This window comes from Collinsella sp. LCP19S3_B6 (genome assembly GCF_052121815.1).
Lineage (GTDB): Bacteria > Actinomycetota > Coriobacteriia > Coriobacteriales > Coriobacteriaceae > Collinsella.
In genome coordinates, this window is sequence record NZ_JBQKDN010000018.1 from 1 (window position 1) to 45,949 (window position 45,949).

Genomic DNA, 45,949 nt, shown 5'->3' on the forward strand with positions numbered 1-45,949 from the left:
ACGGTGAGCCCGGCGCCGCGAAGCGCCCTGGCCCTCTCCACCATTCTCCTACTGTATGCCATGCGGACTCCGTTCCGGACCTCAACGGTCCAACTTTTTGTCCGCAGTCCCGTCTTTAAAGCGGGACGCGGCTTCCCCTAGGGAAGCATCTCGTTATTTGCCGTCGTCGTCCTGGGCTTCATCGCGCGCGTAGAGCTCCAGCATGCGGCGGCGGTATTCGCGCACGGCGAGCTTGGCGCGCTCCAGGCGGCGGCGCTCACGCGGAGTCAGCTCGGACGGGTCGATCTCGTCGCCATAGGTCTTCTCAGCCAGCAAATGAGCGGCGTCCACGATACGGGCATCGATGTGGCCGCTTGCCGCCTCGGTCGAGAGGCGGTCAGCAATGGAATCAAGGGTAGGTATGCCGTCGAGCGAACGCCCATGGCCATGCGAGGTCAAAAGCTCATGCTCGCGCGCGAGCAGGCTCGCTAGGTCGTGGTGAGCGCGCAGGATATCGAGTGCGTCGGCAGGGTGCTCGGCGACCTCTGCCACGGCAGTGGCCGGCGCGGCATCGACCACGCGATAGAAGAGCTGCGCGAGCAGCGGCATCAAGAACACCGTGATGGCACCGGCGGCTACCATAACCGAGGCGACGTCTTGCGACAGAGCGCCTGCGTTGACGGCCACACTCGTCACGGCAACGATGATCGGCAGGGCCGTGGTGCAGTACAGGGCCACGGTAATGCGGCCATACGCCGAAACGTCACGTGTCGCGGGACAAATGCTCATAGAGACAAGGATCGGTACGGCGCGAATGATCAGCAACGCCGCGATAAAGCCCACGAGCAGACCCGGGCGCGACGCCACGGCCGTCAGGTCAATCTTTGCGCCCGACACGGTAAAGAACACCGGAATCAAAAAGCCATAGGCCAGGCCATCGAGCTTGGTCTCGAGCGTATGGTTGCCCTCGGGGATGATATAGCGCAGGACAAAGCCAGCGGCAAAAGAGCCCAACACGATGTCGAGGTCAAAGATGGCGGAAAATGCCACGAGTGTGACCAGGATGAGCACCGTCAGGCGCACGAACGTCTGCGACGTCGTGTCGGCCCGTTCCTCGACAAACGCAAAGAAGCGGCTGCCGACGCGCTTGGAGCGGCTCGGAACCACGGCCAACAGCACACAGACCAGTGCAAACAAGCCAAGGATCACGAGCGTCTGGATACCAGTACGAGCGGAGAGCAGCACCGACATGGCAAGCACGGGACCGAGCTCTCCCCACGTGCCATAGGCAAGGATGGAGTCGCCCACGCGCGTGCCGGTCAGCGAACGCTCACGCATGATGGGCACGAGCGTGCCGAGCGCCGTCGAAGTGAGCGCCAGCGTCACGGCGATACCGTCGAAATGGCTGACCGAGAACCACGGGGTAAAGCGCACGGCAAGCCAGGCGATGCCAAACGTGACGACCCACGTCGCCATACCGTAGCGTCCCTCGACGCCCGTGATGTTCTTGGGGTCGATCTCAAAGCCGGCAAGCAGGAACAAAAAGGCCAGACCGAGCTCGGACACAAGCGAGACCTCGGCATCTACATGGATGACGCCGAGCATATGAGGTCCCAGCACCGCGCCGAACACAAGCAAAAAAACCGTCTCGGGAACGGGCTTTCCGGGAATCGCCGATGCGATAAAGGGGCTTGCAAAAGCCACAAGCGCGATGATGGCGAGCGAAACGAATGCCATGTGATGCCTTTCTCTTGTTTGCGCTTCACTGTAGCACCCTCGCCGTCCTCAATACGCCATGAGCTGTCGTATCATAGTGACGTTTACAAACATGTGGCTCAAGGCGACCGCGAGGCTTGTCCCGCAAACCGACCGCTGCCGCATACCGCACCGTACGCCCAACCGATCAGGAAGGCAGGAACCAATGGTCTCTCGTATTTACGTGGAGAAGAAACCCGGGTTCGACGTCGAGGCTCAGCAGCTCAAGGGCGAGCTGACCGAAATTCTCGGCATCAAGGGCATCGAGGCCCTGAGGATCATCAACCGCTACGACGTCGAGGGCATCGACGAGGAGCTTTTCCGCTCCTGCGTGCCGACCGTCTTTAGCGAGCCCCAGGTCGATGTGACCTACGACGAACTCCCCGCAAGCGATGGCGCCGTCTTTGCCGTCGAATTCCTGCCTGGCCAGTTTGACCAGCGCGCCGACTCCGCCAGCGAGTGCGTGCAGCTCATCAGCCAGGGCGAGCGCCCCGCCGTGCGCTCCGCCAAGGTCTATATGATCTCGGGCGCTCTGGACGAAGCCGCCATCGAGGCCATCAAGCACTACGTGGTGAATCCCGTCGAGGCCCGCATCGCCTCGCTCGACCTACCCGAGACGCTGTACATGGAGACCCCCGAGCCCCAGCCCGTCGAGGTGCTCGACGGCTTCCGCGAACTCGACGAGGCCGGCCTTGCCGCCTTTATCTCCGAGCGCGGCCTTGCCATGGACGAGGCGGACATCGCCTTCTGCCAGCAGTACTTCCGCGATGAGGACCGCGACCCCACCATCACCGAGATCCGCGTGATCGACACCTATTGGTCCGACCACTGCCGCCACACCACCTTCGGTACCGTCCTGGACGACGTGACAATCGATGACGCCGTGGTACAGCAGGCCTTCGACCGCTATATGGAGATGCGCCACGAGCTCGGTCGCGACGCCAAGCCCGTCTGCCTCATGGATATGGGCACCATCGGTGCCAAGTACCTTAAGAAGACCGGCGTCATGACCGATGTCGACGAGTCCGAGGAGATCAACGCCTGCACCGTCAAGGTGAAGGTCGATGTCGACGGCGAGGACCAGGACTGGCTGTTCCTGTTTAAGAACGAGACCCACAACCACCCGACCGAGATCGAGCCCTTCGGCGGTGCCGCCACCTGCGTGGGCGGCGCCATCCGCGACCCGCTCTCTGGCCGCAGCTATGTGTACCAGGCCATGCGCGTCACCGGCGCCGGCGACCCCACCGTCCCGGTCTCCGAGACGCTCGAGGGCAAGCTGCCGCAGCGCAAGCTCGTGACCACCGCTGCCGCCGGCTACTCCAGCTACGGCAACCAGATCGGCCTTGCCACCGGTCAGGTCAACGAACTCTATCACCCCGGCTACGTGGCCAAGCGCATGGAGGTCGGCGCCGTCGTGGGCGCCACCCCGGCAAACCACGTGCGTCGCGAGTGCCCCGCCCCCACCGACAAGATCATCCTGCTGGGCGGCCGCACCGGCCGTGACGGCATCGGCGGCGCCACCGGCTCCTCCAAGACCCAGAATACCGATTCCATCGAAACCTCGGGTGCCGAGGTCCAGAAGGGCAACGCCCCGGTCGAGCGCAAGCTGCAGCGTCTGTTCCGCCGCGGCGACGCCTGCCGCCTGATCAAGCGCTGCAACGACTTTGGCGCCGGCGGCGTCTCGGTCGCCGTTGGCGAGCTTGCCGACGGCCTGTATGTCGACCTGGACACCGTGACCAAGAAGTACGACGGCCTGGACGGAACCGAGCTCGCTATCTCCGAGTCCCAGGAGCGCATGGCCTGCGCCGTCGCCGACGGTGACGTCGAGGAGTTCATGGGTTATGCCGCCGAGGAGAACCTGGAGGCGACCGTCATCGCCGAGGTTACCGCCGAGCCGCGCATGCGTATGGCCTGGAACGGCGTCGCCATCGTCGATCTGTCCCGCGAGTTCCTCAACTCCAACGGCGCACCCAAGCACCAGGTCGCCCACGTGTGTGCCCGTAGCGTGTGGCAACCCAGCTGGGCCGGTACCACGCTTGCCGAGCGCATGACCTCGCTTGTCACCGATCTCAACGTCGCCTCCAACAAGGGCCTTTCCGAGCGCTTCGACTCCACCATCGGTGCCGCTACCGTGCTCATGCCCTTTGGCGGCAAGACGCAGCTCACCCCGAGCTCTGCCATGGTCGCCAAGTTCCCCGTGGACGGCGAGACCACCACGGCGAGCGCTATGGCATGGGGCTTCAACCCCTACCTGATGGAGGCCGACCAGTTTGCAGGCGCCTACCTGTCCGTGGTCGAGTCCATCGCCAAGCTCGTTGCCGCCGGCTTTGAGCACAAGCGCGCCTACCTCTCCTTCCAGGAGTACTTTGAGCGCCTGCGCACCGAGCCCGAACGTTGGGGCAAGCCCATGGCAGCCGTCCTGGGCGCCCTTATGGCCCAGGTCGACCTGGGTGCCGGCGCCATCGGCGGCAAGGATTCCATGAGCGGCTCGTTTGAGGACGAGGCCGGCGAGCTCAACGTTCCGCCGACCCTGATCAGCTTCGCTGTCGCCGTGGGCCGTGCCGCCCGCGCCGTCTCCCCCGAGTTTAAGGGCCTCACGCACCGCGTCGTTCGCATCGCCCCCGCCACCTATGGCGAGGACTACCGCCCCGATGCCCAGCAGCTGCTCGCCGCGTTTGACGCCGTCGAGGCGCTCACCGCTACCGGCGACGCCCTGGCCGTCTCCACGCCCGGCTACGGCTGCGGCGCCGAGAGCCTCTTTAAGATGTGCGTCGGCAACCAGATCGGTATCGAGCTTGCCGAAGATGTGGACGTTGAGAGCCTCTTCACCCCGCTCTACGGTAGCTTTATCGTCGAGCTCGCCGAGGACGCCGAGCTGCCCGAGGTCGCCGACGGCGTTGTCGTCGAGCCCCTGGGTACCACCGTCGAGGGCTATGTCATCGACACCGGCTCCGAAGTCATCGAGCTCGCCGAGCTCCAGGAGGCCTGGGAGAGCGGTATCGAGGGCGTCTTCGCCTACCGCAGCGCCGGCGAGACCCCCGAGGTCGAGGCCATCGACTTCCGCGCCAAGGATATCCACGTGTACGGCGGCGCCAAGATCGCCCGCCCGCGCGTGATCATCCCTGTGTTCCCCGGCAACAACTGCGAGTACGATAGCGCCCGCGCCTTCCGCGCCGCCGGCGCCGAGGCCGACACCTTCGTGATCAACAACCTCACGCCCGAGGCCGTCGCCGAGAGCACCCACGAGCTCGCCCGCCGCATCCGTGCAAGCCAGATCGTCATGATTCCCGGCGGCTTCTCGGGCGGCGACGAGCCCGACGGCTCCGCCAAGTTCATCACGGCGTTCTTCCGCGCTCCCGAGGTCACCGAGGCAGTCCGCGACCTGCTCAAGGCCCGCGACGGCCTGATGCTGGGCATCTGCAACGGCTTCCAGGCCCTGATCAAGCTCGGCCTGGTGCCCTACGGCGACATCGTCGACGCCACGCCCGATGCGCCCACGCTGACGTTCAACACCATCGGTCGCCATCAGAGCCGTCTGGTGCGCACCCGCATCTCGTCCAACCTGTCCCCGTGGCTGTCGCAGTGCAGTCTGGACGACCCCTACACCGTCGCCATCAGCCACGGCGAGGGCCGCTTTGTCGCCAACGATGAAGTGCTCGCCCAGCTGATCGCCAACGGCCAGGTCGCCACGCAGTACGTGGGCGAGGATGGCAAGCCCAGCATGGATCTCTCCGTCAACCCCAACGGCTCCGCGCTCGCCATCGAGGGCATCACGAGCCCCGACGGCCGCGTCCTGGGCAAGATGGGCCATGCCGAGCGTCGCGGCGACAACCTGTACCGCAACGTGCCCGAGCATGTTCCCGGCGACAAGTTCATGCCGATCTTTGAGAGCGGCGTAGCCTACTTCGCTTAAATACGTTCCCATCGGGTACAATCCCCTCGGGTAACAACACCCGCCACCGGCACACCCGGTGGCGGGTTCTTTTTTACTTCGCGCATACAGGAAGGACATCATGGAAAGCCGCAAGCCGCATCTCGCCACCCTGCCCGGACTCATCCTGGGCTGCCTCGTCTGCTGCGCACTCTGGGGGTCGGCTTTCCCCTGCATCAAGATCGGCTACGAGCTCTTTGGCATCCCCGCGCACGATAGCGCCTCGCAGCTGCTCTTTGCGGGCTTGCGCTTCACGCTTGCCGGCGCCCTGGTTATCGTTGGGATGAGCGCGGCCCAGCGCTGCCCACTCGTTCCACAGGCTCGCGACATTAAGCCCATCTGCATCCTGTCGCTCTTCCAGACTATCGGGCAGTACTTCTTTTTCTACCTGGGACTCTCGCGCGCCAGCGCCATGTCGAGTTCCATCATCGAGGCCAGCGCCATCTTCCTCGCCATCCTCTTTGCCGCCCTGGCGTTTCGCACCGAAAAGCTCGATGCGACCAAGGTGCTCGGCTGCGTACTGGGCTTTGCCGGCGTCGCATTCGTCAACCTTTCGGGTGCGGACGGCACCTTTGGCTTTACACTCGACGGCGAGGGATTTATCTTGGCTTCCACTATTGCGGGCGCCCTGTCGACCTGCCTCATTGGCATCTTCTCGCGCGAGCATGACGGCGTCTTGCTCGCCGGCTGGCAGTTTTTAGTCGGCGGTTTGGTCCTTACCGCCATCGGGTTTTTGATGGGCGGCGCGCTATTCCCCACCGAAATCGCCCCCGCCATCGCGCTCATCATTTATATGGCGCTCATTTCCGCCGTCGCGTACTCGCTGTGGTCCCGCCTACTCGCCGTCAACCCCGTTAGCCGCGTTTCGGTCTTTGGCTTTATGAACCCGGTCTTTGGCGTGCTGTTGAGCGCGTTGTTGCTCGGAGAGGGCGCTGGCACGAGCCCCGTTACCGTAATTGTGGCCCTGCTCTTGGTCTGCAGTGGCATCATCATTGTCAACAAACCTAAAAAGGCCTAACAAACCACCCCGTTTGGAAAAGGGCAGCTCTCACTTTAGCTTAATGGAGTACACTGTATCTCGTTGATTTCGTACCGAGTCGCGGCGGCAGACGCCGTCTTGCCGTAACGCGCCGGCGACATCGAGGGGATACAGATGCATAAGAAACTGGTTATGGGAAACCAGGCCTTTGCGTATGCCGCGCTTGCGGCGGGCGTTCGCGTGGTCGCCGGTTACCCGGGCACGCCGTCGACGGAACTTGTCGAGACAGTTGCCAAACTCAAGGCCCAAGGTAGTGCCGAGGGTGTCCACGTCGAGTGGTCGACCAACGAAAAAGCCGCGCTCGAGGTGCTGGCAGGTGCATCGTATGCAGGAGCGCGCTGCCTTTTTACCTGCAAACAAGTTGGACTAAACGTTGCCTCCGACCCGCTCATGAGCCTCAACTACGTGGGCATCAAGGGCGGTCTGGTGCTGTTTGTTGCCGATGATCCCGGCCCCATCTCCTCTCAAACCGAGCAGGATACGCGCCGCTTTGCCGCATTTGCGAAGATCCCCGTGCTCGATCCGCAAAATCTGGAGCAGGGTTACGCGATGATGCAAGAGGCATTTGAAATCTCGGAGCGCTACCATACGCCCGTTATCGTGCGCCCCACCACCCGCGTATGTCACGCCTCAACCTATTTGGAGGTACCCGAGCATACCGTCGCACATCCCGCTGGCACCTTTGAGAAGGATCCCAAATGGGTTATCTTCCCGCGCCGTTCGTTTGCCGCCCATGGCGAGGTTAACGAGCGCCTGCCGCAGATTGCAGACGCCTACTCCAGCGGCAAGGCCGCAGACGCGTTTAACCCCATCGAAAACCATGGCGATGCCACGCCGCGCTCGGTGAGCTACCCCGCTCCGAGAAAAAGACGAGGCGCATCTTCGACAGCCGATACTAGTCCCCGAAAGCGCAGAAGGGGCACACGACCATCGCAACGGTCGTGCGCCCCTTTTTTCTAGCGTATCTGGACGCCGGCTTTCTTCTTCTCGCGCTTTACGCGGTAGAGCTCCGCGTCGGCAGCACGGAGCAAGTCTTGCCAGGTATCGACGCCATCACCAACCCGTGCGTAGCCGATGGACATCCGCAACAGATACGGAACCTCGGCGCACGCGAGCTCGTCGTTGATTGCCGCGCACAGATGCAAGATATCCTGCTCCGCTATCGCCTTTTGAAGCACCACGAACTCATCGCCGCCATAACGCGCGATAAAGCTACCAGACGCCGAGCAGACTTCTTTGAGTGCAGCGGATATGACCTGAAGAGCATGGTCGCCCTCCACATGTCCATAGCGATCGTTAATCTGCTTAAAGCCGTCGGCGTCCATCATAAGCAGATACACGTCTTCGGCCTGATCCACATTTGAGAAGAGCGACAGTATATAGGTCTCAAAACGGTTGCGATTGTTGAGGCCAGTCAACGGGTCGGTCGAGATGAGCTGCTCCTGGAAGACAATGTAGAGCAACAATATGCTAATCATTATGCCGACACAAAGGCCGGGCACCGAGTATACGACCTGAAAGGTACCGCCCACCAGGGCCGGAATGGCGAAAAATGCCAAGGTTCGATAGATGGTCTTCGTCTGCAGGCTCTCGACCCTGCGAGATTGCACAAACGCATGTAGGGACGTATGTATAACGTAGCAGTAGCTGACAATGGGCTGGATCATATAAGCAGAGCCGCGACTATACACGCCCTGCGAATCGATATAGAACAGGGCGTGCGTCCAGTAACTGGTAAACGCCAGCACGACCACCAGAACCGTAGGCGACGCTACAAGCACCACCCTATAGCGCGAGGCCAAAAGGCGAGAACCCTGCACCGTCTCGGAATAGATAAACCAAATGAGACACACGATGGCAAAGAGCGAAAACGAAACCGCGTTGGAAATCCAGTTGACAGCAATGCCCAACGTGTCGTCCACACCATCCAATAGCACCCAGATCATATCGAATAATATGTACGCGGCAGAGGTGTAGCCAAGCGTGCTAAACAATAGCTGCTGGGTGCTCGAGAACAAGGAGCGACGACTCCGCACGGCAAGCCCGATAAGAACAATCATGCTTAGCAGGAATATCTCAATCTTGAGCGCCTTAACCACCAGGCCCATCTCCCCGCCATCAAACCGACAGCGCTTCTCCGAGCCGCACGCATCACCATAACTCCCCCAATCCAGAGGGGAATGAGGGAATAACACCAGAGCGCCCGGGCGCTCTCACGGCGCGAGTTGCACGCCAGCATCATTGATGGACGCCGATGGCTACTCGCCATCGATGTCGGCCGCGACGGCTTCCTCGATGGCCTCGACACCGGCGGGCGACAGGTCTTCCTTGCCCTGGTAGAACTTCTTATCGACCCAACCGGTCAGAATCGGAGCCATGATTGCCGTGATGATGACGGCGGTGGCGATCTGAGCGTATGCGGCGGGCGCAAGCTCGGCATAGCGCGGCGCGACCTCGGCAAGAGCAACCGGCGTGGTCATAGCCGTGCCGGCGATAGTGGAACAAGCCACGGCGGCTTTGCCGTTACCGCCGCACAGGCGCTCGAACGCAAAGGTGATGGGACCGACGACAAACAACGTGACAAGGCCCAGCAAGATGCCGGAAATGCCGCCGGTGATAAAGCTCGACAGGCTCATAGACGCACCGAGCTGAAATCCGATGACGGCGATCGCAGGATTGGTGCCGGGAACCAGCAGGTTCTTGATGAACGGGAAGAGGTTGCCCAAAACCATGCCAATCACGAGCGGCAGAATGGAACCGATGATGGTGCCAACGGGAATGTTGGCAAGACCAGAGACACCAAGAATGATCATGGTAACCGCAGGGCCCACCGTGAAGAACAGGATGCCCACGGCGCCCTGCTCGGACTCGTCGCCAAACTCGCCCATGATGCCCGTGTAGAGCGCCATGTTGCAAAACGTAATGCCGCCGATGATGGAAACCGAGCTCAGGCCCAAAAAGTTGTCGTTAAAGAAATACGCAACGCTCAAGCCCAGCACGGCTGCCACCACAAGCTTAGGAATCAGTACGACGATGCCGGTCTTGATGGCACCCGGCGTGGACTTAAAGCTGATGCCGGCGCCCACAAACAACAGGATCGCGGCGACGATGGTATTGGAACCGCCGCGGCAGGCGGCGGTAAAGAAGCCGCCGATCTCGAAGACCTGCGGGCAGAAGGTATTGAGCAAAAGGCCGACGATCATCGGGTAGATCATGATGTCACCCGGAATGCGCGGTACTTTGAATTTCTTTTGCTCGTTGGCGATCGCTTCCTGTGCCATGAAACCCCCATTTCCGCCGACGCAGAACAAAAGCCCACGTCATGCTTTGCTACAGTAAAGTTTGACCATGGTACCAGAAGAAGCAGACCGGCTCGGTGAGAAATCCGATTCGTTGGGCCCGGACGGTAAACGCACCCCACTCCTATACGAGGCTCAAAACGATATAGAGCCCGATACCCGAGACGCAGCACCACAACATCGACTTTGTCTTGATTGCCACCGCAACGACGCCGACAGCCGCTGCGAAAAGAGCAGGCAAATAAAGAGCGATGTGCAGACGAAACCCGCAATAGCGGTGGGGACATCGACAACGGCGCACCTATCGCAACATTGGTAAGCATCACCGGCCAGACGGTTTTAACGATTTTGAACACCATAGCGTTCCTCGTCCCGACAAGCTTTCCGAGCCGCATTCGACGACATGGCAGAATCATCGCCCGGCGGCAACCGAGTTCACCTACAATTGCCACCGGATCGAAAGACGCAGAAAGACACAGCTTTTTAGGAAGTCATTATGACAGCTATCGATCGAACGGGGGCAATCGCGGCCTTCAGGACCTACACCGATGCCTACGATGCCGCCAATCCGCGTATCGCGCTCAAAATCGAGCATACGTACCACGTTGCCGAGGCATGTGATGCCGTGGCACGTGAGCAGGGCTGGTCACCGCAGGACATTGACCTGGCGTGGCTTTGTGGGCTGTTGCACGATATGGGCCGCTTTGAGCAGCTGCGACGCTGGGACACGTTTAAGGATGCCGAGAGCATGAGCCATGCGAAGTTGGGCCTCGAGGTCCTTTTTGGCAAAAACCCTGCAGACGCGCCCGCGGCAACAAGTATCCGCGACTTTATCGACAGCCCGGCAGAAGACGAGCTCATCCGCGCGAGCATCGCCTATCACAGTGACTTTCGCCTGCCGGCACAACTCGACGAGCGTACACGGTGCTTCTGCGATATCGTGCGCGATGGCGACAAAATCGACATTATGCGCACCATCGCCGACAGCACCGTCGACACCATCCTCAAGGTGGATGAGGACGCATTTCTCGCCAGCCACTTCTCGGCGCCGACGTTGGCCGCCTTTGACGAGCGCCGCTGCGTCGCACGTGATGAACGCGACGAGCCCGCGGACTACCTGGTAGGACTCATCTGCTTTATGTTTGAGCTCGTCTATCCGGCGAGCCGCGCGCTGGCGCGCGAGCAGGGCGATATCTACCGCCTGCTCGACGCGCCCTTTGGTATTACGCAGCCCTTTACCGACCCCGCCACACAGGCAACCTGGAGCCGTCTTAAGGAAGAGATGCGCGACTGGCTGGCGCGCGCCTAGCGCTCAAGCTGGGCTAGCAGCTCCTCGACGACCTCGACGGCATCACCGACAACCTTGTACTGGGCAGCACCAAAGATGGGGGCATCCGGGTCCTCGTTGATGGCGATAATGCATTCCGCCCCACCGATGCCGGCAAGATGCTGGATGGCGCCCGAAACACCGATACTCACAAGAATCTTGGGCGAAACCGATACGCCCGTCTGGCCAATCTGATGGCGATACTCCAACCAGCCGGCCTCCACGACGGGTCGCGTGCAGCCAAGCTCGGCTCCCAGAGCCTCGGCGAGCCTTCGCATCAGCGGCAGGTTTTTCTTGGAACCAATGCCGCGACCTACCACGACCAGGCGCTCGGCATCGGCGATTGAAGCCTGCTGTCCCCACTCCTCGGCGGGAATCGAGATCTCGACACGAGCCTTAGCATCATCCGCAAGTGCTATCTGGGTGATCGTGCCGGAGCGACCGTAGTCAAAGTCGGGCGCCTTAAAGATGCCGGGGCGCACCGTTGCCATCTGGGGACGATGATTGGGGCAGACGATGGTGGCCATCAGGTTGCCGCCAAACGCCGGACGCGTCTGTTGCAGCAGCCCCGTCTCCGTATCCATCGAAAGCACGGTGCAGTCAGCCGTAAGGCCCGTCTGCAAACGCACGGCAACGCCGGGTGCCAGTTCGCGGCCAAAGGCGGTCGCTCCGTACAGAATGGCCTCGGGCTTGCGCTCTGCCACCAAATCGCAGATGAGGCGGGCGTAGACCTCCACATCGTTCTGGCGCAGACGCTCGTCGCGACAGATCAGGACCTCGTCTGCACCGGCGCAAACCAGATGCTCCAGGTCACCGAGAGAACCCTCGGGGCCCATGCCGACCAGCGCCACCAGGCGACAGCCGCGTGTATCCGCAAGCTCACGGCCCTTGCCCATGAGCTCGAAGGCAACGGGAGCCACCGTATCGTGCTCGTCGGTCTGCGCGAATACCCAAATGTCTCGATATGCATCGAGGTCAACCGCGCCGGCGGCCTCCTCGCGCTCGATCGAAATGGCATTGACGGGGCAAGCGTCGACGCACCCGCCGCATAGGATGCAGCCGTCGGTTACGCGGGCGCAACGGTTGGGCCGCTCGCCTTCCACTACGATGCCGCCCGAGGCACAGGCGCGAACGCAGCGACCACAGCCGATACAGGCTTCGCTATCGATAATCAGTCCGCTCATCTATGCCATCCCCTCGATAATCTTGGCAAGTTTCGCCGCCTGCTCGGACGCCGTTCCGTCAACGGTCTCGCACGTTTGGTCGCGGTCGGGCACAAACGATCGTACGACCTGTGTCGGCGAGCCGGCAAGACCGCAGCGCGCGGGGTCGGCGTTCACGTCGGCAGCGTTGACCACGCGCACGTCCGCCTCCTCGGCCGCACGAATACCGGCGATACTCGGCATGCGCAGTTGGCCAATCTCCTTGGCAGTCGTCATCGCGCACGGCATCTCAAGATAGACCGTCTCCTCGCCGGCATCGCAGCCGTGAACAAGCGCCACTGAACCACAGGTCGTAAAGCCCGCACTCTGCACGCAGCTCACGTCGGTCACGCAGGGAATCTCGAAGGCACCGGCAAGCTCGGGACCAATCTGGGCCGTATCGCCGTCCACCGCCATCTTGCCGCAGATGAGCAGGTCGAAGTCCTCGTCGAGCGCCTCGATACCGCACTTGAGGGCATAGGTGGTTGCCAGGGTATCGGCACCTGCAAAGGCGCGATCGGTTAGCAGCAGTGCGTCATCGGCGCCTCGGGCGATGCAGTCGCGCAATAGCGATTCAGTCGCGGGGATGCCCATCGACACCACCGTTACGCGCACGTCCATGCCAAAGCCGATAAAGTCGTCCTTCAGCGCCAGCGCGCATTCCAAAGCGCTCGCGTCAAAGGGATTAATGACCGCCTGCTTGCCATCGCGCACGATGGTATTGGTCTTGGGGTCCATCTTGACCTCGGTGCTGCCCGGCACCGCCTTGACGCACACCACCATATGGAAATCGCTCATCTTCACGCGCCCCCTTTCTGGACGAGCTCATCCAAGAGCTTCTCCGAAAACAGGTTACCGCGGCCCAGCTGCCCGGCAGGATCGAGCTGGAGCTTGAGCCGCGCCGACTCGATCATGGCCTCGTGACCGTACATCGTCTCCAAGAAGCCCGCCTTAATCTTGCCGACGCCGTGTTCGGCGGAGACAGCGCCGCCCATGGCCGTGACCTCGGAAGCCCACTGGGCAAAGAGCTCTTCGCCGCGGCGGTAATCCTGCGCATCGCGCGGCAGAATGTTCACATGCAGATGGTTGTTACCGATGTGCCCCCAGGCGGCAGATTCAAGCCCACTTTCGGCCAACGTGCGGCGATAAAGGGCGATGACATCGGCCAAGTGCGCGTTGGGCACCGACATATCCGACCCCAGCTTGGTAATGGTGGGGTCCGTACGGCGACGCTCGTCGATGAGCATGTTGACGCTCTCGGGCACCGCATGGCGGAAGAATCGCTGACACTCGCGATCGACCTCGGTACGCGCGACCCATGTCGCATCGTCGCTGCCGCCCGCAAGCTCCAGTACCCACCCCAAGTGATACAGCTCCTCAGTCGCCTGGGCTTCGTCGTCGCAGTCGAGCTCCACGTAGACACAGACCTTGGCGTCTTTGTCGAGCGCCGGCAGCGAGGCGAACGCAGTCGACTGCTCGCGCTGACGACGCAGGATATCCAGGGCGCCCGCATCGAAATATTCGATGGCAGCCGCGTGGGACAGGACGGGACGTACAGAATCGGTGAAGGACACGGCCTTGTCTTCGCTGTCAAAGAAGCAGCTCACGCCCCAAACGACCGCAGGCGCCGCCTGCAGGGCAATCTCGAGCTCGGTGATGACGCCGAGTGTTCCACACGCACCGATAAACAGATCGATGGCATCCATATCGTCAGCAACGAAATAGCCCGAAGCATTTTTGGTCTTGGGCATGGTGTAGTCGGGAAGGTCGAGCTCGAGCGTGCGGCCCTGCACCGTGACGAGCGAAAGGCGACGACCCTGTGCAAAAACCTCGCCACGGTGAAGCTCGAGCAGGTCGCCATCGGTCAGCACGACATGAAGGCCCGTGACGTGAGGGCGCATGGGGCCGTAAGCGTAGCTACGGGCGCCGGAAGCGTTGCATGCCACCATACCGCCCAGGCAGGCAGATGCCTCGGTGGGATCGGTAGGAAAGAATTGCTCGGGAGCTTCCTGGAACTCCTCGTAGGCCTCAAGCGATGCCTGGTCCCAGCCGGCAGTCGGCAGCACTTTCTTGCCCAGTTGCTTGCGCAGCTCAGACAGCACGACGCCGGGCGCCACGCGCAAAAGAAAGCGGCCCTGCTCATCGCGGCGAATGCCTAGGTAGCGATTCATGCGGGAAGTATTGAGAATGTGACCGCCATGAGGCACGGCGCCGGCGGCAAGACCGGTCCGGGCGCCCTGAACCGTCACCGGGACACGCTCGGCATGGAGCTTTTCCATAATGGCGCGGACCTCGTCCTCCGTTGTCGGAAACGAGATGCTCGAGGCCTCGCCCGATGTGCGAGACTCATCGCGACCATACTCTTCGAACTCGTCGGTGAAGGGTTTGATGGTTGCAGACACGCGAACTCCCCCTTTAGCTAACTACAGTGTTTGCAGGGAAATGTTACCGCATCGTTTCACCGACATGTTCGAGACCGTCTCCATAATTGACGTTTTAACGTTCGCGCAATTCGGCGAACGGTGGAATTTTCGAGACAAGCGACGCTTTTGCCACACGTTGCCGCGCAGCCACAACATGTGCATTTATCAGTCAAAAATAGTTGAGATTTTTTTCACATGCTTTTACCTGCGGGGATATCGGCTCGTCAAGCAATTGGTTAGTTATTGGGCAAGTTGCGGCTGATACGGTCGGCATCGACAGCCAAACCAATAGGAGTTTTGGCCCCAGAGCAGGGAGGTTTCCATGGCATATTACTGGCCCCAATACGGTTTCGCCATCGAAGTCGATGACGACCCCTATCTCTTGCCTTTCGACGAAGATGCATTTCCAGGTACGGAGGTCTACCACGTCACCACCGATGTGATCTGCGACCCCGAGTCGTTCTCGGCGCTCGCCCACCACATCGCGCGTATCCACAACATCGAGCTCCCTCACGACTTCGACGAGCTCATCTACTCGCGCCGCCTGATGCTTCACATGCTCTTTGGAGCGGACCCGTCCACGTTCGCACGTGTCTACACCACCAAGGACGCCGCATGAGTGCGAAGAAGCCGCCCCGCCTTGCAGGACTGGGGCGTCGCAAGAAACTCGTCGTTGTCTGCCTGGCTGTCGTCTGCGCCCTCATCGCCGTAGGGCTATACGCCTGGCAGTCGCAGCCCGTGCCCGAAGCGGGCGCCTCAGTCACGACGGCAGAAGGTAAATCGCGCCAAGAAATCCAGGATGAGCTCGACGCCATCGTCCGCGACAACATGATGACGATCTCGGTCGCGCCGGTCGCACAGTTGCAGGAAGGCGGCAAGTTGCGCGTCAACGTGCAGAACGTCCAAGACAACAAGTTTCCCCAGCGCTTCCGCGTGATTCAAAACGACGAGACCATCTATGAGTCCGGTGTGGTCGAAGCCGGCAAGACGGTTGAGACCTGCCCCGCCGGCGATATCCAAGAAGGCGAGGCATATATCGAGATTCAGGCACTCGATGCCAAGACCTACGACACCCACGGCAATCCGACGCGCGTCAAAGTGCGGGTGGCACAGGCAGAAGGCTAGTGGCCGACGCGCTCGCAGGGGCAGCACCCTGTCCCCATTCGTCCAACCATCACGGAAACAGTCCGTGACGAGCAGAAGGATCGATTATGAACACACCCATGAACCTGAGCGGAGCCAGGGCACTCGCCGTGGGCGCAGGGCTTACGCTCGCACTTGCGATGGGCGCCGCGCCAACGGCGGCCATGGCAGAGGTGCGCGTTGGAACCACCGATGTGACGGTGAAGGCCGACATTAGCAATGTTTCGTTTAAGGCGCCAACGGTCATCCCTTTTGCCGCCAAAGCCGACGGAACGCTTGTAGGACCCTCCGACAAGACGATTACCATCGACAACCTCTCGGCATACGGCATCCACGTCACCAACATGAAGGTCACGGCCAAGAACGACTGGACAATCGTTGCAGACGCAAAGACGGGCTCGGCCCAGAACTCCATCGATTTTAAGGTTGGCCCCGATAAGGCAGAAAAGGATGCCAGCTCGGTGACTCAGACTACGGGCCTCGATCTTTCCAAAGACGCAAGCTTCGACATGAAGTACAAGGACATTGCCGACGGAACGGACAAAATTAGGCTCAATGTGAGTGGCCACGTCGCCCGCGTCACGCGTGACATCTACCACGCCACCGGTACGGGAGATCAAGTGGCAAGCATCACCTGGACGGTCGAACCCGGTGCGCACGCCACGTCCTAAGGCGATTGCACTGGCCGCCATCGTCGGCATCTTGGCGTCCGCACCCGCAATGCCTTTGCTCAACAAGAGCAAACGCAGGCGGCCACAGAAGTGACCGTCGATCTTTCGGGCCTTAATCGCGGCAGCCGTCACGAGCCGCTCGTCCAGACGAGCGACACCCGGCAACTCATTGCGGTAGGCGTCGCCACGGTGGGAGCAGGACTGACGTGCCTTGGCCTGCACATCAAACGCAACCAATAGCCAAGCACGACCGGAGTACGCGGAATAAATAGGAGAACCATGGCACCCAAAAACCTTTTGCCCGTTGCCGCGCTCTGCAGCGCACTGGCGAGCGGTACGCCTCTCGCCGCTTGGGCGACGCCCGCCACGGCAAGCTCCTTACCGCAAGCTCCTTACCGCAAGCTCTGAACCCCGCGTCGAATTCGTCGGGTATCGTCGCCTGCCAACGTTTTTCGCTCGCACATGCCACGGTCCGAACCTCGGGATGCCTTCACCGCAATACGGTCGACTCGATAGTCGTGGATATCAATCGACCGGACAAGGAGAGCGGCCCCCGGACAGGTTGCGCCGTCTGCACATGGAAATCGGCTGCAGTCGACGCCGATGGCGACCCATGCGACTTAGAGCTGCGCATCGATATTGCCTCGGTCGATGACTCGGCGAACGGGGCAAAAGTCGTCTTCGACAGCGCGGCCCATGAAGAAGAAGGGGGTGTATGCCTGGGCTGCGTTCCCTCGAATGTCGATGGCGCGCAGCCCATCATCTCCTTTACGGCGTCGCTGCGGCTGACCAAGGCGGACACCGAAGCCATCGCAACGGGAGATGCGCCTTTGCTGTTCTACGCTGGCGACGCGGACGACCAAAAGGCTCAAAGCACCAGGCAGAAGGGCTCGCTTAACCTCACGCGCGGATCAGAACCCGCCCCCATCAATATCGATGCCCAGGCGCCGGGCGTGCAGCGCATTCTCACCGATCCGGCGCTGCTCCAAATGACATGGCACGGAGTGGGGTCCGTCGAGATTGCCGCTCCTATATCGAGCGATAATGACAAATCCCCCAAAGACGAGGTCGCAGACGCACCGGCACATGTTGACGATGCATCATCAGAAGACAACGCTGCGGTTCCTCTCGAGAAGCCAAGCGGAAGCGCCACCGAACTAGGCGATTCCCAACCGAAAGACGGCCTGGACTTTGCCGCTCCCCCAGGTGTCGACGAAGGCAACTGTTGCATGATGGTCGCGCTCGACCACACGGAAACCGTCGATGCTGCAAGCATTGAGCCAGTCGCTGCCAATGCGCCCCGCCGCAAAAATATCCTCATCGCATTCCCCAATACCGTCTTTTTGCCTTCGGGCGAAGTCGTCGCGCCTACGGCACTTACAGCAGTGGGAGCAAAGAGCGCATCGAACGATATCCAAGCTATCTCGGCACTTGATGCCACAACGACCGCCAAGTTACACCTTTATTCCGTTGCAGCAGACGGAACGCGAACCGAAGAATTCGACGGAACCAAGCTTTTGGTTCCTCGTCGCATCGGTATCCAAGAAGACGTCCCCTATCAAATGGAACTTGAAGGGTTCGATCGCGCACGAGATGCCGACATCATTGCCGCAGCCATCGAATCCCCACAGCACCTCATAACGCTGCGCTTCGACTTTAGCCCCATCCTGTCCTAGACCGCTAACCGCCGCTTGGCTCGGATACTGAGCGCCCCCTCCCCGTTCTGCTACGATTGCCGCGTTGGCATCAATTACAGGAGGGTCCATGCCGGGTTTAGGAACGATCATCAACGTCGCGCTTTTGATCGCGGGCGGTCTGCTTGGCCTTATGGGTGGGCGCTTCATTACGCCTCGCATCCAAGACACGCTCATGAAGGCGTCGGGGTTGTGTGTTCTGTTTATCGGCCTGGGCGGCACCATGCAAAAGATGCTCGTTATCGATGGAGAGGCGTTGGCGACCACCGGCACCACCATGCTTATCGTCTCATTTGCCCTCGGTTCGCTCATCGGCGAGGCCATCAACCTGGAGGCCGCCATCGAGAACCTCGGCGAATGGCTCAAGCGCAAAACCGGCAGCGAAGGCGACAACGAGTTCACCAACGCCTTTGTCTCGGCATCGCTCACCGTGTGTATCGGTGCCATGGCCATCGTAGGATCGATTCAGGACGGTCTGCTCGGCGACTGGTCCACGCTTGCCCTGAAGGGCGCGCTGGACTGCATCATCGTCTGCACCATGACGGCCTCGCTTGGCCGCGGCTGCATCTTCTCGGCCCTGCCCGTTGCCGTATTCCAGGGCACGATCACGCTTTTTGCCGGCGCACTCTCCCCCATCATGACCACCGCAGCCCTCGACAGCCTTTCGCTTGTGGGCTCTATGCTCATCTTCTGTGTTGGGGTTAACCTTATTCGACCTCAGACCTTCCGCACGGCCAACATGCTCCCCTCCGTCGTCGTGGCGGTCATCTACGCCCTCTTGTTCTAAATCTATCTACGTAGCGGTTTCTCGAACACCTGTTTGATGCTGTGCTATGATATGAGGTCACCGAAGCTGCGTTAGGAGAGGAGAAGCGGTGGCCGACCAGGACGTCAAGATGCTCATCGAGCGCATTATGGCCGAGGCCCGGACCCATCAGTCCGCCCGCTTCTCAAACGAAATCTATGCTGACGAGCCGATTCTCAAGACCGGTCGACAGATGCAGAACTTCCTCCCCGACCAGTACCGCAAGATGCGCGAGATATCGCGCTGGCAAGATGATCCCAAAGGCGGCGCGGGACGTTGGCTATCGGAGGCGGAGCTCTTTTACCGCCAAGGCCTGCTGATGGCCGACTTCGAGGACGATTGTCCCTACAACGGCACCTTTAAGTCGTACTTTCCCACCTACAATGCCATGAGCGATCGACAGTTGCGCGGCTACTTTACCTGGCGTGCCCAAGTGCGCCGCGGAACTGTCGAGGAAACGTCTACGTCCTTTGCCTTCCTGTATCTCTATGAGCTGATCTGCGGCATTGGCGTAGATGACCCACTCGATGGCTTTAGCAAGATCAAGGCCTTTTGGAATGCCTATCGTGCCTTCGAGCCCGGCATCGACCGGTTTGCACGCGTGTGGTTGCAAGATTACGCCGTTTTCCACGGGCTCGACCCCAAACTGCTTCGCGACTCTAAAACCGTCATGTTCGATAACGCCCTTATCGAGCTGCGGCGCGCGGCTCGAGACCTTGCATCTGCACCGACGCCGCCGGACCTGGCGCCTGCGCGTCGCAAGACCTCCGAGCCTACGCTCCCCCTCCCGCCCGACGAGGCGGGCGAGGAGCGACTCATGGCCGCTATCAACGCCCTCTCCACGTATAACCTCGATAACTCTAGACTCGATCGCAGCCACCATCGCGACCTACGCCACGTGGCATGTGCCGTGTACGTCCGCATGGCGCGCTACTATGACACGCATCGAAAGACCGGTATCGTGGCGAGCTTGTTTGGGGAGGAGACGGCCATGCCTTATACCATGTTTGCCTCGGCCGTGTTCTTTGCGCCCGAGCGCCACGAGGACTGCGAATACCGTCTTGACCCCATCCATATCTACCGCTGCCAAAATGGTTTTTGGGAATGCATGCGAATTCACGGCAGCAGGCAAAAGAGCAGCAAGCTTGGTGAGATGATGCGCGCCTGCGACCAACGTCTGCGCCTGGCCCTAGCCCCCGCCCACCCCCTGAAGGAGGAAAAGGTCCCCAAATATCTGGCCAAAATCATCGATGACGAGATCGTGGCATGGCTTTCGTGGGATGCCGCACACCAGCCCGTCAAGATCGATATCGATTTGAGCCAGCTGGGGCACATTCGGAGCGCCGCCGCGCAAACGCGTGAAGCGCTTTTGATTGATGAGGAGCGCGAGGACGGCACGCCCGTGGAAGCCGAGGCAACGCTTATCGAGCAGCCGGGCCGCGAGTCTGCGCCCGGCATGACTGCCGAACCTGGCGAGATGACCATTCAGCAAGACGAACCCGACAAGCCGACTGCCTCCGCCGAAGAGTTTGGCGTCATGGCACCGCTCCTCGTGCCTGCGCCCGCACCCGTAACGCCCGCGTCTGCCGAAGCTACGAACAAACTCGCGCCCGCCGAAGATGCCTTTCTTCGCGCGCTCCTCGAGCAAAACACAGCGCAAGCGACATCGGCAGTGGAGAGGTCGGGCCAGAGCGAGGATATGCTCGTCGACAGCATCAACGAGACGCTCTTTGACCTGGTGGGAGACACCGTTATCGAGTTCGGCGCGGCAGGACCGCAAATTATCGAGGATTACGAAGCAGACGTGAGAGGATACCTAGACCATGAGTGATACCGCATCCGCAGCACCCCGCGTGCCCAAGCGCGTCGCTGCCGTCATTCTCAACTCACTCAAGGGCGGTGTGGTCCCGCGCATCGGCCTTCCCTATATCACCGTAGGGCGCGAGGTCGAGATCCGCGCCCTGCTCACCGATTTGAGTCTCATCGCCGACGGTGGCGCGAGCTTCCGGTTTCTGGTCGGTCGCTACGGCGCAGGCAAGAGCTTTTTGCTCCAGACCATCCGCACGCACGCCATGGGCGAGGGGTTCGTCGTCGCCGATGCCGACCTGTCGCCCGAGCGCCGCCTGCAGGGCGGTCAGGGGCAGGGCCTTGCCACCTACCGTGAGCTCATCCGCAACATATCGACCAAGACGCGCCCCGAGGGCGGTGCGCTCAACCTTATTCTGGATCGCTGGGTCGCCTCGTGTGCCGACGTCGACGAGTCGGTCGTCAATGCCCAACTGGCCCCGCTCGAGGAGATGGTCCACGGCTTCGACTTCGCCCGCATGCTCCGCCGCTACCGCACGGCCGTATCCGAGGGCGATGAAGAGGCCATGAGCCGCGTAACCAAATGGATCCGCGGCGAATACCGCACCAAGAGCGAGGCTCGCGCCGAACTGGGTTCCTCAACCATCATCAGCGATGACGACTGGTACGACTACGTTAAACTCATTGCGCGCTTTTTGGTCTGCAGCGGCTACAAGGGCATGCTGGTGCTCATCGACGAACTCGTGAATCTGTATAAGATTCCCAACGCGATCACGCGCCAATACAACTACGAGAAGATCCTGACCATGTACAATGACACGCTCCAGGGCAAGGCGCAGTACCTGGGCATGATCATGGGCGGCACGCCAACCTCCATCGAAGACCGCCGCCGCGGCGTGTTCTCCTACGAGGCCCTGCGCAGCCGACTCGCTCAGGGCCGCTTTGCACGCGAGGACCTTAAGGACATGCTCGCGCCCATCATCCGTCTGCAGCCACTCACCTACGAAGAGTTGCTGGTGCTGATCGAAAAACTCATGCAAATTCACGCCGGCTACTTTGGCTGGACGCCCACGCTTACCGAGAGCGACCTGGTGGACTTCCTCAAGATTGAGTTCGGTCGCGTGGGAGCCGACACGCATCTGACGCCGCGCGAAGTCATTCGTGACTTTATCGAGCTGCTCGACATCCTATGCCAAAACCCCGACGCCAACGTGGCCGAGCTGCTGCAAAGCGTCGGCGGTGACGCGCCAGCAGCCGCAACAGACGACACCGGCACCGCAGGCGCCGACCGCAACTTCGCCGAATTCGCCATCTAACCTGCCAAAAAGGGACAGGTTTATTTTGGCAGGTTTTATCTGGGCAAACATTGAAGCAGTCATGCAGCAAGCCACTGCCCGCCGCGTTGAGAGATTCGCTTTTGAAAGGAGGCCCCGTGAACGCCTTTGACCGCTACGCCCCGTTTATCCAAGACTTCATCTACTCCCACGATTGGGAGAGTCTCCGCTCCATTCAGGTTGCGGCGGCAGATGCCATCTTTAACACACAAGACAATGTGCTCCTGACGGCATCCACGGCTTCCGGCAAAACCGAGGCGGCCTTCTTTCCCATCCTGACCGAGTTTTGGGAGAAGCCGCCCGCGAGCGTGGGCGCCCTCTACATCGGCCCCCTCAAGGCGCTCATCAATGATCAGTTCGTCCGCCTTAACGACCTCTGCGAAGAGGCCGATATCCCTGTCTGGCACTGGCATGGCGATGTCTCGCAGTCGCACAAGGCTAAGCTCATCAAAAAGCCGAGCGGCATCTTGCAGATTACGCCCGAGTCACTCGAGGCGCTCCTGATCCATAAGCACATGGCGATCCCGCGCATGTTTTGCGACCTGCGCTATGTGGTCATCGACGAGGTCCACTCGCTCATGCGCGGCGACCGTGGCGGGCAGACGCTCTGCCTTATCGAGCGACTCTCGCGCATGGCCGGCGTGCAGCCTCGACGCATTGGCCTTTCGGCCACCATCGGCGACCCCGAGCGCACGGGCGCTTTTCTCTCACAGGGAACGGGACGTGACTGCGTTATCCCCCGTTTTGAGGAACCGCGCCGCGTATGGCGCATCTCCATGGAGCACTTCTATAACTCGGGTCCCCAGGCACAGCAGCGGGGATTCGAGAGCATGGGTCCTCAAGAGGCCGAAGTGCTTGCCTCCGAGCGCATTGAGGCAGCGGCACCCACGGCGCTGCCGGCCGACACCCAAGTCATGAGCCACAGCGGACAGCCCACACAGGAGGAGCGCCGTCAACGTCGCGAACGGGCACAGGGTAAGGCTAGCTCCGGGAACCGCTGCACTTCTTCGGCCCCCGAGGGCGAAGTCGACATCCCCCGGGCCGCCGAGCAAGCGCTCCTCAACCCCACCGACACCGCACCCGACAACGCCGATCCCGGCATGGGCTATATCTTCGAACACACCCGCGGGCGCAAGTGTCTGGTCTTTGCCAACTCGCGCGAGGAGGCAGAGGCCGTATGTTCCATGCTGCGCAGCTACTGCGAGAGCCGACACGAGCCTGACCGTTTCCTCATCCATCACGGCAATCTTTCGGCATCGTTGCGCGAGACGGCAGAAGAGCTCATGCGCGATGAAGAGCAGGCACAGACGACCGTCACCACCTCTACGCTTGAGCTTGGCATCGATATCGGCCGTCTGGAGCGTGCATTTCAGATCGATGCGCCATTTACCGTCAGTTCCTTTTTGCAGCGAATGGGCCGCACGGGACGCCGCGACCTTCCGCCCGAGATGTGGTTTGTCATGCGCGAGGAAGAACCCGAGCCGCGCACGATGATGCCCGAAACCATTCCGTGGAAGCTCCTGCAGGGCATCGCACTCGTACAACTCTATCGCGAGGAAAAGTGGGTCGAGCCGCCCGAGCTCGATCGACTCCCCTACAGTCTGCTCTATCACCAGACTATGTCGACGCTTGCCAGCACCGGAGAGCTCACGCCGGCAGAACTTGCCCAGCGCGTGCTCACGCTCAGTTATTTCCACCGCGTCTCAGCCGATGACTATCGCGTGCTGCTGCGTCACCTCATTAAGATCGACCATATCCAGGTCACCGAGGGCGGCGGGCTCATCGTGGGCCTCGCGGGCGAGCGCATCATCAACAATTTTAAGTTCTACGCCGTGTTCCAGGAAAACGAGGAGTTCACCGTCCGCAGCGAGTCGGCCGAGCTGGGCACGATCGTCAATCCCCCACCGCCCGGTGAACGCATCGCCATCGCCGGGCACTGCTGGATTGTCGAGGAAGTGGACTGGAAGCGCCATACCGTCTTTGCCACGCAGGTCAAGGGCCGTGTGCCGGCTTACTTTGGCGATTGCCCCGGCGACATCAACACGCATGTACTCGAGCGCATGCGTAAAGCGCTCAACGAACATGCCGCGTATCCATACCTTATGGGTAACGCGCGAGCCCGTCTGGCGCAGGCTCGCCATACGGCCGAGATTTCGGGTGCGGGCACTAGGCCGCTCATTAACCTGGGCGGCGACACCTGGGCGCTCTTCCCCTGGCTGGGCAGCTATGCCTTTTTGGCGCTCGAGCGCATGCTCAAGATTAAATGTGCCGCGGAGCTGGGCCTTCGCGGACTCGACCCGTCGCGCCCGTACTTTATGCAGTTTAAGATGAAGGCCGACGAAGAGACGTTCTTTGAGGTACTCGCCGCCGAGGCCGAGAAGGACTTCGATCCCATCGAGCTCGTCTATCCCGGCGAGGTGCCTTACTTTGATCGTTACGATGAGTTCGTTCCCGAAGAGCTCGTGCGTAAGGGCTTTGCCGAAGGCGTGCTCGACATAGAGGGTATGAAGCAGCGTGTCCGCAGCTGGCGCGACCACGCATAAAACGGGGCTGACTATATGAGCAGTCAATTTGGGACGGGGCTATTTTAGCTGCCCTTGCAGGTAAAGCGAAAGGTTTGTCCGATTAGTGGCAGGGATAGCTAAAATAGCCCCGTCCCAAATTGACTGCTCCCGATGTGGAGCGAGCCGGCATCCGAAAGCAGCTAAAAAGCCCCGTCCCAGAAAGACTGGTCGCAGAAAGACGCGCTAGTCGTGAAGGACGGCGCCGAGGAAGTCGGCGTCAAAGGGCACGGCTTCGGCAAAGGCATAGTTCCCGTCGCTGGCGATGAGCAGGTAGTTTTCCTCGCCGCCGAACTCTGTATCGCCACAGGGGACCACCCAGGCGTGGGCGAATACCTCGAGTGCCGTGGCAGCGCAGTCGCGCAGGAACGTTACATCGCTCCCCTCGTTTGCGCTCACGATATTGGCAACGTAGATACCCCCGGGGTTCAGGCTGCCCCGCACTAAACGCAACGCCTCAACCGTCGCCAGCTCGCGTACGGGCTCGGCACCGCCAAAGCAATCGCTCACGACCACGTCGTAGCGACGATGGCCCACGCTCGTCACACCCAGATACGAGCGAGCCTCAGCGGTTATCACCCGCAGGCGATCGCCCGCCGCGCGCTCTAGCTCGTCTAGGTAGAACCAGCGACGCGCCAGGCGCGTAATCTCTCCGTCATACTCGATAACGTCCATGCGCAGGCCCTCATGCGACATCAGCGCAAATTTGGGATAGGCAAACCCGCCGCCACCTAGCATAAGCATACGGCTGATACCGTGACCATAAACGTCACGCATCGCATCCTCGGCCTCAAACACGTCGTCAAACGCGCGATAATACGCAAAGACGGGCTCCGCCCAGCGCTCGCCGACGTAACTCGCGCTTTGGTAGACACCGCCTTGCACCAATACGCGGACTTCATCGCCGCCCTCATCGTGCACGCGTTTCACACGCGCCAACCCATTGCGGGTTCGCGCGACCTGCAGGCAGGCAGCACGAACAGCGACGGCAGCCGCACCCAGCGCCGCGGCTCCCAGAGCAACGCCGGCAACAACGCCGGCAGAAACACTCGGTTTGTTCATCTAGAGCTCCTTTTGCAGATAAAGGCCATGGTCATAAAATCCAAGATGGCGATAGTACTCGCGTGTGCCAATCGAGCTGATCACGTTGATGCGTGCATACCCCGCATCCCGGGCAATCTCGCACGCACGCTCTACGAGCAAACGCCCCAACCCGTGATGCTGAGCCGCCTGGCCCTGGTCGCCCACGCGCGCCGCCATGCCGTACACGTGCACCTCGCGAATCATCGCCTCGTCCGGCGTCGTCGGCAACTCGTCCGCATGCGCGGCAACAAACGAATGGTCGGGCAGCGACAGGCGCAAAAAGCCCGCAATCTTGCCCTGCGGCGTCACCCACTGCAAAAAGCGCTCGTGCGTCACCGGCGTCTCGTACGCTACATCCTCGTCAAGGGTCAGCTCATCCAAGTCGGCACCCGCCGTGCTGATCTCGCGATAGCGAATCTCACGCACCGTCGCACCGTCACCCCGAGCAGCCAGGCGGTTCTCGACGAGCTGACGCAGGTTGGGCTTCTTGTTGCCCACCATAATGTCCTCGGAGCTAAAATCGCGGATCATGCGGCTGATACGGCAGAACGGCGGCGTCACCACGATGTCATCGGCTAGCACGTCGAGTAGCTCCTCCTCGGTATAGGGGCGCCACTCGCCGCGCTCGTAACAGCCCACCAGACGCGAGCCCTCGATGAGCGCGCACGGGTAGACCTTGACCTCGTCGGGCATAAAGGCCCCCTCGGTCATAAAGCGCTCGTAGTCGCGCTTGTCCCCCTCGGGTGTGGCGCCCAGCAAGTTGAGCATAAAATGCGCGTGGATCTTAAAGCCAAACAGGCGCGCAAGCGAAAATGCCCGCTCGATTTGCCCCACCGAAATGCGACGCTCGTTGATATCGAGCAGGTACTGGTCGAGGCTCTGGATGCCCATCTGGATCTTGGTGCAGCCCAGGCGGCGGATGAGCGTAAGCGCCTGCGGCGTTACGGCATCGGGGCGCGTCTCGATAACGAGTCCCACCACGCGATGCTTCGCCGTCTCATTGATGTGCTGCTGACGCTCGAGCTCCTCCATCGTTGCCGTCTGCCACTCGGCGACCTCGCCCCATGGCGTACCGGAGCCGTACAAACGACGCACCGCACGGTTATAGCCGCCCACGGCAGCATCCACACGCTCCTGCTCGTCGGCAACGCCGGCAGCGAGCGTGGCCTCGTCTATCGCAATGCCGGCAGCCCGATAGCGCTCGCGACGCTCCGCCACCACCGGCGGCAGCGCATCGGCGGGTGCATCGTCGAGCAGACGCCCCGCCTCGGCACGGCTGATGCCCGGACGCGCCAACATGGGGTTGGCAGCCACACCAGCCACGGCATCGTCATTGAGCGCACGGAAGAGCTCCGACATAAACCACGTCTGATACCCTTGCGGATAGTCGCTCCAGGTGCCGCCGAGCACAATGAGCTCAATCTTATCGGTCGCATGCCCCATCTGCGAAAGCGCGGTCAGACGAGCGCTCACCTGCAGATACGGATCGAAGCAATTTTGCTCCGCACGGGCGCACGCGGGCTCGGCATGCAAATAGCTTTTGGGCATACGCAGGTCGTTGGGGCAAAACAGGCAATCGCCCGAACAGGGCCACGGCTTGGTGATGACGGTAATGGTCGCCACGCCCGAGGCCGTTCGGCGCGGCTTCATGCGTAGCACCTGCAGCAGTTGACGTTCCAGATCGGAATCGACATTCCACGCAGCCCACCGAGCCGGCTCCTCGCGCTTCACCCGCTGGTAGAACGGCAGCAGGCGACGCTTGGCCAAATCGCGCTTGTCGGCACCCTCACGGCGTGCCTCGGCATGTATCAGTTTGACGAGCGCTTTGTCATCCACGGTCTCGCCGCGACGCAGGGCCTCAAGTATGTTCAAGATAATCTGTTCCATGCCCCCATTGTAAAGGCAAAGGCGCCGGAGCCCGTCACGGCCCCGGCGCCTCCATCAAAGAGCACGCCTATATGTACCGATCTCCGAAAACCGCATGTCACTCCGGATCAAACGACATGTCACCCGAACCGACCTCAAAACGATACGTGGCAGACTTATCCCCGTTGTCGAATTCAAGATTCAAAATGGTCTCGCCGTCGTAGCCAAGCGGAAGGAAATCGCTCTCGAAGTCGCCGCTGCCCAAGGTGACGCTCGCCTTAAAGCCCGTCGAGTTCGGAACCGTCATCTCCACATCGCCCGAGCCCACACTCACGTCCATCGACTTCGCGGGGGCCTGGTAAAGCTCGAACGTCACATCGCCCGAACCGACCTCAGCGCTGAGCGCATCAGTCACGCTGCCCGAAAACTCTACATCTCCCGCACCCAGGAAAAGGTCGAAACCATCACAGATGACACCGGCAATCTGCAGATCACCCGAGCCCACGTGCGCGTTGACTCCCTTCAGATGTTCGGCAACACGGCGTGGCAGCTCAACCGTAACTGAGCGATCGATTGCCTTACCGTCATCACTTCCAAACTGAGAAACCTTGAGCGTCGAGTCCTCGACGGATGCGATGTTTTGCGTCGCGGCCTTGGAGGCATCCATACCCTCGGCAACGCGCCCCCGCTCTATAACGCGAGCCTTGTTGCCATCAACAACCTTGACGTCCACCGAAGCCGCATTGATATCGAAATCGAGGTAGCGGAACTCATCGGCATCAAAGGTCGTGCTCGAAAGCTGCTGAGGCCGAGCGGAATAGTTACCACCATCCAAAAGATCGTCCTCGTCAAACATATCGTCAAAATCAGACAAATGGCCAGATAGAATACCGGTCGTACGCACCATATCGGAATGAGCCAATAGCCGCGAAATGCCAAAGACAAGCCCAATGATGAGTACAAACGCTCCGACGCCAACGCCCAAGCGTACCTTGGATTCATGCGAAAGCTTCATCATTCATCACCCTCTTTGGCAATCGGCTCAGCGGTGGTCGCGGTAGCCACGTCAGTATCAACCGCAGCGGAAACATTCCGAGCCCTAGCCGTCACCGACGCCGGACCAACCTGAATATCACCGCGCGCCCAATCGCCATCGAGCGCACGCGCCACCCAGTGATAGATGGGAATCGTAAAGAAGATCAGCGCAGCAAAGGGGCCGGCGCCAAACGGGAACATCAGCAAAAAGAACAGTAGCCAGCACACGGCCCAATACGGGAACGACTGGAACGGGCCCTTCACCGGAGTCGAGCCAACTGTGCCGCCACTCGTCGCCTGCGCCGTAGCAGCATTGGCGGCCTGCGCACTCCAGCTTGCCGCTTGCGCCGCCTTGGCCGCAGCATCACTCGCCTGTGTTGCCGCCTCGGTGGCACGTGCCGCCGCCTCATGGGTGCGTGCGCGCTCTGCCGCCTCGGCCTCGCGCTGGCGGGCGCGGTCCTCGTTCTCAAACTCGATATCGTCCTCGATCTCATCGCTCGGATTGAGGAGCTCGTCCAGGCTCACACCATAGAGCTTGGCGAGCGAGATCAGGTTCTCGGTATCGGGCGAGCTCTCTGCGCGTTCCCATTTGCTGACCGCTTGGCGCGACAGTCCCAGCTTTCGTGCCAGCCCTTCTTGACTAAAGCCTTTGCTGCGGCGAAGGTCGGCGAGCCGCTGCGCAGTTTCTACATTCATGGTTCCTCCTATGTGATGCCAGCCGTGCCGCCGGACCGTTTTTGTTCTTAAGGCGCCTTGCACAGTTAAAAATCTATCCGCCACCGCCAAAAGCATGCCACCTATTCTAGTGAGATTTTTGACAACCGGCGGTTGCGGGTGCATATGAGCTGCGGAAATGTGTCCAAACAAAGCAATGACACGTAGCTTGGTTGTCCCCGTTGCGGCGTTAACGGTAGTATGGTCGTACTGTTAATTTCGCACCGCCAACGGAGGGAGTCCCGCGCCGTGAACCGCGATTTCGCCTCATCGCTCATCCAGCTCAACAACACGTTCTATCGCGAGCACTCCGCCTCCTTTTCCGATACGCGTCAGGCCCCGTGGCCCGGCTGGGTACGCACCATGGACATCGCGCTCGGGCAGCTCGACGTTGCCAGGATCGAGCATCCCGTCCGCGTCTTCGATCTCGCCTGCGGCAATATGCGATTCGAGAACTTTGCCGCCGGCGGCGCACTTGCCGCCAAGGGCGTCGACGGCGCAAACTCCTCGGCAGATGCCAGCTGCCCGTTTGAGTTCTATGGCGTCGACTCGTGCCAAGACCTGGCCATCGATGCACGCGGTCACGCCCTGCGCATTCCCAACCTGCACTTCCAGGAACTCGACGTGCTCGACGCCCTCATGAAGCTCAACCCCGCCGAGACACCCGACGTGCTTTTCGACGCCCCGCTCGCCGACATCTCGGTCTGCTTTGGCTTTATGCACCACGTGCCGTCGTGCGAGTACCGCGTACGCGTGCTCGACGCCCTGGTGCGCCAGACGCGCCCGGGCGGCATCATCGCCATTAGCTTTTGGGAGTTTATGAACGACGAGCGCATGGCGCGCAAGGCCGTTCGAGCCGAGGCCCGCGCCGAGCTCACCCCGCCGTTTGAGGGTTACGATTCAGCGCAGTTTGAAGCCGGCGACCACCTCATTGGCTGGCAAAACGACCGCCATGCTTACCGCTATTGCCACCACTTTGACGATCAGCAGATCACCGACTTGGTGCGCGGCGTGCGCACGTTCTACAAGAGCGGCGAGGTCCCCGTACGCGAGCTTGAGCGCTTCCATGCCGACGGTCGCAGTGGCGAGCTCAACCGCTACGTGATTCTCAAGCGCCTGTAGGCGCCGACGACTCGCCGTCGAGCCGCACTGCATCTTTCGGGCAAGCTATGCCTACCCTTTTTTCAACCCATTGATGGAACGCGCAGCTATGCGTTCCATACTTATGACCAAGGAGCCTCATGGGAGCCGTCCACGTTCGCACGCCTAAGAACTTTGTGCTCGAAGAGCGCCTGGAGCGCTACGCCGATGCGATTGAGACGAACCCTGAAATCTATGCCGGAGATTGGCGCGAGGCCTGTGCGCCCGCAGGCAGCAAGTCTTTCGAACACCTTCACCTGGATCTTGGCTGCGGCAAGGGAACGTACCTTGTAGAGCGCGCGGCCCACGAGCCAAACACGCTCTTTATCGGCATGGACCAGGAGCCCATCTGCATCGCCTATGCCGCACAGAAAATCTGCGAGCAGGAACTGACCAACGCACTCGTCCTGCCCCGAGGCGCCGCATCGTTGCCGCAGCTGTTTGCCACAGGCGAGCTCGATACCATCACCATCAACTTTCCCACGCCGCAGCCTAAGGCCAAGTACGCCAAAAAACGACTCGTCCATGTCGACCATCTGATGCTCTACCGCCCGCTTTTTTCAGCCGGCGCCACCGTCACGCTGCGCACCGACAGCAAGCCATTGCGCGACTACGCCCTGGGGCAGTTTGCCGCGGCCGGCTACGACACACTTTGGGTAAGTGACGACGTTCGCCGCGACCATCCCGAGCATCCCGAGACCGAATACGAGCGCCGCACGCGCGAGATGGGTGCCGCCGTCTATGGCATTTGCGCCACTCCCGACGCGCTGCCCAGCGACGAACAGCTCACGGCGGGGCGCGCGCAGGAGCAAAGCCTTGCGTGCTACCTGCCCGACAATCTCGATGAGCTCACCTACGTGCCCCTCGGCATGGAAGAGGCCGTCGAGAACTTTAAAAACCGCGCCCGCAAGGGCAAGAAGCGCTTACCGCAGGAGTCCCAGGGGCCTCTGATGGTCGCGGCTTCGGCAAACAAGCGCAAATAGGCGCCAGCAAACGACCCTCAAATCTAAGTGAGTAGACTTTATTGCAATAGCCAAGCACAACCCACGTAACCAATAATAAAACCGCAGGTAGAGCCTTTGCGCAAAAGCCATGTGCTCGCGATATTGCAAAAAGTCTACTCACTTAGTTGGCAACTGCACCAAACAGCTGGGCAGAACGCCCATTTCCTGCATTTTCTTGCCTGCGAACGCATCGATGCGACGCTACGCCATAATAGTTGGCGGACAATCGCGAGAGAAAGCAAACACATGGCACAGACCACGACAGATACCGCCGCCAGCACCGTCTCCGGTGCCGGCGCCGCCAGCTCGTTCTCGGGCGGCACGGGAGCCGAAGCCGAGTTTGGCTCGCTCGGCGCGCTCTCTCCCACCTGGTGGGAGCCCGAGGACGGCAGCGAGCCCGAACCATGGCTCACGCCCGATCAGGCCTTCGAACGCTTCTTTGAATGGACGAGCGACCGTGGCATTGAGCTGTGGGATCACCAAGAAGAGGCCCTCATGGACCTGGCCGCCGGCGATCACGTCATTTTAGGCACACCGACCGGATCGGGTAAATCGCTCGTCGCACTGGGCATGCTCTTTATGGGCATGGCTCAGGGCAAGCGCTGCTATTACACGGCCCCCATCAAAGCCCTGGTCAGCGAAAAGTTCTTCGACCTGGTACAGGTACTCGGCCGCGATAACGTCGGCATGATCACCGGCGATACGCATATCAATACCAAGGCGCCCGTCATCTGCTGCACGGCCGAAATCCTTGCCAACGATGCGCTGCGCGAGGGCGAGGGCGCCGACGTGGGCTGCGTGGCCATGGACGAGTTCCACTACTTTGCCGACCCCGACCGCGGCTGGGCCTGGCAGGTACCGCTGCTCACCCTGCCCCACACGCAGTTTATGCTCATGAGCGCCACGCTCGGCGATGTCTCCGCCATCGCCGCCTCGCTCGAGGAGCACACCGGCGCTGCTTGCGACTTGGTTGTCGATGCCCCGCGTCCTGTTCCGCTGAGCTACGACTATGTGACGACCTCCCTCGAGGGCACGGTCGAGCTCGCCATGCGCCGTGGCGAGGCCCCGCTCTATATCGTGCACTTTAGCCAGGATGCCGCCCTTGCGACGGCACAGTCGCTCGCCAATTTTGGCATCGCCAGCAAGGAGCAGCGCGAAGCCATCAAAGAAGCGGCAAAGGGAACGAGCTTCTCCACGGCCTTTGGCAAGATTCTCAAGCGCCTGCTTGGATGCGGCGTCGGCGTGCACCATGCTGGCATGTTGCCGCGCTATCGCCTGCTGGTCGAGCGCCTGGCGCAGCAGGGCCTACTGCCCGTCATTTGCGGCACCGACACACTCGGCGTCGGCATCAACGTGCCCATCCACACCGTGGTCCTCACTGCGCTCACCAAGTTCGATGGTTACAAAATGCGTCGCCTGCGCGCCCGCGAGTTCCATCAAATTGCCGGTCGCGCCGGTCGCTCGGGCTTCGATACCGAGGGCATGGTAATCGCCGAGGCACCTGAGCACGAGATCGAGAATGCCAAGCTTATGGCCAAGGCGGGCGACGACCCCAAAAAACTCCGTAAGATTAAAAAGAAAAAGGCCCCCGAGGGCTTTGTCTCATGGAACAAGCAAACTTTTGAGCACCTGATCGAGACGCAACCCGAAACACTCAAGCCACGCCTGCGCATCACGCACTCTATGGTGATTAGTGTGGTCGAGCAGGGCGGCAATGCCCGAGCCCGCGTACACGACCTCATCGAGACAAGCCTGCAGACCCCCGAAGAAAAGGCCAAGCTCGAGGTTCGCGCCGACGAGATCTTCGCCACGCTCATCGACTCCGGCGTCGTCGTGCGCACCGAGGTGCCGCCCGCACCCGACGCTCCGGCTGACGCCGCGCCGGACATCGACTACGCGCTGACGGTCGACCTGCCCGAGGACTTTGCGCTCGACCAGCCGCTCTCGCCGTTTTTGCTTGCCGCGCTGGAGCTGCTCGACCCCGAAAGTGAGACCTATACCATGGACCTCATCTCGATGGTCGAGGCCACGCTCGAGGACCCCAAGCAGGTATTGCGTGCACAGGAGCGCGCCGCACGCGATCGCGCTATGGCCGAAATGAAGGCCGACGGCATCGAGTATGAGGAACGCTTGGAGCGCATTCAAGACGTCACGTACGAAAAGCCGCTCGAGGATTTGCTCGACGCCGCTTTTGACAAGTACTGCCAGGAAGTGCCCTGGGCAAACGACTACCAGCTCTCTCCCAAGAGTGTCCTGCGCGATATGCTGGAAAGCGCGAGCGATTTTAAGGGTTACATTCAAAAGCTCGGCATCGCCCGCTCCGAGGGCATTTTGCTTCGCTACCTGGCAGAGGCCTACCGTTCGCTCGACCGCACCGTACCCATCGAGAAGCGCGACGAGCGCCTGCGCGACATTATCTCGTGGCTGGGCTTTGTGGTGCGCTCGGTGGACTCGAGCCTGGTGGACGAGTGGGAGAACGCCGGCAACCCGGCAGCCCTCAATGCCGCGCCGCCACAGGGCATCGACGAGGTCGTGGCGGACCGCCGCGGCTGCACGCTGCTGGTGCGCAACGCGCTCTTTCGCCGCGTGACCCTTGCCGCCCGTGAGCACGTTCGCGACCTGGGCGAGCTCGACAACGACTGGGGCATGAGCGAGATCCGCTGGCAAAAGGCCCTCGATGCCTACCATGAGCTGCACGAGGAAATCCTCACCGACGGAGATGCCCGCAGCGCCGCGATGTTTTCCATCGATGAGTCCGACGAGAAGACCGCGCACGTATGGCACGTGCACCAGATCTTTGCCGACGAGGACGGCGACCACGACTTTGGCATCATGGGCGATGTCGATCTGGACGCCACGCAAGACGGCGGTGAAGTCATCTTCAAAAACTACCGCGTCGGCTTTATCGAAGACCTGCTCGAGGACTAGTCGAACATACTGGAACGAAACGAAGCGGGGCCGTTGGCAATATCGCCAGCGGCCCCGTTTTTGCACTATACGCTATGCCTTACTCGGTATCCTCGACCTCATACGAATCCACCTCGGCTGGCTCATCGTTTGTCTCTGGCGCAGCCCCGCGCGCCTCGTCAAACGCCGCCTTCATGGTCTTGTTGCCCCACGTGAGCTTGCGAATGGTAAGATCGTCGGCCTTCTTGTTGGCTAGGCGCAGATTGTTCTCGGAGGACAGCAATGCCTCCTTGGTTTTCTGCAGATGGCTAATCGTCTTGTCGATCTCATCGATTGCCGTTTGGAACTTGCGGCTCGCGATCTCGTAGTTGCGACCGAAATCATTCTTGAACTTCTCCATCTTGGCTTCGAAGTTCGTGACGTCGATATTCTGCTGTTTGTACTCCGCCAGCTCCTGCTTATAGCGCAGTGAGCCCATGGCGGCGTTGCGAAGGAGCGTGATCATGGGAATGAAAAACTGCGGGCGAATCACGTACATCTTCTCGTAGCGATAGCTCACGTCGACTATCCCTACGTTATAGAGCTCGCTCTCGGGCTCGAGCAGCGTGCAGAGCACCGCGTACTCACAGCCTTTCTGGCGACGATCGTGATCGAGTTTCTTAAAGAAGTCCTCGTTTTTATGCTTGGTCGCGGTCTCGTCGTTCTCGTTTTTCATCTCGAACATAATCGAAATGACCTCGTTGCCGCTCGCGTCGCACTCGCGGAAGATAAAGTCGCCCTTGGTACCCTCGGACGCATCGTTATCCTTCTCGAAGTACGCGTTGGGAAATGCCGTCATGCGCAGACGGTTAAACTCGGTCTCGCAGTGCTGCTCGAGCGACTCGCCCACCATCTTGGTGGACAGACGGACCTTCATGTCCTTAAGGCGCTCGATCTCTTCATCCTTGTAGCGAATCAGGTCATCGCTCGCGCGCTTGGCCTGCGCAAGCTCGAGCTCGTGTGCCGCCTTGGCCTGTTCCTCGCGAGAATCGCGCACCGCCAGCTCGCTCGTCAGTTTGGCACGCGCCTCATCGCGCTCTCGCTCCGCCGCGGCGACCGCCTTCGACAGCTCCATTTTTGCAGAAAGTTCTTGCTCACGAAGCTGTGCACGAAGGCCCTCGGCCTCGCGCTCAGACTGAGCCTTTGCGGCGGAAAACCTCTCTTGTACCTTCGCGCGATAGTCAGCAAGCGCGCGCTCGGCCTCGCTGCGAGCGGCATCGAGCTCACGCTGCGACTCTGCCGCGGCAGCGGCAAGCGCCATCTCCTGGGCCTTGTCCGCCGCGGCAAGCCTGGCCTGCAGCTCGGCAATCTGAGCATCACGTGCAGCTAAATCGTTTTGAGCGGCATTGCGCGCCGCCGACTCGACAAGCTTGGCTTCGTCATCTTTGCGCTCCAGCTGCGCACGCAAATTGTCAATCTCGCGCTGGAGTTCGGCATTCTCCTTTTGAGCGTTGGCTCGTGCCTCTACCGCCGCGCGCTGGCTTGCACTCTCGCGCTCTGCGGCAGCGCCCTCGAGCTTGGCACGCAGCTCGGCGAGCTCAGCATCGCGCTTGGCAACCTCTTGTGCCAGCTGTTGAGCCGCAGCGTTCTTCTGCTCGGTAAGCTGAGCGTTGCGCTGGGACTCTGCCTGCTGCAAGGCAGCCATCGAACGCGAGCGCTCAAGCTCCAGCGCTTGCTCGCCCTCGCGCTGGACCGCCTTCACACGCTCATCCAGGTCGCGCGAAAACTCGGCATCGCGCACTTGCTTGACGATATCCGCATAGCCGGACGCGTCGACCTTAAAAACTTCGCCGCAATGTGGGCACTTGATCTCGTTCATAGCAGCTCCTCGAAGGACGCAAATTTCAACCGCCTACACTCTACCGCGCCGCACGGACAAAAAAGGTGCCGCCACCATAATGGCAACGGCGCCAGAACCGCCACAAAGGCGCCCGTCCCCTTTGTGGCGTTTTGTGTGACGGTTCGAGAATTACAATCCAAAGAAGCCTAGGATTTGGTCACGGCTTACGGGCTTGTACTCGTTGGCATCGAGGCCGACATCGTAGCGAAAGATAGGACGTTCGCGATCGCGGTTGCGCGTATTGGTGCGGTCTCCCCTGCTGTGGATATGCCCGTGCAGCATGATGGCGCCACGTGCCTTGCCATTCCAGCTGAGCATGGGGTAGTGGCTCATAACCAGACGATGACCCTTGGCATAGCCGGGGGCAATCTCCAGGTAATCACGCACGTCTTCCCAAATCTGCGGCACGTCGGGATCTTCCCAGTCGCCGTCATGGTTACCACGGATGAGCGTCACGTTCTGGCATTCGATGCGCTCGCGCAGGCGCACGGCATCCGCTAGGGGTAGACGATAGGTAAAGTCGCCCAGAATATAGAGGCGGTCGTCCGCAGCCACGCACTCATTGATGACATCGATGACCTTGCGGTTCATCTCCTCAACCGAGCCAAACGGTCGGTCCATGTCGTGCAAGATATTCGTATCGCCCAGGTGCAGGTCGGCGGTAAACCACATCATCGTCTCAGTCCTCATTTCGCAACGCGTCCAACTCGTGCTAAGTATACAGACGCAGCGATGCGGCAGTTACCCAAAGAGCCCGCCAAACAGTCCGCGACGGCGCTTGTCTATTTATTCGTACCTTTACCCTGGGCGTTCTTATCCTTTTGCTTTTTGCGATCCTGCTCCAGTTCATCGTCGTCGAGTAGCATATCCCACTCAAACGAATCGTCCGTCAAATCGAACAGGTCATCGTCATCAAACATGGCAGCCTCCCTTACCGATTAGCGGGCATCCACCACATAGAGCCCAACGCGCACCTGGTGCCACGGGCTACGCTCGGGGGCAACCTGCTGCACGCGGGCCTCAAATACGTCCTCATGGCCGTAATACATCATCAAGGACAGCGGACCGACCTCGTTTCCCGGAACATAGCCAAGCTTGGTGTTGCCGTAGTAGATCGCAACCGCCTCGGGATCATGGGGATTATCGCGCTCGGCGCACAGCGTCAGTTTATCGCCCACTTTAAGATCTCCTAGGACCAAAGCGCCGTCGGCATACTGAAATCCCGCAATGTGAAACGACAGAAGAACACGTGAAGGCTCGTACATAGCAACTCCCCTAACGGCCGGATAAACCGGCGTTTAACCTTGCCGAGAAGTCTACGGGTCCGTGCGGACACAAATTCATCCTGTCTGCGCCTTTTCGACCGTTTGTCCCTATGTCATCTGATTCTAATGCACAAACATGCGCACGAATTTGTGCTTCCAGTTTGCGTAAGGGGCATAGCGGAATGGCACGTCCAGCCACGTTGCCTTGTTCACGATGCTCTTCTTGTGGCTAAACGTATCGAAGCTCTCGCGTCCATGGTACTGCCCCATACCGCTCGCTCCCATGCCGCCAAAGCCCATATGGCTCGTAGCCAGATGCATGATCGTGTCGTTGACGCAACCGCCACCAAAGGGCACGTAACGCACAAAGCGCTGCTGAACCTCACGGTCCTGGCTAAAGATATACAGGGCCAGCGGCGTCGGACGATCCGTAATAAACGTCTCGGCCTCGTCTAGGCTCTCAAACGTCAGCACCGGCAAGATGGGACCGAAAATCTCCTCCTGCATCACGGCGTCATCGGGGGCCACGCCGTCCAAAATTGTCGGCTCAATCTTGAGCGAAGCCTCGCGCGCAGCACCTCCAAGCACGACCTTATCGGAATCGATTAGCCCATGCACGCGCGCAAAATGCTTGGCATTGACGATATGCCCGTAATCCTCGTTGTCGAGCGGATGCTCGCCAAACATACGGCGCGCCTCTTCCTTGATGAGGCCCAGCAACTCGTCGTGCACACGCGTATCGACCAGCAGGTAGTCGGGCGCCACACAGGTCTGCCCCACGTTGAGCCATTTACCAAAGGCGATACGCCGTGCCGCAACCTTCAAGTTTGCCGTCGCATCCACGATGCAGGGACTCTTTCCACCCAGCTCAAGCGTCACGGGCGTAAGGTTTTTACTTGCGCGCTCCATGACGAGCTTGCCGACCGGAACGCTACCGGTAAAGAAAATCTTGTCCCAGCACTCATCGAGCAGCGCTTCGTTCTCGGCGCGCCCGCCCTCGACAACTGTCACCAGGCACGGATCAAATGCCTCTTCGCAGATCTGCTTGAGCACCGCACTCGATGCCGGAGCATAGGCGCTCGGCTTGATGACCACGGTATTGCCCGCGGCAAGGGCGCCGGCGAGCGGCTCGAGCGTTAGCAAAAACGGGTAGTTCCACGGGGCCATGATGAGCGTAACGCCATAGGGCACGGCTTGCGTTTTGCACACACTCACGGCGTTGGCAAGGTCGCACGGACGCAGGCGCGGACGACTCCATCGAGCCACATGCGCGATCTGATGACGAATCTCGGAAAGCGACGTGCCGATCTCGCACATATACGCCTCGTCATGCGACTTTCCCAAATCGGTCTTGAGCGCATGGGCAATATCGGCCTCGTGGGCCCGCACCGCATCGCGTAAACTCACGAGCGCACGACGTCGAGCATCGACATCAAACGTGGCGCGCGTCTTAAAGTAGACGCGCTGGTCTCCGACAATGCGCGCAATTTCCTCGGTGTTCATGGACCCTCCTGGTTCTCGCCCTCAAACATACCACCCGCGACGACCTCGTACATGCGCATCAGCTCCAAACGGTCCATCAAAAGTGGAACGGGGTACAGCGGATTGGCCTCGGCATCGGCATGCGCCGCCATCTCGGGAATGTCAGAGCGGCGAATGCCCGTCACATATTTGGGAATGTCCAAGGCGGCGTTCATTCGAACGACCCAATCGATAAAGGCCTCGACGGCATGCGTCAGGGCGCCCATGCCCGTCTGCCCCGTAATGGAGGCGGGCAGACCTCGCGTGAACTCGGGGTCGTGCACCGCAAAGCGTGGGATAAGCACAAAGTCGTTAATGGGGTACTTGTGGTGCGTCTCGTCATCGGTGATATCCGCCGCGAGCGTGACTTCGCTTCCCGTACCGGCGGTAGTGGGAACCGCAATAAGCAGCGGCAGGAGACGGTGGACGCGCAGCAGGCCGCGCATCTTGTTGATGGGCTTGTTTGGCTGCGCGATTCGTGCTCCCACGCCCTTGGCACAGTCCATGGCCGAGCCACCGCCAAAGCCGATAATGGCCTGGCAGGCGCTCTCTCAGCATGCTCCAGAATGCGCGTCTCGGTATAGGGCAGCACCGGCAATGCGATGCGAAAAACCGTTTGATACGTTCGGCACCAGGCGCAGTGGGCTAGATGCATAAAGGAAACTCCCTCATTTGTTGATTGGTCAACATTTGCTCGACCGATTCTACTCATCGGAGCTCGCAGGCGGCCTGCCAATCGTTAATCAATCAACATCTTCATATCTCAAAATTCTTTTATCAAAAATCATTCCTAATAGGCTTCACATTTTGTTGCATTTATGGATAATAGAACTCGTCAAGACGCACGTCCGGAGAGGGCCCTTACGGGATCGGACAAGCGCCCCATCGCCATCCATCGAAAGGATCGAATCATGAAATTTGTTTGCCCCGTTTGCGGTTATGTGGAAGAGTTCGACGGCGACCAGCTGCCCGAGGATTTTAAGTGCCCCCAGTGCGGCGTTCCCGGTTCTCGTTTCCTGAAGCAGGAGGAGGGCAAGCTCGAGTGGGCTGCCGAGCACGTCGTGGGCGTCGCCAAGATGGAGGGCGTCTCCGAGGACATCGTTGCCGACCTGCGCGCCAACTTTGAGGGCGAGTGCTCTGAGGTCGGTATGTACCTGGCCATGGCTCGCGTCGCCCATCGCGAGGGCTATCCCGAGATCGGCCTATACTGGGAGAAGGCTGCCCACGAGGAGGCCGAGCACGCCGCCAAGTTCGCCGAGCTCCTGGGCGAGGTCGTGACCGACTCCACCAAGAAGAACCTCGAGATGCGCGTTGAGGCCGAGAACGGCGCCACCGCCGGCAAGACCGATCTTGCCAAGCGTGCCAAGGCCGCTGGCCTCGATGCCATCCACGATACCGTGCACGAGATGGCTCGCGACGAGGCCCGCCACGGCAAGGCCTTCGCCGGCCTGCTCAAGCGCTACTTTGGCTAAGCCAACCGCCTGAGAGATAATCTCTAACTTTAAAGGGCCCGAACCGCATGGTTCGGGCTTTTTTCGTGTCTCATGAACTCGTTAACGCCCTGAAATAGGGCCACTTTCGGCATCGACTTCTCGTCAAAAACTAAGTGAGTAGACTTTTTGGAACTTGCCGAGCAGACCATCCATATTGCTCTATAAAGCAGCAGGTAAATGACTTGTTGCAAAACGGCCTGGTCGCCATCACGCCAAAAGTCTACTCACTTAGATCCGCGCCGTCCACGATCGAGCTGTTTTGTGTCCAATGGACATCTTTCCGTCGATTACTCCCAATTTTGTCCAGTCAACGAATAGTTCAGACCGGAGTAACGCCTCAACCCTTTGCTCATCCGAGCTTTTATCGCGATATTCAACATCGAGCATCCTGCATACGGCCTTAACGATCGCACGGAATCTATCCTCATCGGATATCTGTCCGTGTGTCAGGAGAAGCACGTCGTAGCCCATGGCTTGAAGCGCCGTCATGCGATCAGCGTCACGCAAGCCATCCCCCGCGCGCCCGTGCGAGGCCTTTCCCTGACATTCAATGGCCACCTGTCGCCTCCCGTCCGGCGAGGAAAGAAGTAGATCGATATATACGCGGGTCTTTCCTACAATCGCTCGTGCACTTGTGCTTAGCATCACTTTGACATTGAGCTCTATGCCGCAAAACCCTTCACCTCCCAGGGCTCGCGGCAGTCCAAGCAACAAATACGCCTCGACCTCAAAAGGCGAAGCGGCACCCAATGGAACGAGTTGCGACACCGCCATAAATCGATTGCCGTAACGCATCCCGCAAACATCTGAACAAAAACGGTCAAGGTCCCCATCCGAAACCAAAGCGTCGCGACGCCACAAATTTGAGGCGGCGCCGCCCTCGGACGGGCAGCGCACCCAACCCAACGTTGTCGAAATCGTACCCGAATCAATTGCACGCGAAAGCTCCACCTCAAGTGCCGCCGGCAGGGCGCATACCGCAAACAGGCCGCACATCTCCGCCAATACCAGAAGAAGTTGGAGATCCGTCAGATGTCGAGACATGATAAATGCCGTCAGCAGAGGAGACGTGACCAAAAATCCATGCTCCGTTTCCAGCACGGATTCCCTGGGGAGTTCACCAAGAAACAGCCGCTGCCTAATGTTGGCAGGGCAAGTCCGTTTGTTTCTCGTCCGAACCAATGTATACAACGGAAAACCGAGCGCGACCGCAGCCGTCGGGTTGCGGACGAGGTCATATCGCTGCCGGTCTTCATCCGGCCGCGGAAGCGGAGGACACAAAGCGCGGACTTGAGGGGGCAAACGCCAGTACCTAAAAGCCGATATGTCACAAAGTAGATCCTTCATAGGCACAGGAAAGCACGAATTTCAACCCAGTGGTCTCTCATTGGGGCGAACGCACCAAAAATGGCTCCGAACGAACTGCAAGGTTTTCAACAGCCCTCCCCAACTGGCCAAAAGCTTACCGAGAGCTGGACGAAGCCCTGTTGAAAACCCCATTTTTTTCTCATGCGGTAGCTTTGCGCGGCAAGTGAGTAGACTTTTTGGGACATCCCGAGCAGACCGATGATCCCACTTCTCAAAACCACAGGTAGATAGCTTGTTACAAAACTGTCTGGTCGCCAAAGTGCCAAAAGTCTACTCACTTAGGTTACAGAGTGCCCCATTAGCTGCGATTCCAGGGTATTAAGCACCTCCGGACTCAGGTCGTCATACTGGACAAGAATTTGAATTGAGTTTTCAGGGACAGATGCGCCATCGGCACACCAATAACAGTTACTGATATCGATAAAAGGGATGCTCGAGCGCGTGAGGGCCTGCGCAAAAGAGCTTCCGCCCGTTCCCCGCTCCGCAACCACGGTGCAGTAAAGACCTGCGTCTGCATGCTCGATCGAAACCTCTCCTGCTGTAAACGCATTCCGTACAAGCGCCGCCAGGCCATCACGCGCCTCACGAGCACGAACGCGCACGCGGTTCACATGTCGCTCGTAATCACCCGATTCCAGCAAACGAGCCAAAGCGACCTGGTCGACAGAGCTCACCGACGAGGCGTAGAAACCAAGGTTGCACCTAAACCGCTTCATCAGCTCATCGGGCAACACCATGTACGCTAGACGCAACGCCGATGAAAGGCTCTTCGAAAACGTGTTGGTGTAGATGACCGATTGAGCGGCATCGATCGAAGCAAGCGCGGGAATCGGCTTGCCGGCCAGACGAAACTCGCAATCAAAGTCATCTTCGATGAGATATCGACCTGGTCGCTCGGCGGCCCAGCTCAGCAGCGCATAGCGACGCGCAATGCTCGTCACCAGGCCGGTCGGATACTGATGGGACGGCATCAGGTGAAGGACATCGGTCCCCGTTTTCTGCAGAGCGCTCAAGTCTACGCCCTCATCATCCAACGGGATATGTCGAACTTTGCAACCCATAGCCTGATAGATGCGCGTCAGGCGCAAATAGCCCGGGTCCTCAACGGCATACACCTTGTCGGCGCCAAGCAACTGAACCAACATGGTATCGAGCAGCTGGGCGCCCGCACCGATAACAACGTTGTTGGGGTCGACATTCATGCCCCTTGTCCCGCGCAGATGGTGGGCAATTGCGCGTCGTAGCCGAGTGGTGCCCTGTGCCGGCGCGGTCGAAAAGATTTCGCGCTCGTCTTCGGATGCCAGCGTCGCCCGCAGCGCGCTTTGCCAAAGCCGCGCCGCCTCCAAAGCAGAAGGAGAAAGTGCATCGAATCGCTCGACCTGTCCGTTGACATCATGCGCGCCGGAACCCGCAGAGACGGCATCCCGGTCGATGCCCTCTGCAGCCGAAGCCAAAACCGGTGCATCCGGAAGCTCGCAAGCGTAGTAGCCACGACGCGGCATTGAGCAAATATAGCCCTCGGCAAGTAACTGGCTATATGCATTCTCGATGGTAATGACACTGATTCCCAGATGATTGGCAAAGGCGCGCTTAGACGGAAGATGCTCCCCCGCCGCAATGCGTCCAGCAACGATATCATCTCGAATTTGCTGGTAAATATACTCATAGAGCGATGCTTCGCCGCGTTTTTCCAAATTGTAGTCAAGCATGAGTTTATCACCTGACCTTATTGAGTCATTCAATCTGGTATTAGTCTGGCCTTATTATTATCTCTAAAACTGAGTATTTCGCCATACCCAGCTCCCCGATAGGATGTTCCGTCAAGCAATGCACATGCCAACCAAGGGAGCAACCATGGCAGAACAGACCAGCAAGGCAGATCGCGTCAAACTCAATCGCGAGCTCGCGCAGATGCTCAAGGGCGGCGTCATCATGGACGTCACCACGCCCGAGCAGGCACGCATCGCCGAAGAGGCGGGCGCCTGCGCCGTCATGGCACTCGAGCGCATCCCGGCCGACATCCGTGCCGCAGGCGGCGTCTCACGCATGAGCGACCCCAAGATGATCAAGGGTATCCAAGAGGCCGTCTCCATCCCCGTTATGGCCAAGTGCCGCATCGGCCACATTGTCGAGGCGCAGGTCCTGCAGGCCATCGAGATCGATTACATCGACGAGTCCGAGGTTCTCTCCCCTGCCGACGACGTCTATCACATCGACAAGACCCAGTTTGACGTGCCGTTTGTCTGCGGCGCCCGCGATCTGGGCGAGGCGCTGCGCCGTGTTGCCGAGGGCGCCACGATGATTCGCACCAAGGGTGAGCCGGGTACGGGCGATGTCGTCCAGGCCGTGCGTCACATGCGCAAGATCCAAAAGCAGATCCGCGACGTTGTTGCCCTGCGCGATGACGAGCTCTTTGAGGCAGCCAAGCAACTGCAGGTTACGGTCGAGCTGGTCCGCGAGGTCCATGCCACGGGCAAGCTTCCCGTCGTGAACTTTGCCGCCGGCGGCGTAGCGACTCCCGCCGACGCCGCGCTGATGATGCAGCTGGGCGCCGAAGGCGTCTTTGTGGGATCGGGCATCTTTAAGAGCGGCAACCCGGCCAAGCGCGCCGCCGCCATCGTCAAGGCCGTGGCAAACTTCACCGATGCCAAACTCATTGCCAAGCTTTCGGAGGACCTGGGCGAGGCCATGGTGGGCATCAACGCCGACGAAATCGAGATTATCATGGAAGAGCGCGGGCGCTAGTCCGGCAGAAAGGATCGCCCATGAGCGATTATGCAGACCAAACGGTCGCCGTGCTGGCGGTCCAAGGCGCTTTTGCCGAGCACGAAGCAAGACTATCCGAGCTGGGCGCACACTGTATTGAGCTGAGGCAGGCGGCCGATTTGCAGCAGAACTTTGACCGTCTGGTACTTCCCGGCGGCGAGTCCACCGTTCAGCGCAAGCTACTTGCCGAACTCGATATGCTCGAGGATCTTCGTACCCGCATTGTTGAAGGCATGCCTGTACTGGGAACTTGTGCCGGTCTGATTCTGTTGGCGCGCGACCTTGCCGCCCACGATGACAAGGGGACACCGCGCTTGGCAACCATGGATATACTCGTTGAGCGCAATGCCTATGGCAGGCAGCTCGGCAGTTTTCGCACCAAGGGGCAGGTAGGCGGTATCGACGGTGAAGTACCGTTAACGTTTATCCGCGCACCCCGCATCGTCGAGGTGCACGGCAATGCCAAGGCCTTAGCGAAAGTCGATGGCCGCATCGTCGCCGCCCGTCAAGACAATCAGCTCGGCGTTACCTTCCACCCCGAGCTCGACGACGACACCCGCCTCCACGAGCTCTTCCTCCAAATGTAGGCAGAAAACAAACGAACGTGGATTTTCGGACGCATAGCAAATGAGAGTGGAAATCTCGCACTTTGAGCTTGGATGCAGGCTCAAACCGGGAGATTATCCACTCTCATACTATATAGTCGTTGGGGACGTTCTCAACGACTACATTGCGATAGACGGCCACGTTTGCCCAGATAATACCGACCAAAATAAACCTGTCCCTTTTTGGCAGGTTTGGATCAAGGCAACGCCGATGTTTTGGCAACGACAGACACTATGACCCAATCCGAGGGCACTAAAAAGATAGGAGCCCCCGCTCGTGACCGCGGGTCGGGGCTGCGACAATGATGTTGAAGTGCCATAGGCGCAGCCGCGC

At 60.2% G+C, this 45,949-nt stretch carries 37 protein-coding genes; 19 read left to right on the forward strand and 18 right to left on the reverse strand.

The genetic code is table 11. The annotated features are described in order from the left end of the window. Positions 1-153 precede the first annotated feature (153 nt). Positions 154-1,716 carry a cation:proton antiporter gene (locus ACTQWD_RS07070; RefSeq protein ID WP_441032784.1) on the reverse strand — a complete coding sequence of 521 codons (1,563 nt, stop codon included), beginning with the start codon at positions 1,714-1,716 and terminating at the stop codon, positions 154-156. Positions 1,717-1,900: 184 nt separating this feature from the next. On the opposite strand from ACTQWD_RS07070, the gene ACTQWD_RS07075 reads away from it, so the two are divergent. The 3 genes from ACTQWD_RS07075 to ACTQWD_RS07085 all read left to right on the forward strand — a co-directional run bounded on the left by ACTQWD_RS07075 (position 1,901) and on the right by ACTQWD_RS07085 (position 7,664). Then, positions 1,901-5,647: a phosphoribosylformylglycinamidine synthase gene (locus ACTQWD_RS07075; RefSeq protein ID WP_427747911.1), complete on the forward strand. Its 3,747-nt coding sequence runs from the start codon at positions 1,901-1,903 to the stop codon at positions 5,645-5,647. 100 nt (positions 5,648-5,747) lie between these two features. Then, complete coding sequence (locus ACTQWD_RS07080; protein ID WP_441559617.1) at positions 5,748-6,683, forward strand: DMT family transporter; 936 nt, start codon at positions 5,748-5,750, stop codon at positions 6,681-6,683. A 135-nt stretch (positions 6,684-6,818) separates the two neighbouring features. Beyond that, the gene (locus tag ACTQWD_RS07085) at positions 6,819-7,664 is read left to right on the forward strand and encodes a hypothetical protein (protein WP_441032791.1); all 846 of its coding nucleotides are present in this window, start codon (positions 6,819-6,821) and stop codon (positions 7,662-7,664) included. Here the strand turns inward: ACTQWD_RS07085 and ACTQWD_RS07090 are convergent. Next, positions 7,661-8,812: a diguanylate cyclase domain-containing protein gene (locus ACTQWD_RS07090; RefSeq protein WP_441559618.1), complete on the reverse strand. Its 1,152-nt coding sequence runs from the start codon at positions 8,810-8,812 to the stop codon at positions 7,661-7,663. The genes ACTQWD_RS07085 and ACTQWD_RS07090 overlap by 4 nt on opposite strands. 150 nt (positions 8,813-8,962) lie before the next feature. After that, positions 8,963-9,985, reverse strand: a complete 1,023-nt coding sequence (locus ACTQWD_RS07095; protein WP_441559619.1) for a 2-keto-3-deoxygluconate permease — start codon at positions 9,983-9,985, stop codon at positions 8,963-8,965. A 514-nt stretch (positions 9,986-10,499) separates the two neighbouring features. On the opposite strand from ACTQWD_RS07095, the gene ACTQWD_RS07100 reads away from it, so the two are divergent. Then, positions 10,500-11,312 carry an HD domain-containing protein gene (locus tag ACTQWD_RS07100; RefSeq protein ID WP_441032797.1) on the forward strand — a complete coding sequence of 271 codons (813 nt, stop codon included), beginning with the start codon at positions 10,500-10,502 and terminating at the stop codon, positions 11,310-11,312. Here ACTQWD_RS07100 and ACTQWD_RS07105 read toward each other — a convergent pair. Genes ACTQWD_RS07105 through ACTQWD_RS07115 form a run of 3 tightly spaced genes read right to left on the reverse strand, consistent with a single transcriptional unit; the run spans position 11,309 to position 14,934 of the window. Beyond that, the gene (locus ACTQWD_RS07105; RefSeq protein WP_441032800.1) at positions 11,309-12,514 is read right to left on the reverse strand and encodes an FAD-binding protein; all 1,206 of its coding nucleotides are present in this window, start codon (positions 12,512-12,514) and stop codon (positions 11,309-11,311) included. The genes ACTQWD_RS07100 and ACTQWD_RS07105 overlap by 4 nt on opposite strands. Beyond that, complete coding sequence (locus ACTQWD_RS07110; RefSeq protein WP_441032803.1) at positions 12,515-13,330, reverse strand: electron transfer flavoprotein subunit beta/FixA family protein; 816 nt, start codon at positions 13,328-13,330, stop codon at positions 12,515-12,517. A 2-nt stretch (positions 13,331-13,332) separates the two neighbouring features. Beyond that, positions 13,333-14,934 (reverse strand): FAD-binding oxidoreductase, encoded by a 1,602-nt coding sequence (locus ACTQWD_RS07115; protein WP_441546496.1) that lies wholly within the window; start codon positions 14,932-14,934, stop codon positions 13,333-13,335. A 343-nt stretch (positions 14,935-15,277) separates the two neighbouring features. Here ACTQWD_RS07115 and ACTQWD_RS07120 point away from each other — a divergent pair, with 343 nt between their 5' ends. The 9 genes from ACTQWD_RS07120 (at position 15,278) to ACTQWD_RS07160 (ending at position 24,951) form a co-directional block, all read left to right on the forward strand. Beyond that, on the forward strand, positions 15,278-15,574 hold the full coding sequence (locus tag ACTQWD_RS07120) for a hypothetical protein (RefSeq protein WP_154517147.1): 297 nt from the start codon (positions 15,278-15,280) through the stop codon (positions 15,572-15,574). After that, positions 15,571-16,080, forward strand: coding sequence for a hypothetical protein (locus ACTQWD_RS07125; RefSeq protein ID WP_427719604.1), 510 nt, complete (start codon positions 15,571-15,573; stop codon positions 16,078-16,080). Before ACTQWD_RS07120 ends, ACTQWD_RS07125 begins: the two co-directional genes overlap by 4 nt. An 86-nt stretch (positions 16,081-16,166) precedes the next feature. Next, a complete protein-coding gene (locus tag ACTQWD_RS07130) occupies positions 16,167-16,769 on the forward strand; it encodes a hypothetical protein (protein WP_441032809.1) in 603 nt (200 codons plus the stop codon). A 279-nt stretch (positions 16,770-17,048) separates the two neighbouring features. Then, a complete protein-coding gene (locus ACTQWD_RS07135) occupies positions 17,049-17,177 on the forward strand; it encodes a hypothetical protein (RefSeq protein ID WP_427794193.1) in 129 nt (42 codons plus the stop codon). Between the two features lie 110 nt (positions 17,178-17,287). Beyond that, positions 17,288-18,445 (forward strand): hypothetical protein, encoded by a 1,158-nt coding sequence (locus ACTQWD_RS07140; RefSeq protein ID WP_441032813.1) that lies wholly within the window; start codon positions 17,288-17,290, stop codon positions 18,443-18,445. Positions 18,446-18,533: 88 nt separating this feature from the next. Continuing rightward, positions 18,534-19,250: a DUF554 domain-containing protein gene (locus tag ACTQWD_RS07145; RefSeq protein ID WP_154517132.1), complete on the forward strand. Its 717-nt coding sequence runs from the start codon at positions 18,534-18,536 to the stop codon at positions 19,248-19,250. A gap of 88 nt (positions 19,251-19,338) precedes the next feature. Further along, complete coding sequence (locus tag ACTQWD_RS07150; RefSeq protein WP_441055184.1) at positions 19,339-21,099, forward strand: TerB N-terminal domain-containing protein; 1,761 nt, start codon at positions 19,339-19,341, stop codon at positions 21,097-21,099. Then, entirely contained in the window at positions 21,092-22,390 is a 1,299-nt protein-coding gene (locus tag ACTQWD_RS07155) for an ATP-binding protein (RefSeq protein WP_441042131.1), read from the forward strand. Before ACTQWD_RS07150 ends, ACTQWD_RS07155 begins: the two co-directional genes overlap by 8 nt. A gap of 116 nt (positions 22,391-22,506) precedes the next feature. After that, on the forward strand, positions 22,507-24,951 hold the full coding sequence (locus ACTQWD_RS07160; protein WP_441559620.1) for a DEAD/DEAH box helicase: 2,445 nt from the start codon (positions 22,507-22,509) through the stop codon (positions 24,949-24,951). Between the two features lie 204 nt (positions 24,952-25,155). On the opposite strand, the gene ACTQWD_RS07165 is transcribed toward ACTQWD_RS07160, so the two are convergent. From ACTQWD_RS07165 to ACTQWD_RS07180, 4 genes are all read right to left on the reverse strand, one after another. Then, complete coding sequence (locus tag ACTQWD_RS07165; protein ID WP_441559621.1) at positions 25,156-26,031, reverse strand: spermidine synthase; 876 nt, start codon at positions 26,029-26,031, stop codon at positions 25,156-25,158. Further along, positions 26,032-27,939, reverse strand: a complete 1,908-nt coding sequence (locus tag ACTQWD_RS07170) for an elongator complex protein 3 (protein ID WP_441559622.1) — start codon at positions 27,937-27,939, stop codon at positions 26,032-26,034. A gap of 97 nt (positions 27,940-28,036) precedes the next feature. Next, positions 28,037-28,936: a DUF4097 family beta strand repeat-containing protein gene (locus ACTQWD_RS07175; RefSeq protein WP_441559623.1), complete on the reverse strand. Its 900-nt coding sequence runs from the start codon at positions 28,934-28,936 to the stop codon at positions 28,037-28,039. Further along, the gene (locus ACTQWD_RS07180; protein ID WP_441055194.1) at positions 28,933-29,649 is read right to left on the reverse strand and encodes a helix-turn-helix domain-containing protein; all 717 of its coding nucleotides are present in this window, start codon (positions 29,647-29,649) and stop codon (positions 28,933-28,935) included. The genes ACTQWD_RS07175 and ACTQWD_RS07180 overlap by 4 nt, the downstream gene beginning before the upstream one ends. Before the next feature lie 267 nt (positions 29,650-29,916). On the opposite strand from ACTQWD_RS07180, the gene ACTQWD_RS07185 reads away from it, so the two are divergent. The 3 genes from ACTQWD_RS07185 (at position 29,917) to ACTQWD_RS07195 (ending at position 34,739) form a co-directional block, all read left to right on the forward strand. Then, positions 29,917-30,789: a class I SAM-dependent methyltransferase gene (locus ACTQWD_RS07185; protein WP_441559624.1), complete on the forward strand. Its 873-nt coding sequence runs from the start codon at positions 29,917-29,919 to the stop codon at positions 30,787-30,789. 119 nt (positions 30,790-30,908) lie between these two features. Next, positions 30,909-31,790: a tRNA (guanine(46)-N(7))-methyltransferase TrmB gene (gene trmB / locus ACTQWD_RS07190; protein WP_441042144.1), complete on the forward strand. Its 882-nt coding sequence runs from the start codon at positions 30,909-30,911 to the stop codon at positions 31,788-31,790. Between the two features lie 267 nt (positions 31,791-32,057). Next, positions 32,058-34,739, forward strand: coding sequence for a DEAD/DEAH box helicase (locus tag ACTQWD_RS07195; RefSeq protein ID WP_441559625.1), 2,682 nt, complete (start codon positions 32,058-32,060; stop codon positions 34,737-34,739). Between the two features lie 79 nt (positions 34,740-34,818). On the opposite strand, the gene ACTQWD_RS07200 is transcribed toward ACTQWD_RS07195, so the two are convergent. The 6 genes from ACTQWD_RS07200 to ACTQWD_RS07225 form a co-directional block, all read right to left on the reverse strand. Next, positions 34,819-36,576, reverse strand: a complete 1,758-nt coding sequence (locus ACTQWD_RS07200) for a DUF2130 domain-containing protein (protein ID WP_441554596.1) — start codon at positions 36,574-36,576, stop codon at positions 34,819-34,821. 150 nt (positions 36,577-36,726) lie between these two features. Continuing rightward, the gene (locus ACTQWD_RS07205; RefSeq protein ID WP_441038956.1) at positions 36,727-37,272 is read right to left on the reverse strand and encodes a metallophosphoesterase; all 546 of its coding nucleotides are present in this window, start codon (positions 37,270-37,272) and stop codon (positions 36,727-36,729) included. 107 nt (positions 37,273-37,379) lie between these two features. Further along, a complete protein-coding gene (locus ACTQWD_RS07210) occupies positions 37,380-37,517 on the reverse strand; it encodes a hypothetical protein (RefSeq protein WP_427719590.1) in 138 nt (45 codons plus the stop codon). A gap of 18 nt (positions 37,518-37,535) precedes the next feature. After that, complete coding sequence (locus ACTQWD_RS07215; protein WP_055250700.1) at positions 37,536-37,862, reverse strand: HIRAN domain-containing protein; 327 nt, start codon at positions 37,860-37,862, stop codon at positions 37,536-37,538. A 123-nt stretch (positions 37,863-37,985) separates the two neighbouring features. Beyond that, entirely contained in the window at positions 37,986-39,365 is a 1,380-nt protein-coding gene (locus tag ACTQWD_RS07220) for an aldehyde dehydrogenase (protein ID WP_441559626.1), read from the reverse strand. Then, a complete protein-coding gene (locus ACTQWD_RS07225) occupies positions 39,362-39,889 on the reverse strand; it encodes an iron-containing alcohol dehydrogenase (protein ID WP_441559627.1) in 528 nt (175 codons plus the stop codon). Before ACTQWD_RS07225 ends, ACTQWD_RS07220 begins: the two co-directional genes overlap by 4 nt. A gap of 405 nt (positions 39,890-40,294) precedes the next feature. On the opposite strand from ACTQWD_RS07225, the gene ACTQWD_RS07230 reads away from it, so the two are divergent. Beyond that, positions 40,295-40,855, forward strand: coding sequence for a ferritin family protein (locus ACTQWD_RS07230; RefSeq protein ID WP_154517090.1), 561 nt, complete (start codon positions 40,295-40,297; stop codon positions 40,853-40,855). A 249-nt stretch (positions 40,856-41,104) separates the two neighbouring features. Here the strand turns inward: ACTQWD_RS07230 and ACTQWD_RS07235 are convergent, their stop codons facing one another. Both ACTQWD_RS07235 and pdxR read right to left on the reverse strand, forming a co-directional pair. After that, positions 41,105-41,977 (reverse strand): hypothetical protein, encoded by an 873-nt coding sequence (locus tag ACTQWD_RS07235; protein WP_441559628.1) that lies wholly within the window; start codon positions 41,975-41,977, stop codon positions 41,105-41,107. A gap of 545 nt (positions 41,978-42,522) precedes the next feature. Continuing rightward, on the reverse strand, positions 42,523-43,953 hold the full coding sequence (gene pdxR / locus ACTQWD_RS07240; RefSeq protein WP_441559629.1) for a MocR-like pyridoxine biosynthesis transcription factor PdxR: 1,431 nt from the start codon (positions 43,951-43,953) through the stop codon (positions 42,523-42,525). 145 nt (positions 43,954-44,098) lie between these two features. Between pdxR and pdxS the strand changes: the two genes are divergently transcribed. Further along, positions 44,099-44,989, forward strand: coding sequence for a pyridoxal 5'-phosphate synthase lyase subunit PdxS (gene pdxS / locus ACTQWD_RS07245; protein ID WP_441546489.1), 891 nt, complete (start codon positions 44,099-44,101; stop codon positions 44,987-44,989). Between the two features lie 20 nt (positions 44,990-45,009). Further along, positions 45,010-45,597, forward strand: a complete 588-nt coding sequence (gene pdxT / locus ACTQWD_RS07250) for a pyridoxal 5'-phosphate synthase glutaminase subunit PdxT (protein WP_441546488.1) — start codon at positions 45,010-45,012, stop codon at positions 45,595-45,597. Positions 45,598-45,949 lie beyond the last annotated feature (352 nt).

Bases quoted from the DNA above. Each gene is read 5' to 3' on its own strand.
- ACTQWD_RS07175 (WP_441559623.1), bottom strand. From the start codon at position 28,936: ATGATGAAGCTTTCGCATGAATCCAAGGTACGCTTGGGCGTTGGCGTC.
- ACTQWD_RS07220 (WP_441559626.1), bottom strand. From the start codon at position 39,365: ATGAACACCGAGGAAATTGCGCGCATTGTCGGAGACCAGCGCGTCTAC.
- ACTQWD_RS07095 (WP_441559619.1), bottom strand. From the start codon at position 9,985: ATGGCACAGGAAGCGATCGCCAACGAGCAAAAGAAATTCAAAGTACCG.
- ACTQWD_RS07225 (WP_441559627.1), bottom strand. From the start codon at position 39,889: ATGGACTGTGCCAAGGGCGTGGGAGCACGAATCGCGCAGCCAAACAAG.
- pdxT (WP_441546488.1), top strand. From the start codon at position 45,010: ATGAGCGATTATGCAGACCAAACGGTCGCCGTGCTGGCGGTCCAAGGC.
- ACTQWD_RS07180 (WP_441055194.1), bottom strand. From the start codon at position 29,649: ATGAATGTAGAAACTGCGCAGCGGCTCGCCGACCTTCGCCGCAGCAAA.
- ACTQWD_RS07155 (WP_441042131.1), top strand. From the start codon at position 21,092: ATGAGTGATACCGCATCCGCAGCACCCCGCGTGCCCAAGCGCGTCGCT.
- ACTQWD_RS07070 (WP_441032784.1), bottom strand. From the start codon at position 1,716: ATGGCATTCGTTTCGCTCGCCATCATCGCGCTTGTGGCTTTTGCAAGC.
- ACTQWD_RS07090 (WP_441559618.1), bottom strand. From the start codon at position 8,812: ATGGGCCTGGTGGTTAAGGCGCTCAAGATTGAGATATTCCTGCTAAGC.
- ACTQWD_RS07125 (WP_427719604.1), top strand. From the start codon at position 15,571: ATGAGTGCGAAGAAGCCGCCCCGCCTTGCAGGACTGGGGCGTCGCAAG.
- ACTQWD_RS07105 (WP_441032800.1), bottom strand. From the start codon at position 12,514: ATGAGCGGACTGATTATCGATAGCGAAGCCTGTATCGGCTGTGGTCGC.
- ACTQWD_RS07215 (WP_055250700.1), bottom strand. From the start codon at position 37,862: ATGTACGAGCCTTCACGTGTTCTTCTGTCGTTTCACATTGCGGGATTT.
- ACTQWD_RS07120 (WP_154517147.1), top strand. From the start codon at position 15,278: ATGGCATATTACTGGCCCCAATACGGTTTCGCCATCGAAGTCGATGAC.
- trmB (WP_441042144.1), top strand. From the start codon at position 30,909: ATGGGAGCCGTCCACGTTCGCACGCCTAAGAACTTTGTGCTCGAAGAG.
- ACTQWD_RS07195 (WP_441559625.1), top strand. From the start codon at position 32,058: ATGGCACAGACCACGACAGATACCGCCGCCAGCACCGTCTCCGGTGCC.
- ACTQWD_RS07100 (WP_441032797.1), top strand. From the start codon at position 10,500: ATGACAGCTATCGATCGAACGGGGGCAATCGCGGCCTTCAGGACCTAC.
- ACTQWD_RS07205 (WP_441038956.1), bottom strand. From the start codon at position 37,272: ATGATGTGGTTTACCGCCGACCTGCACCTGGGCGATACGAATATCTTG.
- ACTQWD_RS07145 (WP_154517132.1), top strand. From the start codon at position 18,534: ATGCCGGGTTTAGGAACGATCATCAACGTCGCGCTTTTGATCGCGGGC.
- ACTQWD_RS07110 (WP_441032803.1), bottom strand. From the start codon at position 13,330: ATGAGCGATTTCCATATGGTGGTGTGCGTCAAGGCGGTGCCGGGCAGC.
- ACTQWD_RS07080 (WP_441559617.1), top strand. From the start codon at position 5,748: ATGGAAAGCCGCAAGCCGCATCTCGCCACCCTGCCCGGACTCATCCTG.
- ACTQWD_RS07085 (WP_441032791.1), top strand. From the start codon at position 6,819: ATGCATAAGAAACTGGTTATGGGAAACCAGGCCTTTGCGTATGCCGCG.
- ACTQWD_RS07170 (WP_441559622.1), bottom strand. From the start codon at position 27,939: ATGGAACAGATTATCTTGAACATACTTGAGGCCCTGCGTCGCGGCGAG.
- ACTQWD_RS07230 (WP_154517090.1), top strand. From the start codon at position 40,295: ATGAAATTTGTTTGCCCCGTTTGCGGTTATGTGGAAGAGTTCGACGGC.
- ACTQWD_RS07075 (WP_427747911.1), top strand. From the start codon at position 1,901: ATGGTCTCTCGTATTTACGTGGAGAAGAAACCCGGGTTCGACGTCGAG.
- pdxS (WP_441546489.1), top strand. From the start codon at position 44,099: ATGGCAGAACAGACCAGCAAGGCAGATCGCGTCAAACTCAATCGCGAG.
- ACTQWD_RS07200 (WP_441554596.1), bottom strand. From the start codon at position 36,576: ATGAACGAGATCAAGTGCCCACATTGCGGCGAAGTTTTTAAGGTCGAC.
- ACTQWD_RS07135 (WP_427794193.1), top strand. From the start codon at position 17,049: ATGGCACCCAAAAACCTTTTGCCCGTTGCCGCGCTCTGCAGCGCACTG.
- pdxR (WP_441559629.1), bottom strand. From the start codon at position 43,953: ATGCTTGACTACAATTTGGAAAAACGCGGCGAAGCATCGCTCTATGAG.
- ACTQWD_RS07165 (WP_441559621.1), bottom strand. From the start codon at position 26,031: ATGAACAAACCGAGTGTTTCTGCCGGCGTTGTTGCCGGCGTTGCTCTG.
- ACTQWD_RS07210 (WP_427719590.1), bottom strand. From the start codon at position 37,517: ATGTTTGATGACGATGACCTGTTCGATTTGACGGACGATTCGTTTGAG.
- ACTQWD_RS07130 (WP_441032809.1), top strand. From the start codon at position 16,167: ATGAACACACCCATGAACCTGAGCGGAGCCAGGGCACTCGCCGTGGGC.